Consider the following 57671-nt stretch of genomic DNA (forward strand, 5'->3'; position numbering starts at 1 on the left):
CGATGACCGAGCGCGCCGGCCAGGGGTGCGGTGAGGGCGGCGGCCGAGGCGGCGAGCAGGGCGCACCGCGAGAAGGCAAGGCGCGCAAGGAGAAAGCCCGCGATCTCGAGGCCGGCATCGCGCTGCTGTGGGACGAGCGGAACCCGCCCACCCGCGGACCGAAACCGACCCTGACCCCGCGCCGGATCGCCGAAGCCGCCGTCGTCATGGCCGACGCCGAGGGGCTGGACGCCATCTCCATGAACAAAGTGGCCGCCGGATTCGGCGTGTCCGGCATGGCGCTCTACCGCTACGTCCCGGGCAAGAACGAACTGGTCGAGCTGATGATCGAAGCCGTGCTCGCCGCTCGCCCCGACCTGTCCGGCACGCCCCCGGATTGGCGTTCCCGGCTGACGGCCTGGGCGCGCCATTGCCACGCCGTGTACGCCGCGCACCCCTGGCTGCTCGCGGCCACCGGCATGCGCAGGCGGAACCTGGGGCCGGCCGAACTGGCCTGGCTGGATGCCGCGCTCGCCGCGCTGGAGCCGACGAATCTGACCGCCGCGCAACGGCATCGGGTATTCCTCCTGGTGATCGGCCTGGTCCGCAATATCGCCCAGCAGACGGCCGATGCCGACAGCGCGCACGAGCAGGAATGGAACCGGCTCACCGGCGAACTGCTCGCGCGCAACGCGGACCGCTTTCCCGCGCTCACCCGGGCCGTCGCGGACGGGGTGTTCGCGCCGGATCCGGAGGACCCGCTCGAGTTCGGGCTGGAGCGGATTCTCGACGGCGTGCAGGTGCTCATCGACCTGCGAGGGTGATCGGCGAGTGTGATCGATGCCATCCGGCGGGACATGTGCGATCGGCCACAGCGGCGCGGATGAGACACTGGTCGGCGTGACGACGCTCGAGACTTCGCGAACCGCCTTGCGAATCGGCCCCTACCCGGTCGATCCGCCGGTCGTGCTGGCTCCGATGGCGGGCATCACCAATGTGGCCTTCCGGACGCTGTGCCGGGAGTTCGGCAGCTCCACCTCGATCTACGTGTGCGAGATGATCACCGCGCGCGCCATTGTCGAGCGCAATGAGAAGACGCTGCACATGATGGCGTTCGGGCCGGACGAGAGCCCGCGCTCGATGCAGCTGTACGGGGTGGATCCCAAGACGCTCGGCGAGGCCGTGCGCATCATCGTCGGCGAAGGCATGGCCGACCACATCGACTTGAATCTGGGCTGCCCGGTGCCCAAGGTGACGCGGCTGGGCGGCGGGGCGGCGCTGCCGTACAAGCGGCAGTTGTTCCGGGACATCATGCGCGCCATGGTCTCCGCGGCCGAACCGGCCGGGGTGCCGGTGACGGTGAAGTTCCGGATCGGCATCGACGACGATCACCTGACCTACCTCGACACCGGGCGGATCGCCGAGGCCGAGGGCGCGAAAGCCGTTGCGCTGCACGCCCGTACGGCCGCGCAGCGGTACTCGGGCGAGGCCGACTGGACCGCCATCGCGCGGCTCAAGGAGGCCGTCACCTCGATTCCGGTGCTGGGCAACGGGGATATCTTCAGCGCCGGCGACGCGGTGCGCATGATGGCCGAGACCGGCTGCGACGGCGTCGTGGTCGGCCGCGGATGCCTCGGCCGCCCTTGGCTTTTCGGTGAGCTCGAGGCCGCGCTGCGCGGTCAGCCGATTCCGGCCGGGCCCAATCTCGGGCGGGTCGGTGAAATCCTTTTCCGGCACACCCAATTGCTCGTCGAACACGACGGCGAGGACAAGGCCATGCGCGATATTCGCAAACACATGGCCTGGTATCTGATGGGCTTCCCGGTCGGCTCCGAACTGCGCCGCCGCTTCGCCACCGTCGGCAGCCTCACCGAACTAGCCGACCTGATCGGGCAACTCGATCCCGAGGCGCCGTTCCCCAAGGACGCCGAGGGCCCGCGCGGCCGGCAGGGTTCGCCCGGCAAGGTCACGCTCCCCGAGGGCTGGCTCGACGACCCGGACGATCCGACCGTGCCGTGCGCGGCCGATGTGATGCACAGCGGAGGCTGAAAAGTCACCGGTTGTTCCCGGCCGTATCGCCGTCGCACTGGCAGACTTTGCGCCAGGCGTCGATCCACCGCACCGAAACGCACGCGGCGGACCAGCGGTATTGGTGAGCAAGCCGAGACTAATTTTGGTTCAAGTGGTTCACCGTGGCGAAATCGTTATCATGGCGGTCGGCATCGAATAGCAAAGTGAGGTTCGTTGGTGGGTGACGATCGATACGGGCGCACGCCTAGGCCCGGAGGTCGCGCCCCCTGGGAGCGCTCCGTGGCGGAGGATGCAGCCCAGAATCGCGCCGGCCGACGCTCCCGGCACACCGACAACGCCGCACCCGGTTCCGCGCCCATCTCCGTCCAGGATCTCGTCGAACGCGTGGACAGCGAACGCGTGTCCCGGCGCCGCCGCCGCGCCGAACCCGACGAGGAGCCCGCCGACGACGGGCATTACGAGGAGCCCGGCAATTCGGCGGGCTGGCCCGAGGTAGGCAGCGGCCCCACCCGGCGGCCCGCGCCCGCGGATCCGGGCGCCACCGGCGCGCGCCGCACGGCACCGCCGGAACCGGTCGCCCCCAACGGCTCTCGCCGGGGACCGGAGGCCACCGGCGCCCGCCGCGCCATACCTGCCGACCCAGGCAGCACCGCATCCCGCCGCGCCGATCCCGGCAGCACGGGAGCCCGCCGCGCCGTACCCGTGGATCCGAATATCAGCGGCGCCCGGCACCAAGTCGCCGACGCGGTGAACGGCACCGGCGCGCGTCCGGTGCACGCCACCGGAGCGCGCCGGGCCGTCGCCCCGATTCCGGCCGCCGCCAATGGGTCCCACCCGGCGCCGCGCGGCCTGGACGGCGATATGCGCCGCGCCGCGGTCGCCGATCCGCCCACCGAGGAACTACCCGCGCTCGTCCCCGAACCGCGCGCCCCGAAGCCGAAGGGCAAGGCGCAGACCGGAACCCAGGTCGAGTCGCCCGCCGACTACCCCACCACCGCGCTGCCGGCCGCCGTCGGGGCCAAGCCGCTGTCCCGGTTGTCCGCGAGCCGGCGGCGGCGCAATCGGAAAATGAAACTGGCCGGGCGGGTTTCGGGTGCGCTCTTCGCGGTGATCTGCCTGATCATCACCGGCGCCGGCTGGAGCTATCAGAAGGCCAAGGACAACGGCTTCAACCACGTCACCGCCATCGACACCAACTCCGAGGACATCGTCGACGCCGGTGCGCAGTACGGCGACGAGAACTTCCTGATCATCGGCACCGACACCCGCGCGGGCGTGAACTCGCAGCTGGGCGCGGGCACCCTGGACGATGCCGAGGGCGCGCGCGCCGACACCGTCATGCTGGTCAATATCCCGGCCGATCGATCGCGCGTGGTCGCGGTGTCCTTCCCGCGCGACCTGGACGTCACCCGCCCGGTCTGCGAGGGCTGGGACAACGACAAGGGCTCCTACACCGGCGAGAAGTTCCCCGCGGCCATCGGCGACAAGTTGAACGCGGTCTACGCGCTCGGCGGGCCCAAATGCCTGACCTCGGTGATCCAGAAGATGTCCGGCCTGAAGATCAACCACTTCGTCGGCATCGACTTCGCGGGCTTCGAGACCATGGTCGACACCATCGGCGGCGTCGAGGTCTGCACCAACAAGCCGCTGGTCGACGAGATCCTCGGCACCGTGCTCACCACCCCGGGCAAGCAGACCGTCAACGGCGCCACCGCCCTGGACTATGTCCGCGCCCGGCACGTGATCGGCGAGGAGCGCAGCGACTACGACCGCATCAACCGGCAGCAGCGCTTCCTGTCCTCGCTGCTGCGCGGCGCGACCTCGAGCAAGGTGCTCTTCGACATGGGCAAGCTCAACGGCTTCATCAATGCCTTCGCCCAGCACTCCTTCATGGACAACGTCACCACCAAAGACCTGCTCACCCTGGGCCGTTCGCTCAAGAACATGCAGGCGGGGGCGATCACCTTCCTGACCGTGCCGACCGCGGGCACCACCTCCTACGGCAACGAGATCCCGCGCGAATCGGATATCAAGGCCATCTTCCGCGCCGTCATCGACGATCAGCCGCTGCCCGGCGAGAAGAAGGTGGAGGCCCCGGCCACCACCACCAGCGAGGCGCCCGCCGCCAAACCCAAACTGACGGCGGTGGATCCGAGCACGGTCTCGCTCCAGATGTCGAATGCATCCGGCGTCGGCGGCGTCGCCGCCACGGCCGCGACCAAATTGGCCAGTCAGGGTTTCCAGATCTACAGCACCGGCAACTACGCCGACGGCGTCTCGGCCAAGACCAAGGTCCGCTACTCCAGCGGGCACGAGGCCGCCGCCGCGACCGTGGCCAGCGCCATTCCGGGCGCGACGCTGGAGTCCACCACCGGGCTGGGCAGCATCGTGGAGGTGGTGCTGGGCACCGACTTCGCGGGCACCGTGCGCACCGCGACCGCCTTCGGGCAGACCCTGCCCGACGCACCGGCCGACACCACCGCTGGGGCGGCGGTCACACTCCCGTCCGATCTCGAGCACGTCAACGCCGCCGACGACACCTGTAAATAGCGGTTAACAAGCACCCGGTCCGAGCTGCACGGACCGGGATGCGACCGACCGGCACCGATGATTAACCCACCGTTGGTGACTTGGTCAGCGACGACCACTAATGTCTTGAGTCATGCGTGTCATCTACAACGAACAAATGGCCGAGCTCGCCGATCTGCTCGGTGGCATGGCCGGGCTCGCCGGATCGGCGATGGAGCGGGCGACCAACTCGCTGCTCAACGCCGATCTCGAGCTCGCGGAGCAGGTGATCACCGAATACGACCGCATCGCCGAGATGATCCAGCTGGCCGAGGAGAAAGCCTTCGCGCTGCTGGCGTTGCAGGCCCCCGTCGCCGGTGACCTGCGGCAGGTGGTCAGCGCCATCCAGATCGTCGCCGACGTGAACCGGATGGGTGTGCTGTCGCTGCACGTCGCCAAGATGACCCGGCGTCGCTTCCCCGCGCACGCGGTCCCCGAGGCGGTCAACAGCTACTTCGCCGAAATGGGCCGGATCGCGGTCAAGATGGGCGCGGCGGCCAAGGAGGTGCTCGAGACCCGTGATCCCGAGCGCGCCGCCAAGCTCAATGACGACGACGAGGCGATGGACGATCTGCGCAAGCATCTGTTCACGCTGATCATGGACCGCGACTGGCAGTTCGGTGTGGCGTCGGCGGTGGACGTGGCGCTGCTGGGTCGCTACTACGAGCGCTTCGCCGACCACGCCGTGGAGATCGGGCGCCGCGTGGTGTTCCTGGTGACCGGCGTGCTGCCGCCGGACCCGGACTCCGAGAAAGAGTCGATCTGACTCTCAGAGCTCTCAGGGGTAAACCCCTGAAACCCCGCCACAGGAAGGGCTCTCCGGGTAAACCCCTGAAACCCCGCCAGAGGAAGGGCTCTCCGGGTAAGCCCTGAGACCCCTTCGACAGGAAGGGCTTCAAGGGCAGGCCCGTACTCGACGCCCGCACGGACACGGTGCGGGCGTCGAGTCGTTCCTAGGCTTCTGCGGAATCGGTTGGGGCGGGGTCTTTCTCACGCCAGCCCATGAGGTACGACTCGCCGCGTTCCGGCTTCCAGGGCAGCGTCACGGCGACGATCAAAGCCGCTACCACCAGGGTGCCTACGGCGACGTACGAAGCCGCCTGCGCGCCTTCCATGGCCGCCACCTTCATGGTGTGGACGAGGTCCGCTTTGGCCGGGGCCAGGATCGGATTCACCGGCGCCTTCACGATTTCCAGCACGCTGATCGGCGTATTGCTCGCCAGCTCCTTCTGCTGCGGATTCATGATCTGGCTGGGAATTCCGGCGATCTTCTCGGCCACCCGCGAGGTGTAGACCGAGGTCATGATCGAGCCGAGCAGCGCCACACCGAGCGCGCCGCCCACCTCACGAGTGGTGTCGTTCACGGCCGAACCCGCGCCGGCCTCCTCCAAAGGCACTGCGCCCATGATGGATTCGGTGGCCGGCCCCTGCACCACCGCGAATCCCAATCCCATCAGGATCATGGACAGCACAACCGGTCCGAGATAAGGGGTTTCGACCGTCGTCTGCCCGGCGATGTACATGGCCACACCGAGGACCAGCAGGCCCGACACCACCATGGCCGTGGTGCCGACCCGCTGTGCGAGCAAGGTCGCGACCGGTGCGCCCAGGCCCACCGCCACCGCGAAAGGCAGTGAGTGGATGCCGAATTGGAGCGGGGACAGCTCCTTCACACCCTGGAAGTACTGGGTGATCAGGAACAGGAACCCGAAGGCGGAGAAGTAGGAGACGGTGATCGCCAGCGACGGCAGCGCGAAACGGCGGTTCTTGAACAGCCGCATATTCAGCACCGGCGTCGCGACTCGCAGCTCCCACAGCACGAACACCGAGAGCGCGAGCGCGGAGAACAGGTAGCCCAGCAGGCTCTGTGTGGAGAGCCAGCCGTGCTTCGGGGCCTCGATAATGCTCCACACCAGCGCGGTGATACCGATCAGCGACAGCAGAATGCCGATGCGGTCCAGGCGATCCACATGAGCCGCCTTGGATTCCGGGACCGTCAGATACACGGCCACGATGGCGACCAAGGCGACCGGCACATTGATCCAGAACACCGAATGCCAGGAGAAGTACTCCAGCAGCCAGCCGCCGATGGTCGGGCCGATCGCGATGGCCACACCCGCCATGGCGGTCCAAAGCGCAATGGCCGCAGCGCGTTCCCGCTTCCGGGTGAAGATGTTGGTGAGCAGGGCGAGCGTGGCCGGGAAGACCACCGCCGCGAACACGCCCATGCCGGCGCGGGCCGCGATCACTTGGCCGAGCCCGGAGGAGAGCGCACCGGCCGCCGACATGGCCGCCACACCGGTCAGGCCGATCACCATGAACAGGCGGCGGCCGTAGCGGTCACCGAGATGGCCCATCGCCAGCAGCAGGCCCGAGAAGGCCAGCGTGAACGCGTCCACGATCCATTGCAGCCCGCTCATATCGGCCTGCAATTCCACGGCCATCGATGGCAGTGCCACGTTGACCAGCGTGTTATCCAGCACGACAAGCAGTTCCGCGAGACAGATCGCGATCAAAGCCGCGATCTTCGCTCTGGACGAGAGTCCCGCGGTCCCGGATACCCGGGTCGCCGTTGACACCGTCATCCGACACACCTCCTGACTAAACCGATTGGTTTACTTACAGGAAGACTAACTGTGACTGACGGTTGCACACAACAGCCGGTGGCCCCTATGACGCAGGACACAAAAAGGCCCCGGTCTACCGACCGGGGCCTTCGAGTACAGGCGGTTTATCCGAAGCGGCCCGAGATGTAATCCTCGGTCGCCTTCTGCGACGGGTTGGAGAAGATGCGCTCGGTCTCGTCGATCTCGATCAGACGGCCGGGCTTGCCCTGGGCTTCCAGGTTGAAGAACGCGGTCTGGTCACTCACACGCGCGGCCTGCTGCATGTTGTGGGTGACGATGACGATCGTGAACTCCTTCTTCAGCTCGGAGATCAGATCCTCGATCGCGAGGGTCGAGATCGGGTCCAGCGCCGAACACGGCTCGTCCATCAGCAGCACATCCGGCGACACCGCGATGGCACGCGCGATGCACAGCCGCTGCTGCTGACCACCGGAGAGCCCGCCGCCCGGCTTGTCGAGCCGGTCCTTGACCTCGTTCCAGAGGTTCGCCCCGCGCAGCGAGCGCTCGGCGACCTCCTCGAGCTCCTTCTTGTTGCGCACGCCCTGCAACTTCAGCCCCGCCACCACATTGTCGCGAATGGACATGGTGGGGAACGGGTTCGGCCGCTGGAACACCATGCTGATGGTGCGCCGCACGCCCACCGGATCGATGTTCGCGCCGTAGATGTCCTCGCCGTCGAGCAGCACCGCGCCCTCGACGCGGGCGCTCGGGGTCACCTCGTGCATGCGGTTCAGCGCCCGCAGCACGGTGGACTTACCGCAGCCGGACGGGCCGATGAAGGCGGTCACGCTGCGCGGCAATACGGTCAGCGACACGTCCGAGACGGCGTGGAACTTGCCGTAGAAAATATTCAGGTCTTTGACGTCGATCCGCTTGGCCATCAGTCTTTCCTTCTATCGGTTCCGCGTCAGCAGCTTGTTGACCGCAGCGGCGGCGAGGTACAGCACCGCGATGATCAGGATCAGGGTGAGCGCGGCGCCCCACACGCGAGCGCGGCCCGCGGGCTCGGGGTTGGCCAGCTCCTGGTAGATCATCAGCGGCAGCGACGCCATATTGCCGTTGGCGACATCGAAGTTGATCGACTTGGAGTAGCCGACCAGCACCAGCACCGGCGCGGTCTCACCCATGACGCGGGCCAGCGACAGCAGGATGCCGGAGATCATGCCGGGGGCCGCGGTCGGAACCACGATCCGCACAATGGTTTTCCACTTCGGGATGCCCAATGCGTAAGAGGCTTCGCGCAATTCGTCCGGGACGAGCTTGAGCATCTCCTCGGTGGAGCGCACCACCACCGGCAGCATCAGCAGCACCAGCGCCAGCGACACCGCGAACGCGCTCTGCGGGAAACCGAAGGTGGCGATCCACAGCGCGAAGATGAACAGCGCCGCCACGATGGACGGCACACCGGCCAGGATGTCGACCATGAAGGTGGTGGTCTTGGCCAGCCAGCCGCGCCCGTACTCCACCAGGTAGACCGCGGCCATGATGCCCAGGGGCACCGCGATGATCGCGGCCATGGCCGACTGCACGATGGTGCCGTAGATGGCGTGGTACACACCGCCGGCACTCTGGTCGGGCAGCACGCCCTTCTGCGACTTGGTCCACCAGTCGATATCGGCGACCGTGGCCGCGCCCTTCTCCAGGACGGTCCACAGCACCCACAGCAGCGGCACCAGCGCGATGGCGAAGCAGGCCCACACGATGCCGGTGGCGAGGTTGTTCTTGATCCGCCGGGCGGTGGAGACGTGCCGGAAGGTCGGGGCCTTGACCGGCTTGTCGAGTGTGGTGGTCATCCGTTCACCTTCCCTCCGGCCACCAAGCGGGCCAGGGCGTTGACGATGAAGGTCAGGGCGAACAGGACGAAGCCGGCCGCGATGTAGGCGCCGGTGGGCAGCTTCGAGCTGAATTCCGAAGCCGCCGAAGCGATCTTGGAAGCGAAGGTGTAGCCACCGTCGAAGAGCGACCAGCCGCCGGCCTGCGCCGAGGTGCGCAGCACCACGAGGACGGCGATGGTCTCACCGAGCGCGCGGCCCAGGCCCAGCATGGAACCGGCGATCACACCGGAGCGGCCGTAGGGCAGCACCGTCATCCGCACGACTTCCCACTTGGTGGCGCCGAGCGCCTGCGCCGCCTCGATGTGCGCGCGGGGGGTCAGACCGAAGACCTCACGGCTGACCGAGGTGATGATCGGCAGGATCATCACCGCGAGCACCACGCCCGCGGTGAAGATGGTGCCGCCACCGGAGATGGAGACATTGCCGTCGGAGAAGAGGAAGAACCAGCCCAGCTTCTCGTTCAGGAAGCGCTGGACCGGCTCCAGTTTCGGAGCCAGCACCAGCACGCCCCAGAGACCGAACACGATCGAAGGCACCGCGGCCAGCAGATCCACGATCATGGAGAACGGCCGGGCCAGCTGCTTGGGCGAGTACTGCGTCAGGAACAACGCGATACCCACGCCGATCGGCACCGCGATGGCCAGCGCGAACAGCGAGCTCAGCACCGTGACCATGAACAGGTCCTTGATGCCGAAGCGCAGATCATCAGCGTTCGAGGTGTTGAACTCGGTGCTGGTGAAGAAGTTCGCGTGGTTCGCCGCGATCGACGGCACCGCCCGCACCAGCAGGAAGAGCGCGATCAGGGCGATGGAGGCGACGATGATGCCGCCTGCCGCGGTGGCAGCCGAGCGGAAAACGAATTCCGCACCGTACTTGGTGGGGGCTTTACGCCCGGCGGCCGGCTTGGTGCTGGGTTCGGTCGGCATGAGCGCAGTATCCCCCGGCTGCTGGCGACGGTCCGCCCGCGGGCCGGTCGCTACCGACTGGCCCGCGGATGATATTTCGTCGTGCACGGTCATGGTGTTTTTCGATCAGTCGATCAGGAGATGGCGTTGATCGCGGTGGTCAGCTTGGTCTTGAACTTCTCCGGGATCGGCACGTAGCCGGCGTCCGCGAGACCGTTCTGACCATTGCCCACGGCCGAGGTCAGGAACGCCTTGACCGCCTTGGCGGTATCGGCGTCGCTGTACTTCGAGCAGACGATCTCGTAGGTCGGCAGCATGATCGGGTACGCGCCGGCGGCGGTCGGCTTGTAGAACGACGAGGTGTCGAGCACCAGGTCGTTGCCCTCACCGGAGATCTTGACGCCGTCGATGGCCTTGCCCGCGGTCTCCGAGGTCAGCTCGACCGGCTTCGGGTCGTTGGAGGTCTCGACGGTCAGGATCTTGGCGACCGAGAGGTTCTGCGCCTTGGCGAAGGCCCACTCGTTGTAGGTGATGGCGAACTTGGTGTTCTTCACCGCGGCCGAGGTGCCCTCGTTGCCCTTGGCGCCTTCGCCGACACCGCCGGTGAAGGCCTTGCCGTCACCCTTGGCGTAACCGCCGGCGGCGGTCAGGTACTTCTGGAAGTTGTCGGTGGTGCCCGACTCGTCCGAGCGGAAGATCACGGCGATCTTGTCGGACGGCAGCTTGTCCGCCTTGTTGGCGTTGAGCGCCTTGATGGCTTGGTCGTCCCAGGTGGCGATCTCACCGGAGAAGATCTTGGCGAGGGTCTTGCCGTCCAGCACCAGATCGGTCACGCCGGGGATGTTGTAGGTGACGGCGATCGGGCCGAACACGGCCGGCAGGTTCCAGGCCGGGCTGCCACAGCGGGCGGCGGCCTTGGCGATCTCGTCCTTCTTGGCGTTCAGCGGGGAGTCCGAACCGGCGAAATCGGTCTGGCCGCCGAGGAACTCGTTCACACCCGCGCCGGAGCCCGAGGAGGTGTAGTCCAGCTTGGCGCCGGAGCAGTTGTTCTCGTAGGCGGCGATGAACCGGTCCATGGCGTTCTTCTGCGCCGAGGAGCCGGAGGCCTTCAGAGCGGACTTGCCGCCACAGGCGACGTCGATCTTGGTGCCGCCGCCGGTCTGTGCCGAGTTGTCGTCACTGCCACAAGCCGAAAGGGTCAGGGCACCGGCCGCGGCCAGCACGCCGAGCAGGGCGCTGCTGCGCTTGAGATTCACTATTCCTCCGCGAATCACGGTCTGCACGCCCGACCCCTCAACGGTCGGACGGGCGTATGTGGATGGCCGTTCGCTGCGAACTAGCACACCGGGCAGCGGTGTACCGCCCACAAGCAACGTAAGGGCGGACAGTGGCCAGTTGGACCTGGGCAGGTGAACGGGAGATGAACAGACCACCCCGATTGCCCTGCACCATATGTGACATTAGCCGCACAATTGCGGAGGAGTGATCAGGACGCGGCGGAGTAGGCGGCGTCGATATGGAAGGGCGCGAAGCCCAGCCGGGTGTAGGTGTGCACGGCGGCCGTGTTGTCGGCCTCGGTGTAGAGCAGCACCGAACCCAGATCGCGGTCGCGCAGGTAGTGCAGGCCCGCGAGCGTCAGCAGCCGGCCGAGGCCGCGACCCTGCGCCGCGGGATCGATCCCGACCACGTAAACCTCGCCCACCGGCGGGTTTTCATCGTGATGGACCTTGGTCCAATGGAAGCCGAGGATCTTGTCCGGCGCGGCCGGATCGACCGCGATGAAGAGACCCTTCGGGTCGAACCAGGATTCGCCGCGGCGCGCGTCGATATCGCGCTCGGTCCAGCCACCCTGTTCGGGATGCCACGCGAAGGCCGCGTTATTGACCCGCAGGATTTCCGCGTCGTCGGAAGGCCCCGCGTACGTACGCAATTCGAGCCCGTCCGGCACCGTCAATTCCGGTAGCTCGGTATTAGCGAGATCACGTCGCATCTGCCACAACTCGCGTGCGACGGAGAGCCCGAGCCGCCCCGCCAAACCCTGTGCGGCAGCGAGATTTCCATGCGCCCAGACCCGCGCGCCCGGCCCGCCCGCGGTCAGCGCGGCCGACACCAGTTCGGTTCCGATCCCCTGCCGCCGGAACTCCGGATCCACCGCCACCTCGGCCATGGCCGGGTGTTCCCCGTGCGCCGGAACCAGATTCGCGTACCCCGCCACGGCATCCTCGCGCACGACCACGAAATGCCGCGCCTCGGATTCGGCGGTCAGCGACAGCACCGCCTGCTCGGACACCGGCGCGACGCCGTCGGCCGCGGTGGCCCGCTCCAGCACGCCGCGCACCCGCGGGGCCAGCTCATCGGAGACGGTCGCGGTCCACTCCCCCGCCAGGCTCACTACACAGGTCCGTTCGCCGAGGTCAATTCATCGTCCGCGCCCTCGGACTCCGGGAAGGTGACGGCGTCGCCCTTGCTGGAACGCGCCGGCCGCACCGCCTTGTAGCCGACATTGCGGACGGTGCCGATGAGCGATTCGTATTCGCTGCCGAGCTTGGCGCGCAACCGCCGCACATGCACGTCCACGGTGCGGGTGCCGCCGAAGAAGTCGTAGCCCCACACCTCCTGCAACAGCTGTGCGCGGGTGAAGACCCGGCCGGCGTGCTGGGCGAGATATTTGAGGAGCTCGAACTCCTTGTAGGTGAGGTCGAGCGGGCGGCCGCGCAGTCGCGCGGTGTAGGTGCCCTCGTCGATGACCAGCTCACCGAGGGTGATCTTGCCGGTGTTCTCCGGGCTCGCCACCCCGCCGTTGCGGGCGACCAGCAGCCGCAGCCGCGCGTCGAGTTCGGCGGGACCGGTACCCGGCAGCAGGATGTCGTCCAGCCCCCAGTCCGCGTTCACCGCGACCAGTCCGCCCTCGGTCAGCACCGCCACCACCGGCACCGACGATCCGGTGCTGCCCAGCAAACGGCAAAGGCCGCGCGCGGCGGCCAGATCGGTGCGGGCGTCGACCAGTGCCACATCGGCCGAACCGGCTTCGAGCAGCGACGCCACCTCGGTCGGAGCCGGTCGCACGTGGTGCGGCAGCAGCGACAGTGACGGCAGCACCGCCTCTGGATTGGGGTCGGAGGTCAGCAGGAGCAGCTCCATGGGGGCCCTCCATCCCATCTGGCATGTGCGTGGCTACTGCGTTGTCAGCCACACCCGCATGCTGGTTATCACAGGTAAGTCGGTTGCTACATTAGCGCGTCCGAACCCACAGCCTCGCATTCCGGGTAGCCGTCGCAAACCCGGTTACCGCGAAGATCACAGGGAGGCATGATCCGGGTCACCCGGGCGGCGGCATCGGACAGGCCGATCACGCCCTACTAGGGTGCTCCTATGTCTTTTCGGCGGGTGATCATCGCACTGCTCTGTGTGGCAGGGCTCGCGGTCGTGCTCGACTTCGGTGTCGCCGCCTACTCCGAATACCGGGTGTCGCGGCTGCTGCGCGAAGGGTCGCATCTGAGCGCCGACCCCGAGGTCACCTTCCACGGATTCCCGTTCGTGGCGCAGGCATTCGACGGCGCCTATAAGAACATCGACATTCGCGCACGCTCCGAGCGCCCGGATATTCCGGGCGAGATCATGGTCGAGGCGAATCTGCGCGGCGTGCATCTGGGCTTCGGGAATCTGGTCGACGGCAATGTGCGCAAGGTGCCGGTGGACAAGGCCGAGGCCCGCATGCGCATCGAACCGACCGAACTGGGGCGGCTGTTCAAGATCCCGGATCTCCAGGTGTTCGGCCCGCCCGCCGACAAGTCCGATGGTTCCGGCGGTTCCGGCGGCACCGGTGCGACCACCCAGGGCGCGATCATCCTGACCGGCACCCTGCCGCTCAGCCCGGTCGCCGATGCCGTCACCCTCACCACCGGCGTGAAGGACAAGGGCCGGGTGGTGAGCGTGCTGGCCGATCTGCGGCTGGACGGCGACCAGGTCCGCATCACCGCCACCGATATCTATTACGGCAACGAGGCCAGTCCCGCCGCCGTCGGCCCGGACGCCGAGAAGCCGGTGCGGATCTCCGATGAGGACAAGGCCGGGGTGCTGGCGCGGTTCACCCGCACCATCGATACCAAGGACCTGCCGTTCGGTATCCGGCCCATGAAGGTGGAGGCCAGCGGCGGGCAGATCGTGGTCGAGGGCACCGGGAAGGACATAACCATCGACTTGGATCGGTTGAACCAACCGTGATCACCCTCGTCGTCCTCGCCGTCGCCCTCGCCGCCGCGATCGTGGCCGGAATTCTGGTCCGCCGCAACGAGGGCCGGGTGCGTAGTTCGGCGCCCGTGGCGAGTCCGGCGGCGGAATCGAATCGAGCCGCGCTGCTGAGCGCGGCCGGCGTCGTCGAGGGCAGGCCGACCGTGCTGCATTTCTCCGCCGATTGGTGTGGCCCGTGCGCGGCCGTCCGGCGCGTGGTCGCGAATGTGGTCGCCGAACTGTCGGACGCGCCGGCCCCGCCGCTGGATCTCGAGGTCGATATCGATGCCGAACCCGAGCTGGCGCGCGAGCTGAACGTGCTCTCGCTGCCCACCACCTTCGTGCTCGATGTCCACGGAGTGGAACGGTTCCGAATCTCCGGCGTTCCGAAGGCCGCCGATTTGCGCACGTCATTGGGGTCTTTAACGGTCCCCGGCCCCACTGAGTGACCAGCATTACGGACCCCGGGTCCAATTTCCCCCGAAAATTGGGTAAACTCCCCTACGTGCAATCCAACCGCGAGCTGATGCTCACCCGACGCCGCACGGTAGACCTGTGCCGCCTCGGTGGTTGTTGCTGCCTGTGCCGCTAGCCGGTCGGCCTTTCGAATCCTTCTGTCGCCGACCGGGTTTGACCCCGCCGTACGAGTGATCATCTGAATCCTCCGGCGAATTTGGCCAATACACCTCCAGCGCAGGAGCACTCTCATGCCGAACCCGAACAGTCCGGAAAGTCCCACCGGCCGCATCCCTTCCGGCCAGGTCGATGTCCGCGGCCCGCGATTCGCCGCCTGGATCACCACCGCCGTGCTGGCGCTGGTCCTGATCGTCTCCGTCTTCTCCGTTCCCGCCGCCGCCGTGCTGCTGGCCGTACAGGCCGTGGTTTTCGGGCTGGGCGCGCTGAACGGTCCCCGCCGCAGCCCCTACGGCACGGTCTACGCGAAGTTCGTCGCGCCCCGCATCGGTCCCGCTCCCGAGCTGGAACCCGTTGCGCCGCTGCGGTTCGCACAGCTGGTCGGCTTGATCTTCGCCGGGCTCGGCGTCCTCGGCTTCGCCTCCGGGGCCACCGTGGCGGGCGCGATCTTCACCGGATTCGCGCTCTTCGCGGCCTTCCTCAACGCCGCCTTCGGAATCTGCCTGGGCTGCAAGATCTATCCGCTCGTCGCGCGCCTGCGCTCCACCGCCGCCGCGACCAACTGACCCCTTTCCCATCTCAACCACCAACCTGCTTCCGGCAAATCACTGAAAGGAACAACATGGCTCGCTCCGATGCCCTGGTCTCCGCTGACTGGGTCGAAGAGAACCTGAACACCCCGGGCGTCGTGCTCGTCGAGGTCGACGAGGACACCAGCGCCTACGACCTGGGGCACATCGAGGGCGCCGTGCGTCTCGACTGGAAGAAGGACCTCCAGGACCAGGTTCGTCGCGACTTCGTGAACCGGGAGCAGTTCTCGGACCTGCTGTCGGCCCGCGGCATCGGCAACGATGACACCGTGGTGCTGTACGGCGGCAACAACAACTGGTTCGCGGCCTACGCGTACTGGTACTTCAAGCTCTACGGCCACCAGGACGTGAAGCTGCTCGACGGCGGCCGCAAGAAGTGGGAGCTCGACGCCCGCCCGCTGGTCAAGGACGTCGTGACCCGCCCGGCCACCTCCTACAAGGCCGCCGAGCAGGATCTGTCGATCCGCGCCTTCCGTGACGAGGCCATCGCGGCCATCGGCACCAAGAACCTGGTCGACGTGCGCTCGCCCGACGAGTTCTCCGGCAAGATCCTGGCCCCGGCCCACCTGCCGCAGGAGCAGTCGCAGCGTCCGGGCCACATCCCGACCGCCATCAACGTGCCGTGGTCCAAGGCCGCGAACGAGGACGGCACCTTCAAGAGCGATGCCGAGCTGGCCGAGCTCTACAAGGAGGCCGGGCTGGACGGCGAGAAGGAGACCATCGCCTACTGCCGCATCGGCGAGCGTTCCTCGCACACCTGGTTCGTGCTGCAGGAGCTGCTGGGCCACCAGAACGTCAAGAACTACGACGGGAGCTGGACCGAGTACGGCTCCCTCGTCGGTGCACCGATCGAGTTGGGAGCGTAATCAATATGTGTGCAGCACCTACCCAGGGCCAGGCCCTGCCCGCCAACGTCGACGTGGAGAAGGAGACGGTCATCACCGGCCGTGTTCTCGCCGCTGACGGCCAGCCGGTCGGTGGCGCGTTCGTCCGCCTGCTCGACGGCAACGGCGACTTCACCGCCGAGGTCGTAGCCTCCGGTACCGGTGACTTCCGCTTCTTCGCCGCCCCCGGCTCCTGGACCATCCGCGCGCTGTCGGCGTCCGGCAATGGTTCGGCCGAGGCCGCGCCGGAGGGCGCCGGCATCCACAATGTGGATGTCACCGTCGCCAAGTAAGACACGGTGAGCCGCGCGCAATCGGCGCGAAACACTCGAAACGGCCCCGGGATTCATTTTCCCGGGGTCGTTTTCGTGTCCCCGGGGACGAGTGACTAGACTCCGATCCGTGGTGCAATTCTTCGAGATCCTGCTGATCGTCATGTCGTTGGTGATCGCCTGGTTCGGCCTCTACGTCCTCTACCGGCTCTTCACCGAGTCGTGAGCGAGTCGGCGAGCGAGAACGTCGACAACACACCGGCGAACGGTACGTCCGTGAGTCGCGGGGACGCCGCGCGCCTGAGCGGTGACAAGGCCGTCGCCGACGCTGTCGAGCGCGCCAAGTCGACCGGGGTGCTGAACATTCCCTCGCTCCCCGACCTGCCGCTGCCCGAGGACACCGCGAACCTGCGGCTCGGCCCCGACCTGAGCTCTTCCATGCTCGCCCTGCTCCCCCTGGTGGGCGTGTGGCGCGGCGAGGGTGAAGGCAACGAGCCCGAGACCGGTGATTACCGCTTCGGCCAGCAGATCATCGTCTCCCATGACGGCGGCGACTATCTGGCCTGGGAATCGCGTTCCTGGAAGCTCGATTCCGACGGCGGGTACGACGGACCGGATCTGCGCGAGAGCGGGTTCTGGCGGGTCGGCATCGACGGTGACGACGAGGTGCTGGAGCTGCTGCTCACGCATTCGTCCGGCATCGTGGAGCTGTTCTACGGCCAGGCCCTGACCCAGTCCTCCTGGGAGCTCGCCACCGACGTGGTGATTCGCAGCCAGTCCGGCGTGGTGGTCGGCGGCGCCAAGCGGCTCTACGGCATCGTCGAGGGTGGTGACCTGGGGTACGTGGAGGAGCGCATCGGCGCCGACGGGGCCCTGGAACCACGGCTCTCGGCGCGCTTGCAGCGCTACATCGGCTGAGCTACCCACCGCAACAACTGATTTCGCGAGTTTCGGGGTAACTCCCCGGGTACGCCCAGAACTGCCAACGGCTCTTCCGCAGGCCCGCAATGCCGATTGTTTCGGCACTCGGCCGCGCGCTGAAGGCTCGGGGAGGCGGAAAAGGAACGACCCCCGAGTCGTGATCGCGGATGCAACTCACGCGATTCCGGTCGGACAAGACCGGAGACTCGGGGGCCGGGTGACTGCCTGGGATTCGCGAGGCGTTCGCGCGAACGGGTCGTTACCGAACCCAGTGCAGCGGTGGGCACCTAGCGGACAGCCACCTCACGCGTCCTAGAAATAACCATTTCTTTGACCACCTCCTCTCTTGTGTACTGACGAAAGTAGTCAAAGCGGACGGCGGCGGCAACGTATTTTCTCGGACCGCGAAATCGCAGCTCAGAGCTGGTTTGCGGGAATAAGGCGGTCTACCCGGATGTCGCCGTTTCCGGCGACGTGAACCACGGTGTCCGCCCGATGGTCCGGCGGCAGTTGATGCGTGACCACCACGACCGTGCGGTCGCGCTCCACCAAACCGCTGGTCTCGTCCAGCAGCCGGCGCAACAGATCCGCTCCGGCCTCCGCCTCCAGATGTTCGGTCGGCTCGTCCAGCAACAGGACGCGGGCCGGGGAGAGCAAGGCGCGAGCCAGCAGGAGGCGGCGGCGCTGACCACCCGATACCGCCGCCGCGCCGCCCACCAGATCGGTCTCCACGCCCTCCGGCAGCGAGTCCAGCCACTCCCCCGCACCGACCGTGCGCAAGGCGTGCTCCGCCTCCGCCGCGGTGATATCGCCACGGGCCACCCGCAGGTTCTCGAGCACCGTGGTGCCGAACAGGTGCGCGTCCTCGGCGAAGAAGGTGATGCCCGGTCGCGGGGTGTCGAACAATCCCGCCCAGGCCATGAGCAGCGTGGTCTTCCCCGCCCCGCTGGGCCCGACCACCGCGATCCGCCGACCCTCCGGCAGACCCGGGAATTCCCTTGTCACCGTCTCGGATTCGGGGTGTTCGAGCCGTTCCAGCCGCCGCAGTGCGGCCCGGCCGTTGGTGAGCGCTTGCGCCGCGGCGGGCAGCACGGCCACCGCTTCGAAGGCCGACAGCGGCACCAGCACCAGCACGGTGAGCGCCATCGGGCTGATCCCGCCCGGCAGGACGGTCTGATATCCGGCGGTCGGAACCGCGGACCCGCTGCCGTACAACATGATTCCGATGAGCAACGCCCCCAGCACGCTGGCTCCGATCGACAGCGGCGTGGCGGCCGCCGCCCAAGCACTGTGTGAAGCCGCCCGGTCCTCCGCCGCCACCGCCCGCTGCCCGGCCGAATCAGCCTCGGCGAGTGCGGCATCCAGCCGCCCCGCCACCCGCAACTCGGGCGCATGATCCAGCACGGTCAACGCCGCCGCCTGGAACTCGGTCCGATCGGTCCGCACCGCCTCCTCGGCTTCCCGCGCCGCCCGCGCCGAAAGCCACGGTGCCGCAATGCCGGCCACCGCGAGCGCCGCCGCGAGAATCAGGGCCGCCGGCACCGAGATTGGCAGCAACAACCCGATCGCGAACAAGGCCAGGATCATCGCGACCGCGATCGGCACGAATGCCCGCACCACCACCGCCCCCAGATCATCGATGTCACCCATGACCCGGCCCAGCAGCTCGCCCCGCCGCAGCTCCGTCGAATCCCCTTCCAGCGCAGCGCCTGCCGCACCCGATCCCGCCCGGCCCGCACTCTCGGGACCGGTCCGGCGCGGCCGCCAGATATCAGCCGCGGCCAAGGTCCGATAGGTGGTGACCCGCGCCGTGCTCATGGCCCGCAGCGCCACATCGTGAGTAGCCAGCCGCTCCAGATACCGGCACAGCCCGCGCGAAATCCCCAGCGCCCGAACCGTCACCACCGCAATGGTCAGATCCAGCACCGGCGGCATCTGCCAAGCCCGCGCGATCAACCACGCCGCCAGCGCCGCCAGCCCCAGCCCACTACCCAAGGCCAGCACTCCCCAGGCGATCGAGACGGCCATCCGCGCCCGCGACAGTTCCAGCAGCGTCCTGATGCGACCGAAATCGCTGACCAGACTTCTCATCACACACCCACCTCCGCGGGCAGCAGCTTCGGCGATACCTCGGCGGGTTCGGGATCCTCGTCGATATCTTCGCTTGTGCTGCCGCGGACTTCGACGATGTGATCGGCGGCAGCGAGCACCGACGGGCGGTGGCCGACCAGGACCACGGTGGCTCCGGCGCGGGCACGGGCGACCAGGGCCGCGAGGACCGTTGCCTCGCAGGCGTCGTCGAGGTGCGCGGTGGGCTCGTCGAGCAGGAGGACCTGGCGGGGGGCCGCGAGGGTACGGGTCAGGGCGAGGCGCTGACGCTGGCCCAGGGACAGCCCTGCGCCTCCCGCGCCGACGGTGGTGTTCCAGCCGTCGGGGAGCTCCGCGAGTACCTCGTCGAATCCGGTTGCCGTGCAGGCGGCGTCGACCTCGGCCGTGCCCGCCGGTGCGCCGAGGAGTTCGAGGTTGGCGCGCAGCGTGCCCGGCACCAGGACCGGGCGTTGCGGGAGCCAGGCGATATGCGACCACCACTCGTCCGGGTCGAGGCCCGGCAGCGGGATGCCGTCCACCGCGACGGTGCCTCGATCGGGGGTGATCAATCCCAGGATCGCCTGGAGCGCCGTGGATTTCCCGCAACCGTTGGGCCCGGTCAGCACGGTCACCGCGCCGGGGCGCAGCACGGCCGACAGGAGCGCGGGAGCCGCTCCGTCACGCGTGGCCACCGTCAGATCATGAATCTCGATGCGGCCGTGGAGCTTCCGCGGCACGGCCGCGACGGCTACCGGTTCGTCGCTATCGGCGGCCGATCGATCGTCGGCGGCGGGCTCCAGGATCGCGAAAGCCTTTTCGGCGGCGGCCATTCCGTCCTGGGCGGCATGGAAGCGTTCGCCGACCGCGCGGAGGGGGAGGTACACCTCGGGGGCGAGGATGAGGGCGAGCAGCCCGGCGTAGAGGCCCATGTGGCCGAAGACCAGGCGCATGCCGATGGAGACGGCTACCAGGGCCACGCAGAGGGTGGCGAGCATTTCCAGCACCATGGAGGAGAGGAAGGCCAGGCGCAGGGCCGACATGGTGCGGCGGTGCAGGTCGTCGCCGAGGGTGCGGACGCGGTCGGCCATGCTGCGCGGGGAATCACCCTGCCCGGCCCGGGTTTCGGGGCGGGCGGATTCGCGGCCGAGGGCGCGCAGGGTGGGCATGCCGGCGAAGAGGTCGAGGAGTTGATCGGAGAGGCGGGTGGTGGCGGTGAGGGTTTCGGCGGCGCGGCCCTGGGTGAGCAGGCCGATGAGGATCATGAAGATGGGGATCAGGGGCAAGGTCACGAGGATGATCGCGCCGGAGATCCAGTCATGCAGGGCGATCACGGTGAGAACTATCGGCGGAACCAGCGCCGAAAGCAGCAGGGCGGGAAGGTATCCGGCGAGGTAGCCACGCAGGCCGTTGAGGCCCGATCCGGCGACCACCGTCAATTCCGTTCGGCGGCGCTCCAATTCGCGCGGCGGCAGTTGTGCGCCCGCGGCCACGACGGCGCTCTCGAGTTCGGCGACGACCTGTGCGCCCGCGCGATGCGCGAGGCGGGACTGCCACCAGGTGGCCACGACCCGGATCAGCACCGCGGTGGCCAGCACGACGAGTTCGGTTGCCCAGGAACCGATGTCACGCCGGGACGGGTCGGTGATCACCCCGGCCAGCACACTCGCGAGCGCCAGCCCCGCGATCACAATGCACACCGTGGTCAGCAGCGACAACGCGACGCTGAGTCCGAGATACCGCCTTGCCGAGTGCGCGTACCGCCACAGCCGCGGATCGATCGGCCGTCCCATGTTCGACCTCCCTCAGGGCACGCGGCCCCCGGCGGATTCGCCGGGGGCCGCGCGTAAACCAGTTCAGTTCTTCGCGGTTTCCAGCGGCAGCCCGATGGACGGCGGGATCTGCTCCATGGTGAGCCGCTTGCGGAACACCCAGTAGGTCCACGCCTGGTAGACCAGCACCACCGGAACCATGGCCACCGCCACCCAGCTCATCACCACCAGGGTGTAGTGCGTGGAGGACGCGTTGTCCACGGTCAGGCTGTACGCGTCGTCGATGGTGGAGGGCAGCACGTTCGGGTACAGGCACCCGAACAGCAGCGCGGTAGCCGAGGCGATGGTGACCGCGGTGCCGGTGAAGGCCCAGCCGTCGCGCCCCTGCGTAGCCGCGAATCCGGCCACCACGAGCCCGATCACGGCCAGGATCAACGGAATCCAAGTCCAGCCCTTGCCGTAGGCGAGCTGGGTCCAGATCCCGAAGACGGCGACCACGACCGCGGTCGGCACGAAGATCTTCCGAATGATGGCCTGCGCGTCGTCACGGACCTCGTTGCCGGTCTTGAGCGCCACGAACACCGCCCCGTGCAGCAGGAACAGCAGCAGCGTGGTGAGCCCGCCGAGCAGCGCGTACGGGTTGAGCAGATCGAGCAGGTTGCCTTCGACCTGCTTGCGCTCGTTGAGCTTCACACCGTGCACGATGTTCGCGAAGGCCAGACCCCAGGCCAGTGCCGGCACCCAGGATCCGAACGCGATGGCCGCGTCGCACCCGAGCCGCCAGCGATCGTCGTTGATCTTGCCGCGCCATTCGATCGCACAGGCGCGCACGATCAAGGCGACCAGGATCAGCAGCAGCGCCAGATAGAACCCGGAGAACAGGCTGGCGTACCACTCCGGGAACGCCGCGAACATGGCGCCGCCGCCGGTGAGCAGCCACACCTCGTTGCCGTCCCACACCGGCCCGATGGTGTTGAGCACGACGCGGCGCTTCACCTCGGAGCGGCGGCCGATGAGGCTCATCAGCATGCCGACGCCGAAGTCGAAGCCCTCCAGCACGAAGTAGCCGGTGAACAGGACGCCGATGAGCAGGAACCAGAACGTTTGCAGTGTCATCGCCGTCTCCTAGTAGGCGAACGAAAGCTTGTCGACGGACTCCCCGGTCATGCGTGGGGTGTCCGAATCATCGTGTGCCGGTTCGGGTCCCACGAGCACGTAGCGTCGCATCAGATAGAACCAGGCGACCGCGAGCATGCCGTAGAGCAGCGTGAACACGATGAGCGAGGTGAGCACGGTGCCCGCGGAGACCCCGGATACGCCCTGCTGCACCGTCATTCGAATGTGCTGATCACCGGTCGGGTTGGGCGCGACCACCCAGGGCTGACGGCCCATCTCGGTGAACACCCACCCGGCGCTGTTGCCCAGGAACGGCGTGAAGATGGCCAGGATGCAGAGCCACTGGTACCACTTCTGGTCCGGCATCCGCCCGCGCCGGGTGACCCACAATCCGGCCAGCAGCAACAGGATCGAGCCCGCCATGAACCCGATCATGGCGCGGAAGGACCAGTAGGTGACGAACAGGTTGGGCCGGTAGTCGCCGACGCCGTACTTCTCGTTGTACTCGACCTGAAGGTTCTTGACGCCCTTGAGTTCGACGTCGCTGAACTTGCCTTCGGCCAGGAACGGCAGCACGTACGGCACCTCGATGAGGTGGTCCACGCTGTCGCAGTTGTTGTGCGTGCCGATGGTGAGCACCGAGAAGTCCGGATCCACCTGTGTGGTGCACAGGGATTCGGCCGAGGCCATCTTCATGGGCTGCTGTTTGAACATCAGCTTGCCCTGGATGTCACCGGTGATGAAGAGCCCGAGCGCGGCGATCACGATCACCCACATGCCGAGTTTCCCGGCGGGCCGCCACAGGTCGCGAGCCTCCTCGACGAGCAGCGGATCGTTCAGGGCGGTGCCCTGCCGGACCTTCTTCACCATCCACCAGCCGGCGATACCGGCGACGAAGGTGCCGGAGGTCAGGAACGCGCCGGAGACCACGTGCGGGAAGGCCGCGAGGGTGGTGTTGTTGGTGATGACTTCCCAAATGCTTTGCAGCTCAGCGCGTCCGGTGTCCGGGTTGTACTTGGCGCCGACCGGATGCTGCATGAACGAGTTGGCGGCGATGATGAAGTACGCCGAGGCGTTCACGCCGATGGCGACCAGCCAGATGCAGGCCAAATGCACCTTTTTCGGCAGTCGCGTCCAGCCGAAGATCCACAGCCCGAGGAAGGTCGATTCCAGGAAGAACGCGACCAGCGCCTCCATGGCCAGGGGTGCGCCGAACACGTCGCCGACGAAGCGGGAGTATTCGCTCCAGTTCATGCCGAACTGGAATTCCTGCACGATGCCGGTGGCGACACCGAGCGCGAAGTTGATCAGGAACAGCTTCCCGAAGAATTTGGTGAGCCGGTACCAGCGTTCGTTCCCGGTGACCACCCAGGCCGTCTGCATCACCGCGACGAGCGGGGCGAGACCGATGGTGAGCGGCACGAAAATGAAGTGGTAAACGGTGGTGATACCGAACTGCCAGCGCGCGACATCTACGGCGCTCATCCGACCTCCCTGCCGATCTACGACATGACGTAGTAACTGGAACACTACGCCGACTGGTCTTCAGATCAACATGCGACGCGCCACAGTGTGCGGCAAATTTGCCAGCCTGTGACGAATCGGCTACCGAAGACCCCGGAACCCGGGCCGGAGGTCCACGGCGAGAGGGTAAACCGACTCTGCGGTCCGGGTTACCAATCCGCGATACTGCCCGGCTGCGCGATCCCCTTGTCCACCATCGCGATGATCTCGGCGGCCTTGTCATTGGCCGACATGCGCAGTCCGTCCAGGGAATTCACCCGCGCCGCCAGGGTGACGCTGGAAAGCATCCACACGCTGTCGGCGGTGATCAGATCGGCGGTGAAGAGCTGCTCGTACTTGCACTCCCAGCCCGCCTTCTCGGCCACGGCGTACAGCGCCCGCTGAGTCGTCCCCGGCAGCACGCCATTTCGCGCGGGGGGCGTGATCAGCTGGTTGTCGCGCTGCACCACCACGGTCGAGCGCGGCCCCTCCAGCACCCGATGCTCGGTGCTGGTGAAGATCACGTCATCGGCCCCCATCCGCTGCGCGAACCGCAGCGCCGACATATTCGTCGCGTACGACAGGGTTTTCGCCCCCAGCAGCTGCCACGGTGCGGCCTGCGCCAGATCGACGGAGATGCCCCGGGACAGCGTGATGACCGAAACCCCCTCGGCCCGTACCGTTTTCACCCGCTCGGCGACCGGCTGCACCAAAACGTATCCGGTAGTGGGCGCTTCGGCCCCGGACAGCCCGCCACCCTTATTGGCTGATGGTTTGCTGACGGCTTGCTCGCTCTCCCGGCCGCGCGTGAGCGTCATCCGCAGCATGCCCTCGCGCTCGCTCCCCCACTCCTTCGCCGCGATCTGCGCCGCCTTGCGCCAGGCATCCAGATCCGGCGCGGGCAGATCGAGAGCCTCCGCCGAGCGCCGCAATCGAGCCAGATGCAGTTCCAGCGAACACGCCGTCCCCTCCCGCACCAGCGCCGTCTCGAAAACCCCGTCGCCCCGCAGCGCGCCGATATCGTCCGCATACAGCAACGGCGCGTCCGGATCCCGGATCGCGCCGTCGAGTGTCACCAGAACCCGTTCCACCATGCAACCGAGCCTAGGTGAACCGGCTCGCCGCCGAGCGGTAACACCGCGCGCAAATGCGTCAATCCACCTACTCCCACCAACTGTGGAAGCTGTGATGGTCGTCGCAATCGCGACAACCGGTTTGCCGGCGATGCGGGTAACTCACCGGGTACGTCCGGAATCGGCGCCGCTCCGGACCGCCGGCACGCCCGCGATAGCCGTGACGGCTCCCAGGCTGTGCGCCGAAGTCCCGGAGCGGCGGGATAGTGTGGTGGGGTGTCCTCCTCGGTTGCACCCAGTCCGATTCTGCAAGTTCCAGGGGCTGTCGCGGGGCTGCCGGAGTCACCGGATGCCGCGGTGGCGTGGCATTACGGCGATCCCTTCGGTGAGCAGCGCGCGGCGGTACAGCGGGTGGCGGTGGTGGATCGCTCGCATCGGTTCGTGCTGACCATTACCGGTAAGGAACGGCTGAGCTGGTTGCACACCATCTCCAGTCAGCATGTCGCGAATCTCGGCGACGGCGAGTCGGCGGAGAACCTGGATCTCGATCTGAACGGTCGCGTGCTGCACCACTTCGTGCTGACCGATCTCGGCGGGACCCTGTTCATCGATACCGAGGCCCAGCGCGGGGCGGAACTGCTGGGTTTCCTCCAGAAGATGGTGTTCTGGGCCGATGCCAAACCCGAGGCCGCGCCCGACTACGCAGTGCTGAGCCTGCTCGGCCCGGAGGCGAGCGCGCTCGTCGAAACCCTCGGCATCCCGGCGCTTCCCGATACCTTGCGCGCGGTGGCGCTGCCCGGCGGCGGATTCATTCGCCGGATGCCTTGGCCCACCGCTGATTCCTTCGATCTGATCGTGCCGCGCGCCGAGCTCGCCGCGTGGTGGAGCAAGCTGCGCGACGCGGGCGCGACGGCCGCGGGCATGTGGGCGTTCGAGGCGCTGCGGGTGCCGGCGCTGCGCCCGCGCATCGGCATCGATACCGACGACCGCACCATTCCGCACGAGGTGAACTGGATCGGCGGACCCGCCGAATACGGTGCGGTGCACTTGAACAAGGGCTGCTATCGCGGCCAGGAGACGGTGGCCCGGGTGCACAATCTGGGCAAGCCGCCCCGGCATCTGGTGCTGCTGCATCTCGACGGTTCCGCCGACGGCCGCCCGGTCCCCGGCGATGCCGTCACCGCGGGCGGCCGCGCGGTCGGGGTGCTGGGCACCGTCGTCGATCACTTCGAATTCGGTCCCGTCGCACTGGCTTTGATCAAACGCAATATCCCCGTCGACACCGTCCTCGAGGCCGGTCCGTGCGCCGCCTCCATCGACGCCGATTCCATTCCTTCCCATGACGAGCCGCAGGCCGGCCGGCTCGCCGTCGAGAAGCTGCGCGGCCGGTGAGCCGGACCGGACGGATCTCGGCGGTCTGCGTAGTGCACGCCGAGATCGAAGTGAATACCCGGGTGGGCCGCACCGCCATCGACAAACGCCCGGTGCCGCATCGGGTTCCGGTGCGCGCGCTCGGCCTGGACGGCGATCACGTCTGCGACACCAAGCATCACGGCGGCGTGCACCAGGCCGTCTACGCCTATGCCGAGGAGGACGCGCAGACCTGGTCGGCCGAACTCGGCCGCGAACTGCCCGCCGGCTGGTTCGGCGAGAACCTGCGGGTGCACGGCCTGCCGGTCAGCGATGCCGTGATCGGCGCGCACTGGGCGATCGGCGAGACCCTCCTGGAGGTGTCCGCGCCGCGCGTCCCGTGCGCCACCTTCCAGCAGTGGTCCGGTGAGCAGCAGTGGGTGAAACGGTTCACGCTGCAAGCGAATACGGGCGCGTATCTGCGGGTGCTCACCGAGGGCACGATCGGCGCGGGTGACGAGGTGCGGGTGGTGCACGTCCCGGAGCACGGCATCACCGTGCGGGACATCTTCACCGGTGCGGATCTGACCAAGCTGGACACCTTGCTCACCGCAGAGCCCACCATCTCCGATGACATCCGCATGCAGGTCGAGCGGCATCGCCGCCGCCACACCAATGCAGCCGAGGCAGGAGTGCGCGCATGAGCGGTCAGGCGCGGAGGCGCCGCTCCTCCACCCAGCGCTTGCGGAGCGTAACCATGGAGCGCCCCGCCCATGCACGAAAGGAAACAGCATGAGCGTGGATCTGGTCGAGGTGGTCCGGTCCGGTTTCCGCGAGTGCGTGCACCGCGGTTCGCTGGTGATCCTGCGCCCCGACGGCGACCCGCTGGTCGAGGTCGGCGCGGTGCACGGCCCGATCTTCCCGCGTTCCACCAACAAGCCGTTGCAGGCGCTGACCCTGCTGCGCAATGGTTTCGAGCCCCTGGACCAGGCCGAACTGGCCGTCGCCACGGCCTCGCACTTCGGCGAAGCGGATCACGTGGAGCTGGTACAGCGCCTGCTGGATCGCTTCGGCTTCACCGAGGACGATCTGGAGTGCCCGCCCGACCTGCCCTTCGAGGAGCAGGCCCGGGCGCAGGCGCTGGCCGGGCGCACCCGGTCCAAGGCCACCCGCCGGATCTTCATGAACTGCTCCGGCAAACACGCCGCCATGCTCGCGACCTGCAAGATCAATGACTGGCCGACCCGCGGCTACCTCGATATCGGGCATCCGTTGCAGCAGGCCGTGCTGGCGACCATCGCCGATGTGACCGGCGAACCGGAGACCGATCTCGGCATCGACGGCTGCGGGCTGCCCATCGTCCCGGTCTCGCTGGTGAACCTGGCCCGCGCCTACGCCACCCTGGCGACATCGCCGGAAGGTAGCCCGGAACGCCGGATCGCCGATGCGATTCGCGCTCATCCCCGAGTGATTTCCGGCACGGACGGCCCCGATTTCCGGGTCATGTCCGCGACCCCCGGATTGGTCTGCAAGATCGGCGCGGACGGCGTGCACGCCGGCGCGCTCCCGGACGGCACGGCCTTCGCATACAAGATCGACGACGGCGCGGATCGGGCGCGACTACCCCTGACCTCGGCCATCCTGCAACACATGGGCATCGAATGGACTCCCGAGCACGCCGAAATGGCGGCTCCCGCGGTGCTCGGGGGCGATGCCCGGGTGGGGATCATCCGGGCCGTTCCGGGGCTGCTGTAACCCCCGCTCGACGCTGTGATCTTCCGGTCGCGACGGCCCGCGCGCGGCACTTCCACGGTTTCTCCCCCACTCCTGGAAGCGCGACCGCCTGACACACGCTAAAGTGTCTGTCAGGAAGATTATTAATTCGAACGGGGCCGCCAACAATCCCCAGGCCGCCCCGCAGTGACGCGAGGGGGTCAGCCATGGGCCGCGGCCGGGCTAAGGCAAAGCAGACCAAGGTCGCACGCGAGCTCAAGTACAGCTCGCCGTCGACCGACTTCACGAGCCTTCAGCGTGAGCTGTCGGGAAGTCCAGACTCGCACCGGAGTGGCAGTGTCATCTCCGACGAGCACGACACGAAAGAATCGTCGTCGAGCTGGGACGATGACAGCTACGACGACTGGCGTCGCTGACTCGGATTAATCGGCGTGCTAGGGGGGAGGCCGAAACCGGCCTCCCCCCTAGCACGCTGACACACGCCGAGGCTCCGGCAATGTCGTGGGCTTTTCGAGGTACGCCGATGTCCCGCCCGGATGGACGGGACGTTGGTGGATTTTTGCTGTCCGTACCGATTCCCGCTGTGCGTAGGCGGTAATGCCGAGGCGGTCACCGAATACGAAACGGCCCCGATCACTTTCGTGGTGATCGGGGCCGGTTTCGTTGCGGCTGAGCGCGACTCAGAAGCGCGGGTGGTCGCCCACCAGGATGGCGCGTTCGGCGTCGGCGTCCTTGGCCTTCTTGACGGTGCCGAGGGTCCAGCAGTTGATGTGGCGGGCGGTGAGGACCGCGAGGGCGCGGTCGGCGTCCTCGGGGGCCACCACGGCGACCATGCCGACACCCATATTGAAGGTCTTCTCCATTTCGACGCGCTCGACGCGGCCGCGCTGCGCGATCAGCTTGAAGACCGGGGCCGGGCTCCAGGTGCCGCGGTCCAGTTCGGCGACCAGGCCGGCCGGGAGCACGCGCGCCAGGTTGGCCGCCAGGCCGCCGCCGGTGACGTGCGAGAAGGTACGCACATCGGTTTCGGCGATCAGCGCCAGGCAGTCCTTGGCGTAGATCTTGGTGGGCTCGAGCAGTTCCTCGCCCAGGGTGCGGCCGAATTCTTCGACGTGCCCGGCGAGGGACATGCGGTCGATGTCCAGCAGCACCTTGCGGGCCAGCGAGTAGCCGTTGGAGTGCAGGCCCGAGGAGCCCATGCCGATGACGACGTCGCCGGGGCGGACGCGGTCCGGGCCGAGCACGGCATCGGCTTCCACGACGCCCACGCCGGTGGCGGAGAGGTCGTAGTCGTCGGCGCCCATCAGGCCGGGGTGTTCGGCGGTCTCGCCACCGAGCAGCGCACAACCGGCCTGGACGCAGCCTTCGGCGATGCCGGCCACGATTTCGGCGACGCGTTCCGGGACCACCTTGCCGACGGCGATGTAGTCCTGGAGGAACAGCGGTTCGGCGCCGCACACCACCAGGTCGTCGACGACCATGGCGACCAGGTCGAGGCCGACGGTGTCGTGCTTGTCCATGGCCTGCGCGACGGCGATCTTGGTGCCGACGCCGTCGGTGGAGGCGGCCAGCAACGGCTCCTTGTAGCCGCCCTTCAGTGCGAACAGTCCGGCGAATCCGCCGAGTCCACCCTGCACCTCGGGCCGGCTGGCCTTCTTGGCCAGTGGCGCGAACAGTTCTACTGCCCGGTCGCCGGCTTCGATATCCACTCCGGCCGCCGCGTAGGAGGCACCGGCGCTGCTGGGTGTCTGTTCAGTCATTGTCGGGGAGAGCTCCAAGCCGAATCGGTGGACAGATGCCTGCTCACGGTACCGGAGTCCGATAACAGGCTCGCACCCGGAATGGTGTAGATGGCCGAATCACTCGGTGTGGTCGGTGGCGAAGAGGGCGGCTGTCTCGGCTCGGCGGCGGCGTTGTTCGATGGGGTCGGGGACGGGGACTGCGGCGACGAGGCGCCGGGTGTACTCCTGTCCGGGGTGGCGGAGGATTTCGTCGCGGGTGCCTTGTTCGACTATTTCGCCGTGGCGCAGGACGGCTATGCGATCGGCCAGTTGGTCTACGACGGCGAGGTCGTGGCTGATGAAGAGGCAGGCCCAGCCGCATTCGGCTTGGAGTTGGGCGAAGAGTTCGAGGACTTTCGCTTGGACGGAGACGTCCAGGGCGCTGGTCGGTTCGTCGGCGATGAGCAGGTCGGGGTTCAGGACCAGGGCGCGGGCGAGGCTGACGCGCTGGCGCTGGCCGCCGGAGAGTTCGTGGGGGTAGCGGCCTTCGGTGCCGGCGGGGAGTTGGACGTCGTCGAGCAGGTGGCGGACGCGGTCGCGGCGGCCGGCCCGATCGGTGGTGCGATGGACCACCAGGGGTTCGGCTATGCAATCGCCAACGGTGAGGCGGGGATTCAGGGAGGTGGCGGGGTCTTGGAAGACGAAGCCGAGACGCTGGCGGACGGGGCGGAGGCGGCGTTCCGAGAGGCCGGTGAGTTCGGTGCCGAGGACCGACACCGAACCCGAAGTGGCTCTTTGCAACACCGCCACGCAGCGGCCGATGGTGGATTTGCCGGAGCCGGATTCGCCGACCAGGCCCAGGGTTTCACCGCGGGCGATGGTGAAGCTCACGTTCGATACGGCGCGGAAGGGCGGGCGGCCCAGGCCCCCGGAGAACTCGACCACGAGATCGCGTACTTCCAGAACGGTTTCGGCCGATGCCGCCGAGTCGCCCTGCGGCACCGGCACTTCCGCCGCGCGATCCTCGGAGCCGAGGTGCGGGACGGCCGCCAGCAGCGCCCGGGTGTAGTCGGCGGCCGGTTCGGCGAAGAGCCGGTCGACCGGCGCCTCCTCGACCACCCGGCCCGAACGCATCACCACCACACGATCGGCGAGGTCGGCCACCACGCCCATATTGTGGGTGATGAGCACGATGGCGCTGCCGATGCGATCGCGGAGATCCCGTAGCAGCTCCAGGATCTCGGCTTGGACGGTGACGTCCAAAGCCGTGGTCGGCTCGTCGGCGATGATCACCTTGGGCTCGCAGGCGATGGCGATGGCGATCACCACGCGCTGCTTCTGCCCGCCGGAGAGCTGATGCGGGTAGTAGTCCACCCGGCGTTCGGGTTCGGGCAGCCCGACCGTGCGCAGTAGTTCCACCGCGCGCGCCCGGGCCGCCTTCCGGCTCAGATCCCGGTGCGCGCGCAGCGCTTCGGCGATCTGATACCCGACGGTGAACAGCGGGTCGAGCGCACTGCCAGGTTCCTGGAACACCATCGACACCGCACCCCCTCGTAGGGCGGTGAGTTGGCGTTCGCTCATGGCGGTGATCTCGTCGGTGCCCAGCCGCACCGTGCCACGTACCCGTGCGGTGCCCGGCAGCAACCCCATCGCGGTACGTGAGCTCACTGATTTTCCGGACCCGGATTCGCCGACCACGGCCAGCACCTCGCCCGGAAACACTTGGTAGGACACCTCGCTCACCGCGTGCACCGGCCCGGCGTCGGTGGCGAAGGTGACCGAGAGCGACTCCACCGAGAGCGCGGCCCGGCGCTCGGTCTCGGCGCCCGGCTGTGCGAGGTCAGTCATCGCCGCTCTCCTTCGCGGTATCGGTGTTCACCGCGCGCCGGGTGCGCAACAGCGGATTGAACACCTCGTTGAGGCTCTCGCCGACCAGCGTCATCCCGAGCACCACGATGACGATCGCGGTGCCGGGGAAGATGCCCGGCCACCAGGTGCCGTTGGCCACCCCGGGCATGGACTTGTTGAGGTCGTAACCCCATTCGGCCGCCTGGGTGGGTTCGATGCCGAAGCCGAGGAACCCGAGCCCCGCCAGCGTCAGGATCGCTTCCGCGCCGTTGAGCGTGATGATCACCGGCAGCGACTGGGTGACGTTGGCGAGGATGTGCCGGAACAGGATTCGCGGTGTGGACGCCCCGCTGACCCGCGCGGCGTCCACATACGGTTCGTGTTTGACCACGGCCGTCGCATTGCGCACCACCCGGAAGTACTGCGGCACGAAGATGACGGTGATGGCGATGGCCGTGGCCAGCACCCCGCCGATCCGGCTGGACTGCCCGCCCGCCACGCCGATGGAGACCGCGATGGCCAGCAGCAGCGACGGGAAGGCGTACATGGCGTCCATGAACAGCACCAGCACCCGGTCCACCCAGCCGCCGAGATAGCCGGAGACCAATCCGAGTGGGACACCGGCCAGTAGCGACAGCACCAGCGACACCGCGATCACCGACAGCGCGGTGCGGGCCCCGAACACGACCCGGGAGAACACGTCCTCCCCGCGGATCGAGGTCCCGAACCAGTGCTGTGCGTTCGGTGCCTGATCGGTCCCGAATTTCACTCCGTCCGCAGCGGTCTGGGCGAAGTCGTAGGGCGCGATGAGCGGCGCGAACACCGCCGCGATCAGGAACAGCGCGATCAGCCCGAGCCCGAATATCAAGGTGGCGCGCTGCAATCCGTGCGTCAGGCCGAACAGCCGCAGCCCGGGGATGCCGCGTTTGCCGCGCAGTGCGAGCGGGGCGACCGAGGGTTCGGTCACCACTTCCGGTGCTGTCATCAGAACCTCACCCTCGGGTCGACGAAGGCCACGATCACGTCCACCAGGAAGCTCATCACCGCCACCACCACGGCGAGGAACGCCACGATGCCTTGCACGGCGACGAAATCGCGCAGCGCCAGGTATTCGGTGAGCTGGTAGCCGAGGCCCTTCCATTCGAAGGTGCGCTCGGTGAGGACGGCGCCGCCGAGCATCATGGCGATGTACATGCCCATCACGGTCACGATGGGGATCAGGGCATTGCGGAAGGCGTGCCGCCCGGTCACCACGCGTTCGGAGAGGCCGCGGGCCCGGGCGGCGTCGACGTAGTCGGCGCGCAGGGTCTGGATCAGGTTGATCCGGACCAGGCGCAGGAACACCCCCGCGGTGAGCAGGCCGAGCGCGATGGCCGGCAGCACAGCGTGTTTCAGCACATCGACGAGGTGGTCGGTGTCCCCGTACAGGATGGCGTCGATGACCAGGATGTTCGTCCGCGGCGACACATTGTGCAGGTCCAGCTCCACCACCGTCGAGGCGCGCCCGGATACCGGCAGCCAGCCGAGCTTCACCGAGAACAGCAGTTTGAGCAGCAGACCCACGAAGAACACCGGGGCCGCGTAGGCGAGGATCGCGAACAGGCGCAATCCCACATCGGCGGCCCGGTCCCGGTGTGTGGCCGCGAACCGGCCCAGCGGGATCCCGACCAGGAACGCCACCAGCAGCGCCCAGAACACCAATTCCAGGGTGGCCGCGCCGTATTCGATGATGACATCGCTGACGGCCCGATTGTCCTGGGAGCGCCCGAGATCGCCGCGCGCGAGCCGCGAGATGTACTCCCAGTACTGGGTGAGCAGTGGCCGATCCAGGCCCGCCGCGTGTTTGCGCGCGGCGAGCTGATCGGGTGGCAGGCGGCCCCCGAGCGCCGCCGTGATCGGATCGCCCACCACCCGCATCAGGAAGAACACGACGGTCACCAGGATCCAGGTGGTGGGCACGATCAGCAGCAGCCGTACCCCGAGGTACCGCAGCAGGCGGCCGGAGATCACTTGCTGATCACACCGAACCGGAACTTGAACGACGGATCGAGGGTGTTCTCGACCCCGTGCACGTTCTTGGCCGCGACGGCGATGGACTTACCCGACAGCAGCGGGATGATCGGCAGGAAATCGCTTGCGAGCGAACGCTGTACGGTCGCCAGCGCTGTCAATCGCTTGGCATTGTCGGGTTCGGTGACCTCGGCCAGCAGCTCGGCGGTGATGCGCGGATCCTCGAAGTGCGATTGCAGCATATTGTTCGGCGCGAAGAACGGGGTCAGGTAGTCGTCGGCGTCCGGGTAGTCCGGGAACCAGCCGAATTGGAAGATCGGGTAGCTGTCGCGGGCGCGTTCCTTCTGGTACGAAACCCATTCGGTGGATTGCAGATTCACCTTGAACAGCCCGCTGGCCTCCAGCTGCGATTTGATCGCCGCGTACTCCTCCGAACTGGAGGGGCCGTAATGGTCGGAGTTGTACTGGATGTTCAGCGCCAGCGGCGTGGTGACCCCGGCGTCGGCCAGGAATTTGGCCGCCTGATCCTTGTTGGGTTTGGCCCCGTAGATCTCCTTGAACGGCTCGGTCGCGCCGACGACGCCTTCCGGCACGGACGAATACGCCGGCGCCCAGGTGCCCTTGTAGACGTCGGCGGCGAGCGCGTCCCGGTCCACGATGGAGGCGATGGCCTTGCGAATGCCCAGCTTCTGCGCGGGGGTATTGCCCGGCATGGTGTTGAAGTTGAACACGATGTACCGCAGCTGCCCGCCCGGCCCGGACAGCACGTTCACCTTGTCGCTGCCGCGCAGCGAGTCGATGTCGGTGGGGGTGAGGGTGTTGTAGGCGACGTCGATATCACCGCGCTGCACATCGAGTTTCAGGTTCTCCGAAGCCGCGTAGTACTTCATCGAGACCTTCTCGGTCTTCGGCTTGCCGAACAGCCCGTTGTAATCCGGATTCGCCTGGTAGGCAACGAGTTTGTTCTTGTCGTAGCTGGTGATGGTGTACGGCCCGGAGAACGGCTTGGCCTTCACCACGTCCGCGTCCTCGAGCAGTTTGTCCTTGGGGAACACCTGCTCGTCCACGATGGCCCCGGCCTGGGTGGGCAGGATGGCCGCGAAGGTCTGGTCGTTGGCGACCTTCAGCGTGAAATCGACGGTGAGATCGTCCTTGGCCTCGGTCTTCTGGAGGTTTCCGATCAGCGAGGCGGGGCCGTTGGGGTCGTTGATGCCGAGCATGCGATCGAAGGAGAAGACCACGCTCTTGCTGGTCAGCGCATGGCCGTTGGCGAATTTCAGGCCGGGTTTGAGCTTGCAGGTGTAGACGGTGGGGCTGCTGAACTCGCACTTCTCGGCGGCGTCGGGTTTCGGAACCGCCTCGCCCGGAGCGAAATTCATCAGGAACTGGTAGACCTGCGTCTCCACCATGAGCGACCCGTTGTCGTAGGCCGCGGCGGGATCGAGGGCGAAGATCTTGTCGGTCGTGCCGATCACCAGACCCGCGCCGCCCCCTCCGTCGTCATTGGTCCGTCCGGATCCGCATCCCGCGACCGCCGCTACTACGAGGCTCGCAAGACCCACTGCCGCAACACTTCTAGCGCGCATACTGCACCACTTTCGACACGCAGCGCACAGGCCCGGGTGACGGTCCCGCCGCGCCGCGGTGGACTTCGTTTGGCTGGGCACAGTATCGGCCGGTTATAACCGGCATGTTGCCTTTACGAACAAACAGATCAGATTTTCTACGGGTGCTCGAGCAGGCCGTTGTCGCTTCTGCGCCAACCACTTCGGCGCAAATATGCCGACAAATCGGGCCTGACGTGGGCGAATCCTGGACACCCGCACAACAGTTCGGCCCGCCCGCGGAGACCGCGGACGGGCCGGACGGCCGAAGAAGTTACGGCGGTGGTGATTACGCGACTACGGGCGGCTCAGCGCGCTCGCGTTCGCATTGTCGGCCAGCAGGGTGGCCTCGGACGTATTGGAGAGCATGCCCTCCAGCACGTTCTTGCCGATGGCCGCCTCGGTCGGCAACGCGATCGGGTAGTCGCCGTCGAAACAGGCGCAGCACAACCGCGAGCGCGGCTGCTCGGTGGCGGCCACCATGCCCTCGAGCGAGATGTACCCGAGGCTGTCCGCGCCGATGGACCGGCGGACATTGTCGACCATCTCGTCGAGATTGTCGGCGGCACTGCCGGGTCCGGTGCTGTTGGCGATCAACTCCGCGGGCGAGGCGAAGTCGATGCCGTAGAAGCACGGCCACTTGACCGGCGGCGAGGCGATCCGCACATGGATCTCCAAGGCGCCCGCCTCGCGCAGCATGCGGATCAAGGCGCGCTGGGTATTGCCGCGCACGATCGAGTCGTCGACCACGATGAGCCGCTTACCGCGAATCACCTCGCGCAGCGGGTTCAGCTTGAGCCGGATGCCGAGCTGGCGAATGGTCTGGCTGGGCTGGATGAAGGTGCGGCCCACATAGGCGTTCTTCATCAGGCCCTGGCCGTAGGGCACGCCCGAGCCCTGCGCGTAACCGACCGCGGCGGGGGTGCCGGACTCCGGTACCGGGATCACCAGATCGGCCTCGATGGGGTGTTCGGCGGCCAGGCGGCGGCCGATATCCACGCGGGTGGCGTGCACGGACCGACCGGAAATGGTGGAGTCCGGCCGGGCCAGGTAGACGAATTCGAAGACGCAGCCCTTGGGCTCCGGATTGGCGAAGCGCAGCGAGCGCACCCCCTCGGCGTCGATCGCCAGCAGTTCGCCCGGCTCGATCTCGCGAACGAAGGCCGCGCCGACGATATCGAGTGCGGCGGTTTCGCTGGCAACCACCCAGCCGCGATCCAGGCGGCCCAGGCAGAGCGGGCGCACCCCGTGCGGATCACGGGCGGCGTACAGCGTGTGCTCGTCCATGAAGGTCAGGCAGAAGGCGCCGCGCAGCGTCGGCAGCAGCTCCATGGCGGCCTGCTCGATGCTCTTGTCGGCGGCGGCGTGCGCCAGCAGCGCGGTCACCACATCCGAGTCCGAGGTGGCGGCCATGCTCCCGGCGAGACGGCCGGAGATCAGTCCGGCTTCCCGTGCGCGCGCGCTCAATTCGGCGGTGTTCACGAGATTACCGTTGTGGCCCAAGGCGATTCCGGTGCCCACCGCGGTGGTGCGAAAGATCGGCTGCGCGTTCTCCCAGGTGGTGGAACCGGTGGTGGAGTAACGACAGTGACCGACCGCGACATGTCCGGGCATGGCCGCGAGGGTCTGTTCGTCGAAAACCTGGGAGACCAGGCCGAGATCCTTGAAGACCAGCACCTGCGAGCCGTCGGCGACGGCGATACCGGCCGCCTCCTGACCGCGATGCTGTAGTGCGTAGAGTCCGTAGTACGTGAGCTTGGCCACATCCTCGCCCGGGGCCCAGACACCGAAAACACCGCATTCTTCACGCGGTTCGTTCTCGTCCTGGTCGGAGGTGATGGCAGCGGGGGGCAGAGTCACCAGTTGCTCCCTGTTCGGCGGGCGGGGGGCACGAGCCAGTCTACGGCTCGCCATAAAACCAACGCGCGCCGGTTACCCCTGATTCCTCCGCGTTTGCTGCTAGCGTCCGGAACGTGACGACGACCGACAGCTCGGCAACCACACCCCGACGGCATTTGACCCCGTTTAAATGGGCGTTTCCGATCGTGGTCGTGACGCTGCTGGCCTCGCTGCTGGGCGTCATGTACCTCGACTACGTGGTCGACCCGGAGCAGAACCTGCACGACTTCCCGATCGCGCTGGTGAATCAGGATGTGGGCGACGATCTCTCGGGGGCCGGCGGGCAGAGCAAGCACGTCAACTTCGGCGATCAGGTGGCGCAGGGGCTGGAGCAGGCGGTGCCGGCCGACAAGATCGACCTGCGGGTGCTCGGCATCAACGAGGCGCAGTTGCAGATGCAGCAGGCGCAGGTGTACGCGACCATCATCATTCCGAGCGACTTCTCCAAGCGATTGGGGATTCTGGGGGTCGGGTCGATCGTGCCCGGCGATATCGAGAAGCCGGTGATCACGCTCCAGACCAATCCGCGCACCGGGGCTTTCACGACCGCGATCGTGCAGAAGTTCGGGGCCGAAGCGCTGACCCAGGTGGACAAGCAGGTCGGGCAGCAGCTCACCGAAACGGTCAAGGCGCAGCTGACCCCACCGGACGGCGGTGCGGCGCCGCAGGTCTCGGGCGCCACCCAGATCGTGCTGGCCTCCCCGCTGAAGATCGCGGTCGAACAGTTCCGCCCGCTGCCCGGCGGTTCCGGTGAGGGCCTGACCGCCTTCTTCTATTCGCTGCTGCTGCTCTTGGTCGGCATGGTCGGCGCGATGATCATCCACCAGCTCATCGACTCCGCGCTCGGCTTCCTGCCCACCGAATGGGGTCCCTGGTACGTGCACTTCCCGCGCGCGCCCATCTCCCGCCTCCACACCCTGCTGCTCAAGTGGGCGGCGATCACGGTGCTGGCGGTCGTGGTCTCGGGCGTGCTGTTGCTGATCGGCAAGGGCCTCGGCATGCCCATCGACAAACCGCTGACCCTGTTCATCTTCGGCGCGTTCGTCATCATGGCCGTCGGCTTCACCTGTTCCTCGGTGCTGGCGGCGGTCGGCACGGCCGGCCTGATCATCAACCTGATCATCTTCATCATCCTGGGCCTGCCCTCCTCGGGCGGCACCGTCCCCATCGAGGCGACCCCCAAGTACTTCGGCTGGCTGGCCAGGTTCGAGCCCATGCACCAGGTCTTCCTGGGCACCCGCTCGATCCTCTACTTCAACGGCAGCGGCGTGGCCGGCCTCACCCGCGGCGCCTGGATGACCGCCCTCGGCCTGGCCGTCGGCATCGTCTTCGGCCTCGCGATCACCATCTTCTACGACCGGAAGGGCTTGGAGCGCAAGCCCGCCCAAGCCACCGCCTGATCAGAGCTGCACGACCGGCAGCCACCGCGCCACTTCGGACGCCCGGCTGCCGGACGCGGTGAGCGCCCCCGCCTCGAGGGCACTCTCGAACTCGAGCAACCCGGTCGCCAGCAGCAACCAGGTCCGAGCATCGGTCTCCACCACATTCGGCGGCGTCCCCCGGGTATGCCGCGGTCCTTCGATGCATTGCACCGCCACGAACGGCGGCACCCGCACCTCCACCGAATGCCCCGGCGCATCCGCCGCCAGCGTCCGCGCGGTCCCCCGCACGGCCGCCGCGATGTCGGTCCGCCCCGGCTGCTCCACGCTCTCGTCGTGCAGCCACTCCCCCACCGCCGCGAGCGCCGCCCGCAGTTCCGCCGGATCCACCTTCGCCTGTCGTGCCACGTCAGCGAGGTTACCGCCGCCCACCGACGCGATTACGCGACAGTCCGCCGAGTCATCCGGCGCGCGGAGACCGGGGTGAGCGCGCCACCGGCGTTGAGAGCCAGGTGAGCGAGGGCGGGCGCGGTGGCGCTGCCGGTGTGGCGGTAGAGGGCATCGAAGATCAGACCCGCGCCGCCGGTGATGGCGACGGTGGCGGGGATGGGGTCACCGGCGTTGTGGGCGGGGCGGATGTGGGCGAGGCCGAAAAGTAGGGCGCCGAGCCAGCTTCCGGGGCGGCCGAGGGAGCGCTCCAGGAGTGGGGTGAGGGTGGCTCGGTAGACGAGTTCTTCGCTGTAGACGGTGCCGCCGGGGATGTGTGCGCCTGCCCATTCGGCGATGTGGACCTCGGGGCTGCGGTCTTCGAGCTCGGCGAGGTGGCGGCGCAGGGACGGGATGGTCAGGGCCGCAACGTAACCGGTGGTCAGTACGGCTGCCACTGCGGTGCCCGCGCGCAGGCCGCGGGGGGACACCCAGTTCGGATCGCCTTTGAAGACCAGGGCGTAGGTGGTGGCGAAGGCGGCGCTGGAGAGCGAGCGGGCTCGGATGTTCATGCCGAGGGCGGGGAGGGCCCAATTGCTCCAGAGCATCGGAAGTGCCGCTGCGGCCAGGACTTTCGGCAGCGTCATTTGATGGCTCGTTCGTAATCTTCGGCCAGTTCGATCTGGGTGCGGATCTTCTCGCGGAGTTCGGGGGTCCAATCCGGGGGCGCGGCAATGGCTTCCCAGCCGTCCAGGACCAGGGAGCCGTAGCGGTGGCCGTGGCCGTCGCTGACGCCCTGGGCGTTGGCGAGGTCGGCGACCAGCTGCCAGAAGGTGACGAAGGGCCACCAGCGCATCTGGGTGGAGACGTCGGAGCCCCGGGGTTCGGAGAGCCAATCCGGTTGGGAGAAGATGAGATCCGAGGACCACCAGACGATGGGGTCGGACGGGTGCTGGAGGTAGGCGATGCGGGGGTTGCGCCAGTCCGGGGCGGGCCTGCCCAGATCGGCTGCGGTGGCGGCGAATCGGACCACCAGGCCGTCGGCGTAGATCGGATCCACTTCGCGGGTGCCCGGATCGCGGCGGGAGACGAACTGTTGCCAGAGGCGGTTGGAGTTGGGCGGCCCGACCCAAAGCGCGCCGTCCACTTCGGATCTCAGATCGGCCAGCCCGTCGAAGGCGGCCTCGGAACCCTGTGAGCCGAGGCTCTCGCCGTAGACCAGCAGTTTGGGCCGATGCTCGGCCGGCTGCCGCGACCAGCGCCGGTAGACCGCGTCGAACATCTTGCGCCCGTTGATCGCCACCTTCTGGCGGTCCGCCAGGAAGGACAGCACACTGGGCAGATACGAGTACTGCGAGGCCACGATCGCGGTGTCGCCGCCGTACATGTATTCGATCGCGGAGGCGCTCATCCCGTTCACCCAGCCGGTGCCGGTCGTGGTGACCAGGACGAGGGCCTTGCGGTCGAATGCCCCGGTGCGCTCCAACTCGGCGACGGCGAGGGCTTCCTGCGTGGTGTCCTCGGACGCGGATTCCAGCCCCACGTAGACCCGGATCGGTTCGCGCGCGGGCTTTCCGGTGGCGGCGCTGATCAGCAGCGGGTCCGGACCGTGCGAGACGAACCAGCGCCCCTCCGAACCGAGGGTCTCCCATTTCGCCAGGGACGCCGGGCTTCCGGAGCGTTCCGGCTTGTCCGGCCGCACCGCGAAATCGGTCATCCTGTCATTGCGCACGCTGAACGCCGAGTTGGCGACCGCGAAGAAGGCGCGGGTGGCGACACCGTTGAACAGCATCAGGATGAGCAGGCTCAGCAGCAGCGCACCGGTGGCGGGGGCGAGCGCGGGCGGCACCCGCACCCAGCGGCTGAGCTGGCGGCCGGTGAAGCGAACCGCTTCGCGCAGTGTGCGATACACCGCCACCACGAGCGCGCCGACCGCGAAACTCAGTCCGCCGGTGCGCAGGTAGGCGGCGCGGGTGGTGCCCTCCATGCCCATCAGGCCGTAGATCTCGCGCTGCCAGTCGGCCGATTGCACCAGCATGTAGGCGGCGACCAGCACGCAGGTCAGCACGATCGCGACCTTGACCGCGTAGCGCACCCATTCGGGCGGAGTGCTGATCTTGATCTTGGGTCGAATCCACTTGCGGAACAACCATTGCAGGAGGCAGCCGACGCCGTAGCCGATGGCGGCATTGATGCCGGAGATCAGGCCCTGGAACAGCCAGTCGCGCGGCACCAGCGACGGGGTGACCGACCAGGCGAAGAACAGGGTGGCGAAGACCAGCCCGGTGTGATTGAGATCGATGACGTCCTCGACGCCCTTGGCGACGGTCGCGACCCGCCTGCCCCAGCCGTGCCGAAAGGCCGCGCGGGCGCGAATACGCGACCGCGTCACGGCATCGGCGAGGTCGAACACCCGTCAAGTATGGCCGCAGGCGGTCGGAATCCGGGGAGGCAGGAGTGTGAGAGATCCAACCGCTTCGGCGTGTCGAGCACGGGTTATACCCATGGCACTCGAGTATTTGTACGCGGTCGGACGCGCCGGCGGGACGGCAGAGTCACAGGGCATGAGCACTCCCGGCGCACAGTCCAAGAGCACCAACGCGTTTCTGGTTCAGGCTGCCATCGCTTTCGCAATCAGCTTCTCCGCCATGGGGATCGGGATCGTCAGACTGCCACTGGATTTCTGGCAGCGCGGATTCCTCGTCATGAGCATGCTTTTCCTGGTCAGCTCCTGCTTCACCCTCGCGAAAGTCGTTCGCGACCAGCACGAACAGCACAAAGTCCACAGCCGCATCGACGAAGCCCGGCTCGAGAAGCTCATGGCCGAACACGACCCCTTCAAGGTCGTCTCATAACCAACTCTCGGGACTCTCAGGGGCTTCGCCCCCGAACCCCCCAAAGATGAAGCACCCCGCTGGATCCGGTCGAGGGGTCCGGATCCAGCGGGGTGTTTCGTTGTGTGGCTTAGTGGTCGCCGTTGCCGAAGAGGGCGGGCAGGGTGCCTTCGAAGGCGGTGCGCAGTTCGTCCAGCGGGATGCTGAACTGGCCCTGCACCTCGAAGGAGTCGGAGCCCTGATCCACCACGCCGATGCGGGTCCACGGCATCTGGCGCGCGGTCAGCATCTGGGTGAAGCGGATCTCCTCGTTGCGCGGCACCGCCACCAGGACGCGGCCGGCCGATTCGGAGAAGAGGGCGACGAACGGGTCGGCGTTCTCGGGAAGCAGGATGCGGCAACCGGTTTCACCTGCGAGCGCGGCTTCGACGACGGTCTGCGCCAGGCCGCCTTCGGAGAGGTCGTGGGCGGCGGAGATCATGCCGTCCCGCGATCCGATGGCCAGGATCTCGGCGATGGCCTGCTCGCGGGCGAAGTCGACCTTGGGCGGCAGCCCGCCGAGGTGATCGTGCTCGACCTGGGCCCAGATGGAGCCGTCCAGCTCGTCATGGGTTTCGCCGAGCAGGATGAGCGATTCGCCCGGCTCGTCGCCGAGGCCGGTCGGAATGCGGCGGTGCACATCGTCGATGACGCCGAGCACGCCCACCACCGGGGTCGGCAGGATGGCATCGCGACCGGTCTGGTTGTAGAACGACACATTGCCGCCGGTGACCGGAATGCCCAGCGCCACACAGCCGTCCGCGAGACCGCGCACGGCCTGCTGGAACTGCCACATGACGCCCGGATCCTCCGGCGAACCGAAGTTCAGGCAGTTGGTGACGGCCTTCGGGGTGGCGCCGGTGACGGCGACATTGCGGAAGGCTTCGGCCAGCGCCAGCTGCGCACCGGTGTACGGGTCCAGCTTGGTGTAGCGGCCGGAGGCGTCGGTGGCCAGGGCGATACCGCGGCCCGACTCCTCGTCGATGCGGATGACGCCGGCGTCGGCGTGCTCGGCGAGCACGGTATTGCCGCGCACGTAGCGGTCGTACTGCTCGGTGATCCACTTGCGCGAGCACAGCTGCGGGCTGGCGACCATCTTCAGCAGGGTGGCGCGCAGTTCCTCACCGGTCTTGGGCCGGTTCAGCGCGGCGGTCGAATCCTGGTTCAGCGCATCCTGATTCGCGGGCCGCTCCACCGGGCGCTCGTAGACCGGGCCCTGGTGGGCGACGGTGCGCGGCGGCACATCCACCACGGTCTCGCCGTGCCAGGTGATGACCAGGTGCTCGCCGTCGGTGACCTCACCGATGACGGTGGCGGTGACATCCCACTTCTTGCAGACCGCCATGAAGGCGTCCACGTTCTCGGGGGTGACGACCGCGCACATGCGTTCTTGGGACTCGCTCGAAAGGATCTCGGCGGGAGTCATATTGGCGGCGCGCAGCGGCACCTGGTCGAGCTCGATGCGCATGCCGCCGTCACCGGCCGCCGCGAGTTCGGAAGTGGCGCAGGAGAGTCCGGCGCCGCCGAGGTCCTGGATGCCCACCACCAGGTCGGCGTGGTACAGGTCGAGACAGCACTCGATGAGCACCTTCTCGGCGAACGGGTCGCCGACCTGCACGGCAGGCAGCTTCTTGCGGCCGCCGGTCTCGTCGCCCGCGAAGGAGTCCGAGGCCAGCACCGAGACGCCGCCGATGCCGTCGAGGCCGGTGCGCGCACCGAACAGAATGATCTTGTTGCCCTGACCGGAAGCGAAGGCCAGGTGCAGGTCCTCGACCCGCATGACACCGGCGCACAGCGCGTTGACCAGCGGATTGCCCTGGTAGGAGGCATCGAACACGGTCTCGCCGCCGACATTCGGCAGGCCCAGCGAATTGCCGTAACCGCCGACGCCGCGCACCACGCCGTCGACCACGCGCCGGGTGTCCGGGTGGTCGGCCGCACCGAAGCGCAGCTGGTCCATGACGGCGATCGGGCGCGCGCCCATGGCCATGATGTCGCGGACGATGCCGCCGACGCCGGTGGCCGCACCCTGGTAGGGCTCCACGTACGAGGGGTGGTTGTGCGATTCGACCTTGAAGGTGACCGCCCAGCCGTCGCCGATGTCCACCACGCCCGCGTTCTCGCCGATGCCCGCGAGCATCGAGGAGCGCATCTCGTCGGTGGTGGTCTCACCGAAGTAGCGCAGGTGCACCTTCGAGGACTTGTACGAGCAGTGCTCGGACCACATCACCGAGTACATGGCCAGTTCGGCGTCGGTGGGCCGGCGGCCGAGGATTTCCTTGATCCGGGCGTACTCGTCGTCCTTGAGGCCGAGTTCCCGGTAGGGCTGCGCAGTGTCCGGAGATGCCGCGGCGTTGCTGACGGTATCGACGTGGCTGGTCACGGGAATACCAGAGTCCTTTCGGCCGGGCAGGTGAGAACCGAGAGCCGGCATGCTGGATATCGGCGAGATACGCAGGTGAGTCTAGTTGCCCGGCATTTCCCGCCTGTCACCACCTGCTGATGTGTCCGGGAGCACATCGGGGCCGGTTCCGGTCGTGGTTCGAGCCGCGGACCGGAGCCGGCGGGGCCACCCATTACTCTTGGCCCGTGAGCGATCGATCCGGGCTCGCGGATCCGGCGAAGCCCGTGACCGCGCCAGAAGGTAGGACGCGGCTGACGCGGCAGCAGGTGGCGCTGCTGGTGATCGCGGCGGCCATGTTCGCGGTGTCCGCGAAGATGTGCAGCGATAAGGCGTGGCACGGATATATCGACCTTCAGGTGTATCGCAACGGCGGGCGCGCGCTGCTGGACGGCAAGGATCTGTACGGGCAGATGCCCGAGGTGTTCGGGATCGGGCTGCCGTTCACCTATCCGCCCCCGGCCGCGTTCTTCTTCGCACCGCTGGCGCTGATGTCGCTGCATGTCGCCGAATGGGTCGTGCTGATCTCCTCGATCGTCGCGCTGGCGCTGACCCTGTGGGTGGTGCTGCAACGGCTGCGGCCGAGCATGGCGGTGGCGACCCGGCTGGCCGTGGTGGTGGGCGCGACGGCGCTGGCGCAGGGCCTGGAGCCGGTCTGGCAGACCTACGGGTTCGGTCAGATCAATCTGATCCTGATGGCGGCCATCGCGCTGGATTGCCTGGTGCCCAAGCCTTTCTGGCCGCGCGGGCTGCTGATCGGCATCGCGGTGTCGGTGAAGCTGACCCCGGCCGCCTACATCCTTTTCTTCCTGCTGCAACAGGATTGGGGTCCGGCCATCGCCCGGGCGCGCGCGTCGGGTCCGGTGTTGTCGGCGCGGGGCGCGCTGGCGCGGCTGCGGACCGTCCCGGTTCCGGCGTACACCTTGGTGGCGTCCTGCCTGGGCGCGATCCTGGTGGGTTTCGCGGTGGTGCCGCACGATTCGACGACCTACTGGTTCCACACGCTGTTCGACACCTCGCGCATCGGGCAGCCGGAGTTCTCGGGCAATCAGTCGCTCAAGGGTTTCGCGTTCCGGCTGGGCGTTTCGGAATCGCTCGCCAATGCCATCTGGCTGGGGCTGTCGCTGCTGACGGTGGTGCTCGCGATCATCTGGATGCGCCGCCTGTTCAGCGTCGGTGCGAAGGCCGCGGCCCTCATGGTGAATGCCGGTATGGTGCTGCTGATTTCGCCGGTGTCCTGGTCGCACCACTGGGTCTGGACCGCGCCCGCGCTGCTCATCGCCGCCGACGCCATCCTGCGCGGGCGGCGGGATCCGCTGTTCCTCGCCGCCTTCGCGCTCGCGATCGCCGCCTTCACGGCCCAGCCGCAGTGGCTGCTGCCCTACGACCACGGCGTCGAGCTCACCTGGTCCTGGTGGGAGCAGATCATCGGCAGCAGCTACCCGCTGCTCACCCTGGCCATCTTCATCGGCGCGGTGCTCACCTACCGCCCGAATCCGGACAAGGTGAAGTGAACGTGGGGCTGCGCCCCACACCCCACAAATGACCAGGCCCGCCTGCGCTGTAGCGCAGGCGGGCCTTTCACGTGCGGGCGACCGACTTCCCCTCGCGCGACACAGCTCGTTTCGGGGTGGCGCCCGCCTAGCGCGGGGATTCGGGGGTGAGGAAGGCGGCGAGGGCCGCGGCGTAGGCGGGAACGTCTGCGGCGCCCATCATTTCGCGGGCGGAGTGCATGGCGAGCTGGGCCGCGCCGACATCCACGGTGGGCATACCGGTGCGGGCCGCGGTCATCGGGCCGATGGTGGATCCGCAGGGCAGGTCGGCGCGGTGCACGTAGCGCTGCAACGGCACGTCCGCCTGCGCGCAGGCCAGTGCGAAGGCACCCGCACCCGCCGCGTCGGTGGCGTAGCGGAGGTTCTGGTTGACCTTCAGCACCGGACCGCCGTTGACCTCGATGCGATGCGAGGGTTCGTGCCGGTCCGGGTAGTTGGGGTGGGTGGCGTGCGCCATATCACCGGAGGCACAGACCGAACCCGCGAGCGCCGCAAGGTATTCGGCGCGCCCGCCGCCCCGGGTCAGCACGATGCGCTCCAAAACCGTGGGCAGCAGCCCGGACTGCGCGCCGCGATCGGATTGGCTACCGACCTCTTCGTGATCGAACATGGCCAGCACCGGCACGGCCGCGCCGGGTTCGGCGACGGCGGCCAAGAAGGCCCGAAGGCCCGCGTAACAGGTGCCCTGATTGTCCAGGCGCGGTGCGGACACCAGGTCCAGATCCCGCCCGATCAGCTTGGACGGCACCAGATCATGGGTCATCAGTTCCCAGCCGAGCACGGCCGACGCTTCGACGCCGGAGCGTTCGGCGATGAACGCCATGAACGAGCGCGGCTCTCCGCCGATCCCCCACACCGCGTTCACGTGCCGCTGCGGATCGAGGGTGACCCCGCGCCGGTCCTCGGAGAGGTGGATGGCCAGCTGCGGGACCCGCATGATGGGTTCGTCGATGCGAATCAGCCGCTCCCGCACCACGTTTCCGTCGCGCACCGAGAGCCGTCCGCTGATGCCGAGGTCGCGGTCCAGCCACGAGTTCAGCCAGGCCCCGCCGTAGGGTTCCAGCCCGACCATCTGCCAGCCGGCCACCGCCATATCGGGGTGCTGCTTCACGCGCAGGTTGGGGCTGTCGGTGTGCGCGCCGACCACGCGGAAGGGCGTGGCCTGCCCGGTGCGGAATCCGGTGGGCGCCCCCGGGCCACCGTCGGCCCACGCCACCACCGATCCGCCGCGCACCACGTAGTATCGCCCGGCGCTGTTGGACGGCCACGGCGCGGATTCCGAGAGCCGGGTGAAGCCGTGGTCGTCGAGCTCCGCGGCGACCGTCCGGCACACATGGAACGGGGACGGCGAGGCGTCGATGAATTCACACAATCCGGCGGCGGTAGCGGTGGTTTCGGCGACTGGCATGCCCGCAATCCTAAGCGTGCCCGGTTCAGTTTTCCCTGATCGGTCCGTCGTGCGCGCGGCTCAGCGATCCGCGGGCAGCTCCGCCACCAGCTCGAGCAACCGCAGCAATTCGAGGTAGTCGTCACTGCCGAGCTTGCGCCGCAGTTCGGCCTCCGCGCGCATCTCCTCCGCGCGCACCTCGGCGACCAGCTCCGCCCCGCGCCGGCTCAAGCCGATCAGGATGCGGCGGCGGTCGTCGGCCGCGGCGACCCGGAAAATCAGTCCGCGTTCGGCCAGATGGTCGGCGTGCCGGGTGGCCGAGGAGGGGGCGAGCTGCGCGCGGGCGGCCAGCTCGCTCATGGTGATCCCGGTGTCGGCGGAGAGGTTCGCCAGCATGCACCATTGGTCGGCGGTGAGTCGCCGGGCGCACAGTGCGGCGTCGAGGTGACGTAGCCAACTGCGTTCGGCCGCACGGAGCCCTCCGTGCAGCGTCGAAACGCCACCTAGAATTGTCGCCATAATTCATTCCCGCCCGTTAATTTCAGTCGAACAAGGGGGAGGGTAGCCGATGAGCACGTTCGGCGGGAGCCCCGAGAACACCATCGAGATCATCAACATAGTGCCGCAGCAAGGCCCCGGCGGTATCTTCGCGCCCTCGTGCGAAGCGGCGATTTCTCTGGCCATGGAAGAAATCAACAGCGACACAGGAATTCTGGGCCGCGAAATACGAGCAACCCACATTGATGGCGGCCGGAACCCGGAAGAAGTGGCCCGAGAAGTAGGGGCTTTACTCGCGACCGGAATGGTGTCGGCGGTAACGGGCTGGCACACCTCGGCGGTGCGGCGGGCGGTGACGCGGGTGACGGCCGGGCGGGTGCCGTATCTGTTCGCCACCGATCACGAGGGTTTGCAGACGCGGCCACCTGGGCTTTTCATGATCGGCGCGGATCCGGCGCATCAGATCCTGCCCGCCCTGGATTGGCTGCGGCGCGGCTTCGGGGCGGAGCGCTGGGCGATCATCGGCAATGACTACGTGTGGCCGCGGCGCACGGCGCAGGCGGTGCGGGCCGCATTGCTGGATCCGGAGCTGATTCCGCTGGAAATGTTCGTGCCCATGGGAACTCGCGATTTCCGGCGCTTCCTGGGCGATCCGCTGCTGGAGCGGGTGGACGGGATCATCGTGCTGCTGGTGGGGGCCGATGTGGCGCGCTTCAATTTGCAGTTCTCGCGGACCGGGCGCTCGGATTCGCTGCTCCGGCTGAGCCCTGCGGTGGATGAGAACGTGCTGATGGCGGCGGGTGGCGGGGCGAACCACAATCTGTTCGTGCCGTCGAGTTTCTTCGTGAACGGGCCCGGTGGGGCCGAACGGCTGGAGCGGTATCACCGGTTGCACGGTTGGTTCGCGCCGACGCTGACCAACTTCAGCAATACCAGCTACGAGGCGCTGCACACCCTGCGCGGCATGGCGGAGCTGGCGGGATCACTCGAGGTGGAGCGGCTGCATGCGGCCGTCGCGGATCGGCCTGTCATCGAAACACCTTGGGGTGAAGTCGGTTTCGATGGAGCTCAAGCCGTCCGCCAGGCCTGGATAGCAAAGGCCGGCGGCGTGGACTTCCAGATCCTGGACCGGATCTGAGACCCCCACCCGTCATTCCGGCGTGCTTTCGGCCGGGATCCACACGGTGCTGTGTGGATCCCGGCCAAAAGCGTGCCGGGATGACGAGGGCTAAGCCGAGACCAGCGAATCCAGCACCGAGAAGAACAGCCCCAGGCCGTCATCGCTCGGGCCGGTGAGCGGCTCGGTGGCGTGCTCGGGGTGCGGCATCAGGCCGACGACCCGGCGGTTGGCCGAGGTGATGCCGGCGATATCGCGCTGCGAACCGTTCGGGTTGCCGCCGGCGTAGCGGAAGACCACGCGGCCTTCGCCTTCCAGCTCGTCGAGCACCGCGTCGGACGCCTGGAAGCGGCCCTCGGCGTTCTTGACCGGGACCAGGATCTGCGCGCCCGGCTCGTACCGCGAGGTCCAGGCGGTATCGGTCTGCTCGACGGCCAGCCACTGATCACGGCAGACGAAGTGCAGGCCCTCGTTGCGGGTCAGCGCGCCCGGCAGCAGGCCCGCCTCGCACAGGATCTGGAAGCCGTTGCAGATGCCCAGCACCGGCATACCGCCCTGAGCGGCCTTGATGACCTCGCCCATGACGGGGGCCATGCTGGCGATCGCACCGGCGCGCAGGTAGTCGCCGTAGGAGAAGCCGCCGGGCACCACGATCGCGTCGACCTTCTTGAGGTCGGCGTCCGCGTGCCACAGCGAGACCGCTTCACCACCGGCCAGCTTCACCGCGCGGGCGGCATCGACATCGTCGAGGGTGCCCGGGAAGGTGATGACACCGATGCGGGCGCTCACAGCCGGACGACCTTCCAGTCCTCGATCACCGTGTTGGCCAGCAGCGATTCGGCGATCTGCTCCAGGTCGGCGTCGCTGACATCGTCGGCGACATCGAGTTCGAATCGCTTGCCCTGCCGCACATCCGAGATGCCGGGATGACCCAGACGCCCCAGCGCGCCGACGATGGCCTGTCCCTGCGGATCCAGGATTTCGGCCTTCGGCATCACCTCGACCACGACACGTGCCACGCGTTGCTCCTCAGCTGGTGGGGCGGCGCTCGGACATACGACAGGCCGAGCGGGGGTTTCGCAGATCAGGGTAGTTGGACCGGGTCGGCGCGATGCCGCCGGGGCGGGTCGGACGTGGCCCGCGCCACACTCCGGGCTCGATGGACGGCGCGACCGGGACTACCGTGGCGCTCATGCGCATAGCCCATTTCGGACATTCCTGCATTCTCGTGGAGCTCGACGGCGCGAAGATCCTGTTCGATCCCGGTAATTTCTCGCACGGGTTCGAGGGGATCACCGGATTGGATGCCATTTGCGTCACCCATCAGCATCCGGATCACATCGATCCGAATCGCATCAATGCGCTCATCGACAGCAATCCGCAGGCACGCTTGCTTTCCGACCCGCAAACCGCGCAACTCCGCGCGGAGTCCTGGGAGGCCGTACATGCCGGAAATGTTCTGAAAGTCGGCAATGTCCAGATAACCGGCGGCGGTGGACGGCATGCCGTCATTCACCCGGAAATCCCGGTCATCGACAACACCGTATTTCAACTCGGCACCCCGGAAGATCCGGCCCAGCTGGTGCATCCCGGCGACTCGCTGTGGGTGCCGCCGGTGCCGGTGGGCGTGCTCGCCCTGCCGGCCGCCGCACCCTGGATGCGCGTCAGCGAGGCGGTGGATTACCTGCGTGCGGTGAATCCGCGCACCGCGCTGCCGATCCATTTCGGGATTATCGAACCGGCGGCACAGGGCATTTATTTCGGGCGGCTGAACGAAATGGCTCCGGCCGGAACGGAATTCCGGGTCATCGAACCGGAGGACCAGGCCGAGCTCTGAGGCCGGGTATCAAACCCGGCCCAGGACCAGACCCAGGCCCTCGATCCGGAACTCGGCGGTGGTCACCGAAACACCGGTGTCGGTGAAGCGGCGGCCACCGAGAGTCTGCTGTACGAAGTCCCGCACCGATACCGGTTGCGCGGCAAGGCCGTTCAGGATCTCCGCCGGGACTTCCAGGGTGCCGTCGTAGCGCCGGGCCTGGCCGGTGATCCCGGATGCCTGCGGCGCCTGGCGCAAACCGTCGACGGTGTGCAGCACGACATCCAGCCGCGCCCCGTCGGCGAATTCCAGCCGCAACGGTACGGATTCCGTTGCCGCGTCGAAGGATTCGACGGTCGCCGTCCACTCCCCCGCACCGCGCCCGGTGTAGCGGCCACCGGCGAGCGCCACCGACTCGTCCACGGACCGATCCTCGGCGGTATTGTCCAGGCGGCTCCCGGCGAGTGGCTGATCGGTGGCGACGAAGCGCCATTCGGCCGCCGTGAGCGTCTTCACCCAATAGCCGGTCCGGCCGTCGTGCGCGCCCTCGACGCGCAGTTCCCGTGCGTCCGAACCGATTCCGGTCTTGTGCACCGAGATCCGGTCGGTGATCTCGCCCGGCACCTTGGGCTGCCGCACCCACGACGGGGCCGGGAGCGCAATGGCGGCATAGCGCGAATCGATCCGCTCGGACAGCATGTCCGGGGCCTCCGGCAGCCCACGCTGATCCTCGTAGGAATAGCGGAAGAACACCTTGTCCGCGCCGGAGATGTCGAAGTCGTACAGGCGGGTGTAGAGATCCCCGGAGCGGTCCACCACCATGGTGGTCGAACCGCTGGTGGAGAGCGCGGCGGCCCGGAAGCGCCCGCCGGCCGGCATCGGTAGCTCGTAGCTGTGATCCACGGGCAGCCACGGATCGACGTAGCGGATCCGGGTGCCGTCGTCGGTCAGCGCGAAGACGTGCGAGACCTTGGCCCCGCCGACCGGATGATCATTGCCCGCGGCATCGCGCCAGACGTGATCCTCGCCGGGCGACAGCACCGACCAGGTCCAGTCCACGGTTCCGGCCGGCAGCGTATTGCCCGGCCCGGTCCACAGCGGGGTGCCGTAGCGACTGCTCCAGTTCCAGTCCCGCGGCGCACTCAGCGCACGATCCATAGTGAAGAACCGGCCGTCGCGATCGATCGCCATGACCTCGTCGTCATCGGCGGAGACCCCCGTGATCCGGCCCGCCAGGCAGTCCGGCAGCGCCATCCGCCGCCAGCCGCCCTGTGCGGCAGCCTCTTTCACGTAAAGCTGACCGTCCCGGGCCGCGAAGCTCCAGCGCCGGTTGAACGATTCGGCGGAGGTACGGTAGTACACCTGCCTGGGCAGCGTGATATCGGCGAGCGGCAGGGTTTCGAGCCCGGCGGTGGTGTTGTCCACGCCCAGCTCGGGTGTGCCGACCGTACCGATCAGCGTGCAGGCCGGAGCCTCGGCCACCGCATCGGATTGCGCGGCGGCACAACCGAATACGAGACCGGTCACCACGGCCGGAATTCCCAGCAGACGAGCGCGCATCACAACCACCTTAAAGCTCCGAAGACCGCGATCGCGACCGCGTCGACACCCAGAATCGCCCCCACCGCAATCGCTTTGGCGCGCACCGTCGGCAGGTCGTACACATAGAAGCAGGCCGTGAAGAACGGCACGTACCCGATGAGGAAGATCAGGAACGGAAAGCTCGGCTGCCACCAGGACCAATCCCAGGTGAGCACTCCGGCCTGGTTGAGCACCACTTCGACCCCGACGGCCGCCGCCGAGTTCACGGCGATCAGTACGGGCCGGTTGGGCAGCCCGAGGATCCGGGTCTCCTTGGGCGGCAACATCTTCGCCGCCGCCACGCCCATGATCGCGAACATGAAGCAGATCTCGATGTTCAACCCGATCAGCAGCTGATAGGCCGTCGGCCCGCTCGCACCCCACACCGGCGCGCGCCCGGTGGCATGGAAGACCAGCGAGTTCCAGATCTCGTTGAACAGATCCACGCCCCACAACGCCAGCCCGGCGAACAGGACATTCCAGTTCCGCCGCTCGACCTCGGTCGCATAGACGTAGATGACGACGAGCAACAGCGGTATGACGTACCACTTGAACTGGCTACTGTCGCGCAGCAATTCGAGCGCCGCGCGGGCGTGATCGGTCATCGGGTCCCTCTCTCCTCATGACCGGGGGACGCCGCGAGTATTTTACAAATTGATATGAAATGTCAACCTGTCACTGTGTGCGACCAGGCGCGCTCACAGACTCGGACGCGCGGGTCGCCGCACGCCGTTGCAGCTCCCGCAGCCGCGCCCCCTCCACATCGATATCCGGCACGATCCGGCTCAGCCACTTCGGCATCCACCACGCGGCATTGCCCATGAGCACCAGCAGCGACGGGATCAGCACCATGCGCACCAGGAAGGCGTCCAGCAGTACGCCCGCCGCCAGCGCGAAGCCCATGGACTTGGCGCTCACGTCGGGCTCCATCAGGAACGAGCCGAAGACGAAGATCATGATGACGGCTGCCGAGGTGACCACCCGCGCGCCGTGGTGGTAGCCCTTGACCATGGCCTGGGTGGGCGGTTCGCCCTTGACGTACTCCTCGCGCATCCGGGTCACCAGGAAAACCTGGTAGTCCATGGCGAGGCCGAACACCAAGCCGATCAACATGATCGGCATGAAGCTGATGATCGGGCGTGGCTCCTCGATCAGGCCGAACCTGCCCTCCTGGAAGATCAGCACGGTCGCGCCGAAAGTGGCGGCCATGGACAGCAGGAAGCCGAGCGCGGCCGTCAAAGGGACCAGGATGGATCGGAAGACGGCGATCAGCAGCAGGAACGCGGCACCGGCGACGATGGCCAGGTAGGGCACGATCTTGCCCAGCAGCACATGGTCGATATCGGCGTAGATGGCGGTGGTGCCGGTGATTCCGTAGCGCATGCCGTAGTCGGCACGGAAGGAGCTCTCGGCATCGCGGGTCTCGCGCACCAGGTCCTTGGTCTGCTGATCGTTGGGCCCGGTCTTGGGCACGCCCTCGAACCGCGCGCCCGCCTTGTCCGCGCTCCAGATCGGATCGGTCACATAGTTCATGTCGGAGTAGCGGGTGAGCTTGTCCCGCAGCGCATTCACCGCCTGCTCGCGCACCCCCGGCGGAGTTTCCGACAGGTCCACCGCGATCTGGAGCACGCCGTTGCTGCCCTCGCCGAAGCCCTGGGTGCGCAGGTCGTACGCCTTGCGGATGGTGGAGGTCTTGGGCATCGAATCCTCACCCGGCAGGCCGAGGTTCATCTTCGCGGCGGGCGCGGCCAGCAGACCGAGCACGATCACGCTCAGCGCCAGGGTGACCCACGGGGCCTTGGCGATCACGCGGGCGACGCGCATGCCATTGGTGACCTGCGAATCGTCCTCCGGATCGTGCTGGGCGACCAGCGGCAGCCGCGGTTTGAACAGGAACCGCCCGAACGCGCCGAGCAGCGCGGGCATCAGCGTGATGGCGGTGAGCACCGCGAATCCCGCCGCGACCGCGCCGCCCAGGCCCATGAAGGTCAGGAAGCGCACCCCGACGATGCTCAGCCCGACCAGCGCGATGATCACGGTGAGGCCGGCGAACACCACCGCCGAGCCGGCCGTGCCGAGCGCCACGCCCGCCGCCTCCTCCGGCGAATCCTGCACCGCCAGTTCGTGTTTGTAGCGCGAGACGATGAACAGCGCGTAGTCGATGGAGAGCGCGATGCCGATCATGGAGGCCAGGAAGGTGGTGAAGCTCGGCACCTCGATGACCGAAGTGCCCAGGAAGATCAGCGAGGTCGCCGCGCCCAGCCCCACGATGGCGGTGATGATCGGGACGAACGCCGCGACGATCGCCCCGAACGAGATGATCATGACCAGCAGCGCGAAGCCCATGCCGATCATCTCGGACTTACCGCTGGGCTGTTGCTGCTCCATGGCGATGGTGCCGGAGAGCTCCACCGTGAGCCCGTCGGCCCGCGCGCTGTCGGCCGCGTCGTAGGCCGCCTCGCGATCGTCGGCCGTGATATCGGCGAAGTTCGCGATCCCGAACGGAACACTCAGGATGGCAACGGAATCGGGATCGTTCGGGTTCAGCACGTTCAACGGCGCGTTGCTGCATTTGGAGACGAAGGCGCTGGAGTTCCGGTCCCCCGTCAGGCAGCCCATCTGCTCGGCCGCCGCGATCGGATCGGTCAGCGGTTTGCCGTGATCGACGATCCCCAGCCCGTCGAGCTGCTTGATCAAGCCCTTGATCGCCTCGTGATTGCGCTCGTCGGTCAGCCTGGTCCCGGCCGGCGCCCCGATCACATACACCCCGGTGACGGCGTCGAATTTGTAGGCCGCCGACATGCCCGGGAAATGCTCGTCCAGGATCTCGGTGGCCCGCTCCGACGGCAGATTCGGGATGTCGAAGGCATTGCTCATCGGCTCTTTCAGGGTGGTCCCGAGCCCGCCGAGCACTATCCACAGCGCCAGCCAGACCGGCAGCACGATCCATTTGCGTCGATAAGCGAACCTGCCCCACCGATACAGATAGACGGACACGAGCATCTCCCTAACGGTCGAGTGAATCGTGCTTGCGGCCCAGCTGACTACTGCGGACTACTCGGCGTAGGACGCCAGGAACAGCGCCACCGAGAGCGCCATGTGCTCGATCTCGGAGGGATCCACGCTCTCATTGGGCGCGTGGATGAGGCATTTCGGTTCCTCCACACCCATCAACATGATCTCCGATTCGGGATAGGTGTCGGCGAAGACATTGCAGAGCGGGATGGAGCCGCCCTGACCCTCGGTGGTGGCGGGGCGGCCGTAGGCGGCCGCCATCGCCTCCGACATGGCCTGCCGGGCCGGGCCGCTGGTGCTGCCGACGAACGGCGAGCCGGTGGCCTCGGTCTCGACGGTGACCTTCGCATGCCACGGCGTATTCGATTCCAGGTGCGCGGTAAGGGCTTTCAGCGCCTGCTCGGGTTTGATGCCGGGCGGGATGCGCAGGTTCAGCCGGGCCCGGGTCTTGGGCTGGATCGCCGCCGAGGAGCCCACCACCGGCGGCACGTCCATGCCGAGCACCGTGATGGCGGGCCGCGCCCACAGCATGTCGGCAACCTTGCCGCTGCCGAGCAGGTCCACACCGTCGAGAATGCCGGCGTCCGAACGGAATTGGGCATCCGGATAGTCGTGTCCCTCCCAGACCTGGCTGTTGGGCAGCCCGGAGACGGTGGTGTTGCCGTGTGCGTCGCGCAGGGTGGAGAGCAGCTGGATCATGGCCGCCAGCGCGTCCGGGGCCGGGCCGCCGAACATGCCGGAATGCATCGGCCCAGCCAGGGTTTCGACGGTGACGACCACGTTCACATTGCCGCGCAGGGTCTGGGTGAAGGTGGGCACGCCGACCTCGAAGTTGCCGCAGTCGCAGATCAGCAGCGTATCGGCCCGCAGCAACTCGACATTGCCGGGCACGAACTCCTCCAGCCCGCCGGTGCCCTGCTCCTCGGAGCCCTCCGAGACCAGCGTCAAACCGACCGGGTAGGCGTCGCCGAGCACCTGGCGCAGCGCCCGCAGCGCGGTCAGGTGCATGACGATATTGCCCTTGCAGTCGGCCGCGCCGCGCCCGTACCAGCGCCCGTTCTGCTCGGTCAGCGTCCAGACCGGGGTCTGCCAGGCGGCGTCGTCGAGCGGCGGCTGCACGTCGTAGTGGCAGTAGAGCATGACGGTCGGCGCACCGGCCGGAGCCTGGCTGCGCGCCACCACCGCCTTACTGCCGTCCGGGGTTTCGTGCAGTCCGGCATCGGTGAGCCCCTCGGCGGCGAAGGCGTCGGCCACCCATTGCGCGGCCTTCTCACACTCCTGGGCCGGGAACTGCCGCGGGTCGGCGACGGACTTGAACGACACCAGCTGGGCCAGATCGCTTTTCGCGCGCGGCATCAGCTCCCGCACCGCGGCGCGCAAGGCCGCGGTACGCGAATCCTCTTCGATCTCGGTACTGGTCATTGCGTCCTCCTGGTCACTTCGGCTCATCCGGCTTGACCGTATCGCCCTTCTTCAGGGTGCCGGTCGCCTCCAGATAGCCGGCGAGCTGGTCGGGGCAATAGGTTTCGATGGCCAGCGCGGTGGCGGTGAACACCTCGCTGTCGGCGATCACCGGCCGATTCCCGGGCCCCGACGCGCCGTTGCTGATGGCCGCCCGATAGCGCGCCCTGATCAGCGGCGAGGTCGGGTCCTGGCAGACGAAACCGCCGTCCTCACCCATCGTGTCGGCGATGACCTGCGGATCGGGTGCGCTGAAACCGGCATCGGCCAAACGGGTTTGCAGCACTTCGGCCCGCCGTAGCGCCACATCGGTCTCGCGATCCTTGCGGAAGACGATGGCCCCGGCGACCGCCAGCGCGACCAGCAGCAGCGCCACCGAGATGTAGATGAGCTTGCGATACCGGTCCCCCGCGTTCAGCGCTTCGGGGAGTTCGACCTCCGTCATGACAGCGCCTCCTGCGGGGTGGCGGACTTCCAGCCGGGCTTGCGGAATCGGAGGAACAGGTAGGGAATCAGCAACCCGACAATGCCCATGCCGAGCCCGATGATCAGCACATAGCTGAGCGCGTTACCGCTGCCGTACTGCGAGGGCGGCACGAAACCGATGAGGAAGGCCGCCACCGAGGAGGCGGTGCCGAGCCCGCACAGGGCGATCAGCGCGGGTGCGCGATAACCGCGTGGATGACCGGGATCGTTGCGGCGCAAGCGAATCGCCGCGATGAACATGAGCACATACATGATCAGATACACCTGCGTGGTTATCACCGACAGGATCCAGTAGGCGCTCGACACATCGGGGATGAACGCGTATAGCAGCGCCAGCAGCGTGGTCACCACGCCCTGCGCCACCATCATGTTCTGCTGCACGCCGTGCTTGTTCACCCGGGTCAGGATCGGCGGCAGATAGCCCTCGTTGCGGCCGATGATGAGCAGCCCCTTGGACGGCCCGGTCAGCCAGGTCAGCATGCCGCCCA

At 67.6% G+C, this 57671-nt stretch carries 51 protein-coding genes (1 of these 51 only partly in view); 19 read left to right on the forward strand and 32 right to left on the reverse strand.

All coding sequences use genetic code 11. The features are described from left to right. Window positions 1-2 precede the first annotated feature (2 nt). The 4 genes from NI1_RS14365 to phoU all read left to right on the forward strand — a co-directional run bounded on the left by NI1_RS14365 (window position 3) and on the right by phoU (window position 5344). Window positions 3-803, forward strand: coding sequence for a TetR/AcrR family transcriptional regulator (locus NI1_RS14365; protein ID WP_084523253.1), 801 nt, complete (start codon window positions 3-5; stop codon window positions 801-803). Between the two features lie 76 nt (window positions 804-879). Continuing rightward, window positions 880-2028: a tRNA dihydrouridine synthase DusB gene (gene dusB / locus NI1_RS14370; RefSeq protein WP_067820515.1), complete on the forward strand. Its 1149-nt coding sequence runs from the start codon at window positions 880-882 to the stop codon at window positions 2026-2028. A 261-nt stretch (window positions 2029-2289) separates the two neighbouring features. Next, complete coding sequence (locus NI1_RS14375) at window positions 2290-4560, forward strand: LCP family protein (RefSeq protein WP_245663220.1); 2271 nt, start codon at window positions 2290-2292, stop codon at window positions 4558-4560. Window positions 4561-4672: 112 nt separating this feature from the next. Then, complete coding sequence (phoU, locus tag NI1_RS14380; RefSeq protein ID WP_067819890.1) at window positions 4673-5344, forward strand: phosphate signaling complex protein PhoU; 672 nt, start codon at window positions 4673-4675, stop codon at window positions 5342-5344. A gap of 187 nt (window positions 5345-5531) precedes the next feature. Here the strand turns inward: phoU and NI1_RS14385 are convergent, their stop codons facing one another. From NI1_RS14385 to NI1_RS14415, 7 genes are all read right to left on the reverse strand, one after another. Next, entirely contained in the window at window positions 5532-7163 is a 1632-nt protein-coding gene (locus tag NI1_RS14385) for an MFS transporter (RefSeq protein WP_067819893.1), read from the reverse strand. A gap of 146 nt (window positions 7164-7309) precedes the next feature. After that, the gene (pstB, locus tag NI1_RS14390) at window positions 7310-8086 is read right to left on the reverse strand and encodes a phosphate ABC transporter ATP-binding protein PstB (RefSeq protein ID WP_067819896.1); all 777 of its coding nucleotides are present in this window, start codon (window positions 8084-8086) and stop codon (window positions 7310-7312) included. Between the two features lie 12 nt (window positions 8087-8098). Then, window positions 8099-8998 (reverse strand): phosphate ABC transporter permease PstA, encoded by a 900-nt coding sequence (gene pstA, locus NI1_RS14395; protein WP_067819899.1) that lies wholly within the window; start codon window positions 8996-8998, stop codon window positions 8099-8101. Next, window positions 8995-9966, reverse strand: a complete 972-nt coding sequence (gene pstC / locus NI1_RS14400) for a phosphate ABC transporter permease subunit PstC (RefSeq protein WP_067820517.1) — start codon at window positions 9964-9966, stop codon at window positions 8995-8997. Before pstC ends, pstA begins: the two co-directional genes overlap by 4 nt. A 113-nt stretch (window positions 9967-10079) precedes the next feature. Further along, a complete protein-coding gene (pstS, locus tag NI1_RS14405) occupies window positions 10080-11201 on the reverse strand; it encodes a phosphate ABC transporter substrate-binding protein PstS (protein ID WP_067819902.1) in 1122 nt (373 codons plus the stop codon). 230 nt (window positions 11202-11431) lie between these two features. Then, a complete protein-coding gene (gene mshD, locus NI1_RS14410; protein WP_084523203.1) occupies window positions 11432-12337 on the reverse strand; it encodes a mycothiol synthase in 906 nt (301 codons plus the stop codon). Further along, on the reverse strand, window positions 12337-13086 hold the full coding sequence (locus NI1_RS14415; RefSeq protein WP_067819904.1) for a winged helix-turn-helix transcriptional regulator: 750 nt from the start codon (window positions 13084-13086) through the stop codon (window positions 12337-12339). The genes mshD and NI1_RS14415 overlap by 1 nt, the downstream gene beginning before the upstream one ends. A 231-nt stretch (window positions 13087-13317) precedes the next feature. Here NI1_RS14415 and NI1_RS14420 point away from each other — a divergent pair, with 231 nt between their 5' ends. From NI1_RS14420 to NI1_RS14445, 6 genes are all read left to right on the forward strand, one after another. Then, window positions 13318-14169, forward strand: a complete 852-nt coding sequence (locus NI1_RS14420; protein WP_067819907.1) for an LmeA family phospholipid-binding protein — start codon at window positions 13318-13320, stop codon at window positions 14167-14169. Further along, complete coding sequence (locus NI1_RS14425) at window positions 14166-14624, forward strand: thioredoxin family protein (RefSeq protein ID WP_067819910.1); 459 nt, start codon at window positions 14166-14168, stop codon at window positions 14622-14624. Before NI1_RS14420 ends, NI1_RS14425 begins: the two co-directional genes overlap by 4 nt. Window positions 14625-14882: 258 nt before the next feature. Beyond that, window positions 14883-15374 (forward strand): DUF4395 domain-containing protein, encoded by a 492-nt coding sequence (locus NI1_RS14430; RefSeq protein ID WP_067819913.1) that lies wholly within the window; start codon window positions 14883-14885, stop codon window positions 15372-15374. A gap of 56 nt (window positions 15375-15430) precedes the next feature. Further along, window positions 15431-16264: a sulfurtransferase gene (locus NI1_RS14435; protein ID WP_067819916.1), complete on the forward strand. Its 834-nt coding sequence runs from the start codon at window positions 15431-15433 to the stop codon at window positions 16262-16264. Window positions 16265-16269: 5 nt separating this feature from the next. Next, the gene (locus NI1_RS14440) at window positions 16270-16575 is read left to right on the forward strand and encodes a DUF1416 domain-containing protein (protein WP_067819918.1); all 306 of its coding nucleotides are present in this window, start codon (window positions 16270-16272) and stop codon (window positions 16573-16575) included. Window positions 16576-16776: 201 nt separating this feature from the next. Beyond that, on the forward strand, window positions 16777-17472 hold the full coding sequence (locus tag NI1_RS14445; RefSeq protein ID WP_067819922.1) for a heme-binding beta-barrel domain-containing protein: 696 nt from the start codon (window positions 16777-16779) through the stop codon (window positions 17470-17472). A 420-nt stretch (window positions 17473-17892) separates the two neighbouring features. Here the strand turns inward: NI1_RS14445 and NI1_RS14450 are convergent, their stop codons facing one another. From NI1_RS14450 to NI1_RS14470, 5 genes are all read right to left on the reverse strand, one after another. Beyond that, complete coding sequence (locus tag NI1_RS14450; RefSeq protein ID WP_067819925.1) at window positions 17893-19566, reverse strand: ATP-binding cassette domain-containing protein; 1674 nt, start codon at window positions 19564-19566, stop codon at window positions 17893-17895. After that, complete coding sequence (gene cydD / locus NI1_RS14455; protein WP_067819928.1) at window positions 19566-21353, reverse strand: thiol reductant ABC exporter subunit CydD; 1788 nt, start codon at window positions 21351-21353, stop codon at window positions 19566-19568. The genes NI1_RS14450 and cydD overlap by 1 nt, the downstream gene beginning before the upstream one ends. 63 nt (window positions 21354-21416) lie before the next feature. Beyond that, window positions 21417-22448, reverse strand: a complete 1032-nt coding sequence (gene cydB / locus NI1_RS14460; RefSeq protein ID WP_067819931.1) for a cytochrome d ubiquinol oxidase subunit II — start codon at window positions 22446-22448, stop codon at window positions 21417-21419. Window positions 22449-22457: 9 nt separating this feature from the next. Further along, on the reverse strand, window positions 22458-23933 hold the full coding sequence (locus NI1_RS14465) for a cytochrome ubiquinol oxidase subunit I (RefSeq protein WP_067819934.1): 1476 nt from the start codon (window positions 23931-23933) through the stop codon (window positions 22458-22460). 188 nt (window positions 23934-24121) lie between these two features. Then, entirely contained in the window at window positions 24122-25045 is a 924-nt protein-coding gene (locus NI1_RS14470) for an aminodeoxychorismate lyase (protein ID WP_067819937.1), read from the reverse strand. Between the two features lie 255 nt (window positions 25046-25300). On the opposite strand from NI1_RS14470, the gene ygfZ reads away from it, so the two are divergent. The 4 genes from ygfZ to NI1_RS14490 all read left to right on the forward strand — a co-directional run bounded on the left by ygfZ (window position 25301) and on the right by NI1_RS14490 (window position 28524). Further along, window positions 25301-26416, forward strand: coding sequence for a CAF17-like 4Fe-4S cluster assembly/insertion protein YgfZ (gene ygfZ / locus NI1_RS14475; RefSeq protein ID WP_067819940.1), 1116 nt, complete (start codon window positions 25301-25303; stop codon window positions 26414-26416). Further along, entirely contained in the window at window positions 26413-27078 is a 666-nt protein-coding gene (locus tag NI1_RS14480) for an MOSC domain-containing protein (protein WP_067819942.1), read from the forward strand. Before ygfZ ends, NI1_RS14480 begins: the two co-directional genes overlap by 4 nt. 88 nt (window positions 27079-27166) lie before the next feature. Next, on the forward strand, window positions 27167-28129 hold the full coding sequence (locus NI1_RS14485; RefSeq protein ID WP_067819945.1) for an asparaginase: 963 nt from the start codon (window positions 27167-27169) through the stop codon (window positions 28127-28129). 185 nt (window positions 28130-28314) lie between these two features. Continuing rightward, complete coding sequence (locus NI1_RS14490; protein WP_067819947.1) at window positions 28315-28524, forward strand: DUF3073 domain-containing protein; 210 nt, start codon at window positions 28315-28317, stop codon at window positions 28522-28524. A 264-nt stretch (window positions 28525-28788) separates the two neighbouring features. Here the strand turns inward: NI1_RS14490 and purM are convergent, their stop codons facing one another. The 6 genes from purM to purF form a co-directional block, all read right to left on the reverse strand. Continuing rightward, window positions 28789-29868: a phosphoribosylformylglycinamidine cyclo-ligase gene (gene purM / locus NI1_RS14495; protein ID WP_067819950.1), complete on the reverse strand. Its 1080-nt coding sequence runs from the start codon at window positions 29866-29868 to the stop codon at window positions 28789-28791. Window positions 29869-29967: 99 nt separating this feature from the next. Then, a complete protein-coding gene (locus NI1_RS14500) occupies window positions 29968-31677 on the reverse strand; it encodes an ABC transporter ATP-binding protein (protein WP_067819953.1) in 1710 nt (569 codons plus the stop codon). Further along, entirely contained in the window at window positions 31670-32662 is a 993-nt protein-coding gene (locus NI1_RS14505) for an ABC transporter permease (RefSeq protein WP_067819955.1), read from the reverse strand. The genes NI1_RS14500 and NI1_RS14505 overlap by 8 nt, the downstream gene beginning before the upstream one ends. Next, window positions 32662-33684, reverse strand: a complete 1023-nt coding sequence (locus NI1_RS14510; RefSeq protein ID WP_067820524.1) for an ABC transporter permease — start codon at window positions 33682-33684, stop codon at window positions 32662-32664. The genes NI1_RS14505 and NI1_RS14510 overlap by 1 nt, the downstream gene beginning before the upstream one ends. Further along, window positions 33684-35273 carry an ABC transporter substrate-binding protein gene (locus tag NI1_RS14515; protein WP_084523205.1) on the reverse strand — a complete coding sequence of 530 codons (1590 nt, stop codon included), beginning with the start codon at window positions 35271-35273 and terminating at the stop codon, window positions 33684-33686. Before NI1_RS14515 ends, NI1_RS14510 begins: the two co-directional genes overlap by 1 nt. A gap of 315 nt (window positions 35274-35588) precedes the next feature. Further along, window positions 35589-37151 carry an amidophosphoribosyltransferase gene (purF, locus tag NI1_RS14520; protein WP_245663223.1) on the reverse strand — a complete coding sequence of 521 codons (1563 nt, stop codon included), beginning with the start codon at window positions 37149-37151 and terminating at the stop codon, window positions 35589-35591. Between the two features lie 191 nt (window positions 37152-37342). On the opposite strand from purF, the gene NI1_RS14525 reads away from it, so the two are divergent. Next, window positions 37343-38590, forward strand: a complete 1248-nt coding sequence (locus tag NI1_RS14525; RefSeq protein ID WP_281179495.1) for a YhgE/Pip domain-containing protein — start codon at window positions 37343-37345, stop codon at window positions 38588-38590. On the opposite strand, the gene NI1_RS14530 is transcribed toward NI1_RS14525, so the two are convergent. Genes NI1_RS14530 through NI1_RS14540 form a run of 3 tightly spaced genes read right to left on the reverse strand, consistent with a single transcriptional unit; the run spans window position 38591 to window position 41297 of the window. Next, window positions 38591-38977: a sterol carrier family protein gene (locus tag NI1_RS14530; RefSeq protein WP_067819962.1), complete on the reverse strand. Its 387-nt coding sequence runs from the start codon at window positions 38975-38977 to the stop codon at window positions 38591-38593. It abuts the gene before it with no gap. Window positions 38978-39009: 32 nt separating this feature from the next. Beyond that, window positions 39010-39642: a CPBP family intramembrane glutamic endopeptidase gene (locus tag NI1_RS14535; protein ID WP_067819965.1), complete on the reverse strand. Its 633-nt coding sequence runs from the start codon at window positions 39640-39642 to the stop codon at window positions 39010-39012. After that, complete coding sequence (locus NI1_RS14540; protein WP_439957264.1) at window positions 39639-41297, reverse strand: alpha/beta hydrolase; 1659 nt, start codon at window positions 41295-41297, stop codon at window positions 39639-39641. The genes NI1_RS14535 and NI1_RS14540 overlap by 4 nt, the downstream gene beginning before the upstream one ends. A gap of 262 nt (window positions 41298-41559) precedes the next feature. On the opposite strand from NI1_RS14540, the gene NI1_RS14545 reads away from it, so the two are divergent. Next, complete coding sequence (locus NI1_RS14545; RefSeq protein ID WP_067820535.1) at window positions 41560-41850, forward strand: YiaA/YiaB family inner membrane protein; 291 nt, start codon at window positions 41560-41562, stop codon at window positions 41848-41850. A gap of 109 nt (window positions 41851-41959) precedes the next feature. On the opposite strand, the gene purL is transcribed toward NI1_RS14545, so the two are convergent. Beyond that, window positions 41960-44251, reverse strand: a complete 2292-nt coding sequence (gene purL / locus NI1_RS14550) for a phosphoribosylformylglycinamidine synthase subunit PurL (RefSeq protein WP_067819967.1) — start codon at window positions 44249-44251, stop codon at window positions 41960-41962. Between the two features lie 206 nt (window positions 44252-44457). On the opposite strand from purL, the gene NI1_RS14555 reads away from it, so the two are divergent. Further along, on the forward strand, window positions 44458-45783 hold the full coding sequence (locus NI1_RS14555; RefSeq protein WP_245663224.1) for a glycosyltransferase 87 family protein: 1326 nt from the start codon (window positions 44458-44460) through the stop codon (window positions 45781-45783). Between the two features lie 127 nt (window positions 45784-45910). Here NI1_RS14555 and NI1_RS14560 read toward each other — a convergent pair whose 3' ends face one another. Both NI1_RS14560 and NI1_RS14565 read right to left on the reverse strand, forming a co-directional pair. Beyond that, window positions 45911-47230, reverse strand: coding sequence for a M18 family aminopeptidase (locus tag NI1_RS14560; protein ID WP_067819970.1), 1320 nt, complete (start codon window positions 47228-47230; stop codon window positions 45911-45913). Between the two features lie 60 nt (window positions 47231-47290). After that, entirely contained in the window at window positions 47291-47728 is a 438-nt protein-coding gene (locus NI1_RS14565) for a MarR family winged helix-turn-helix transcriptional regulator (protein WP_067819972.1), read from the reverse strand. A 49-nt stretch (window positions 47729-47777) separates the two neighbouring features. Between NI1_RS14565 and NI1_RS14570 the strand changes: the two genes are divergently transcribed. Then, window positions 47778-48845, forward strand: a complete 1068-nt coding sequence (locus tag NI1_RS14570; RefSeq protein ID WP_067819975.1) for a substrate-binding domain-containing protein — start codon at window positions 47778-47780, stop codon at window positions 48843-48845. Window positions 48846-48935: 90 nt separating this feature from the next. On the opposite strand, the gene purQ is transcribed toward NI1_RS14570, so the two are convergent. Further along, the gene (gene purQ, locus NI1_RS14575; protein WP_067819978.1) at window positions 48936-49613 is read right to left on the reverse strand and encodes a phosphoribosylformylglycinamidine synthase subunit PurQ; all 678 of its coding nucleotides are present in this window, start codon (window positions 49611-49613) and stop codon (window positions 48936-48938) included. Continuing rightward, complete coding sequence (gene purS, locus NI1_RS14580; protein ID WP_067720974.1) at window positions 49610-49843, reverse strand: phosphoribosylformylglycinamidine synthase subunit PurS; 234 nt, start codon at window positions 49841-49843, stop codon at window positions 49610-49612. Before purS ends, purQ begins: the two co-directional genes overlap by 4 nt. Before the next feature lie 173 nt (window positions 49844-50016). Here purS and NI1_RS14585 point away from each other — a divergent pair, with 173 nt between their 5' ends. After that, a complete protein-coding gene (locus tag NI1_RS14585) occupies window positions 50017-50661 on the forward strand; it encodes an MBL fold metallo-hydrolase (RefSeq protein WP_067820541.1) in 645 nt (214 codons plus the stop codon). 9 nt (window positions 50662-50670) lie between these two features. On the opposite strand, the gene NI1_RS14590 is transcribed toward NI1_RS14585, so the two are convergent. From NI1_RS14590 to gadC, 6 genes are all read right to left on the reverse strand, one after another. Further along, window positions 50671-52200: a hypothetical protein gene (locus tag NI1_RS14590; protein ID WP_067819981.1), complete on the reverse strand. Its 1530-nt coding sequence runs from the start codon at window positions 52198-52200 to the stop codon at window positions 50671-50673. Then, a complete protein-coding gene (locus NI1_RS14595; RefSeq protein ID WP_067819984.1) occupies window positions 52200-52826 on the reverse strand; it encodes an AF_1327 family membrane protein in 627 nt (208 codons plus the stop codon). The genes NI1_RS14590 and NI1_RS14595 overlap by 1 nt, the downstream gene beginning before the upstream one ends. A 70-nt stretch (window positions 52827-52896) precedes the next feature. Next, window positions 52897-55218: an MMPL family transporter gene (locus NI1_RS14600; RefSeq protein ID WP_067820544.1), complete on the reverse strand. Its 2322-nt coding sequence runs from the start codon at window positions 55216-55218 to the stop codon at window positions 52897-52899. Between the two features lie 57 nt (window positions 55219-55275). Then, window positions 55276-56658 (reverse strand): dipeptidase, encoded by a 1383-nt coding sequence (locus NI1_RS14605; protein ID WP_067819987.1) that lies wholly within the window; start codon window positions 56656-56658, stop codon window positions 55276-55278. Between the two features lie 13 nt (window positions 56659-56671). Beyond that, window positions 56672-57142, reverse strand: coding sequence for a hypothetical protein (locus NI1_RS14610; protein ID WP_067819990.1), 471 nt, complete (start codon window positions 57140-57142; stop codon window positions 56672-56674). Beyond that, a protein-coding gene (gadC, locus tag NI1_RS14615) for a glutamate/gamma-aminobutyrate antiporter GadC (RefSeq protein WP_067819992.1) crosses the window boundary here: on the reverse strand, window positions 57139-57671 show its 3' portion. The gene runs 889 nt beyond the window's last position; only the last 533 of its 1422 coding nucleotides appear in the window; its start codon lies beyond the right edge, outside the window — the gene reads right to left on this strand; the stop codon is at window positions 57139-57141. Before gadC ends, NI1_RS14610 begins: the two co-directional genes overlap by 4 nt.

The organism is Nocardia inohanensis NBRC 100128 (assembly GCF_001612945.1).
GTDB lineage: Bacteria > Actinomycetota > Actinomycetes > Mycobacteriales > Mycobacteriaceae > Nocardia > Nocardia inohanensis.

Coding starts and splice junctions, on each gene's coding strand:
- phoU (WP_067819890.1), top strand. CDS start 4,673: ATGCGTGTCATCTACAACGAACAAATGGCCGAGCTCGCCGATCTGCTC.
- NI1_RS14490 (WP_067819947.1), top strand. CDS start 28,315: ATGGGCCGCGGCCGGGCTAAGGCAAAGCAGACCAAGGTCGCACGCGAG.
- cydB (WP_067819931.1), bottom strand. CDS start 22,448: ATGACACTGCAAACGTTCTGGTTCCTGCTCATCGGCGTCCTGTTCACC.
- NI1_RS14610 (WP_067819990.1), bottom strand. CDS start 57,142: ATGACGGAGGTCGAACTCCCCGAAGCGCTGAACGCGGGGGACCGGTAT.
- NI1_RS14450 (WP_067819925.1), bottom strand. CDS start 19,566: ATGAGAAGTCTGGTCAGCGATTTCGGTCGCATCAGGACGCTGCTGGAA.
- NI1_RS14485 (WP_067819945.1), top strand. CDS start 27,167: ATGAGCGTGGATCTGGTCGAGGTGGTCCGGTCCGGTTTCCGCGAGTGC.
- NI1_RS14560 (WP_067819970.1), bottom strand. CDS start 47,230: ATGCCAGTCGCCGAAACCACCGCTACCGCCGCCGGATTGTGTGAATTC.
- pstB (WP_067819896.1), bottom strand. CDS start 8,086: ATGGCCAAGCGGATCGACGTCAAAGACCTGAATATTTTCTACGGCAAG.
- NI1_RS14505 (WP_067819955.1), bottom strand. CDS start 32,662: ATGACAGCACCGGAAGTGGTGACCGAACCCTCGGTCGCCCCGCTCGCA.
- NI1_RS14500 (WP_067819953.1), bottom strand. CDS start 31,677: ATGACTGACCTCGCACAGCCGGGCGCCGAGACCGAGCGCCGGGCCGCG.
- NI1_RS14535 (WP_067819965.1), bottom strand. CDS start 39,642: ATGACGCTGCCGAAAGTCCTGGCCGCAGCGGCACTTCCGATGCTCTGG.
- pstC (WP_067820517.1), bottom strand. CDS start 9,966: ATGCCGACCGAACCCAGCACCAAGCCGGCCGCCGGGCGTAAAGCCCCC.
- NI1_RS14565 (WP_067819972.1), bottom strand. CDS start 47,728: ATGGCGACAATTCTAGGTGGCGTTTCGACGCTGCACGGAGGGCTCCGT.
- NI1_RS14420 (WP_067819907.1), top strand. CDS start 13,318: ATGTCTTTTCGGCGGGTGATCATCGCACTGCTCTGTGTGGCAGGGCTC.
- NI1_RS14605 (WP_067819987.1), bottom strand. CDS start 56,658: ATGACCAGTACCGAGATCGAAGAGGATTCGCGTACCGCGGCCTTGCGC.
- NI1_RS14440 (WP_067819918.1), top strand. CDS start 16,270: ATGTGTGCAGCACCTACCCAGGGCCAGGCCCTGCCCGCCAACGTCGAC.
- NI1_RS14545 (WP_067820535.1), top strand. CDS start 41,560: ATGAGCACTCCCGGCGCACAGTCCAAGAGCACCAACGCGTTTCTGGTT.
- NI1_RS14470 (WP_067819937.1), bottom strand. CDS start 25,045: ATGGTGGAACGGGTTCTGGTGACACTCGACGGCGCGATCCGGGATCCG.
- NI1_RS14515 (WP_084523205.1), bottom strand. CDS start 35,273: ATGCGCGCTAGAAGTGTTGCGGCAGTGGGTCTTGCGAGCCTCGTAGTA.
- NI1_RS14585 (WP_067820541.1), top strand. CDS start 50,017: ATGCGCATAGCCCATTTCGGACATTCCTGCATTCTCGTGGAGCTCGAC.
- NI1_RS14590 (WP_067819981.1), bottom strand. CDS start 52,200: ATGCGCGCTCGTCTGCTGGGAATTCCGGCCGTGGTGACCGGTCTCGTA.
- NI1_RS14595 (WP_067819984.1), bottom strand. CDS start 52,826: ATGACCGATCACGCCCGCGCGGCGCTCGAATTGCTGCGCGACAGTAGC.
- purM (WP_067819950.1), bottom strand. CDS start 29,868: ATGACTGAACAGACACCCAGCAGCGCCGGTGCCTCCTACGCGGCGGCC.
- cydD (WP_067819928.1), bottom strand. CDS start 21,353: ATGGGACGGCCGATCGATCCGCGGCTGTGGCGGTACGCGCACTCGGCA.
- NI1_RS14415 (WP_067819904.1), bottom strand. CDS start 13,086: ATGGAGCTGCTCCTGCTGACCTCCGACCCCAATCCAGAGGCGGTGCTG.
- NI1_RS14430 (WP_067819913.1), top strand. CDS start 14,883: ATGCCGAACCCGAACAGTCCGGAAAGTCCCACCGGCCGCATCCCTTCC.
- NI1_RS14435 (WP_067819916.1), top strand. CDS start 15,431: ATGGCTCGCTCCGATGCCCTGGTCTCCGCTGACTGGGTCGAAGAGAAC.
- NI1_RS14365 (WP_084523253.1), top strand. CDS start 3: ATGACCGAGCGCGCCGGCCAGGGGTGCGGTGAGGGCGGCGGCCGAGGC.
- NI1_RS14570 (WP_067819975.1), top strand. CDS start 47,778: ATGAGCACGTTCGGCGGGAGCCCCGAGAACACCATCGAGATCATCAAC.
- pstA (WP_067819899.1), bottom strand. CDS start 8,998: ATGACCACCACACTCGACAAGCCGGTCAAGGCCCCGACCTTCCGGCAC.
- NI1_RS14465 (WP_067819934.1), bottom strand. CDS start 23,933: ATGAGCGCCGTAGATGTCGCGCGCTGGCAGTTCGGTATCACCACCGTT.
- NI1_RS14385 (WP_067819893.1), bottom strand. CDS start 7,163: ATGACGGTGTCAACGGCGACCCGGGTATCCGGGACCGCGGGACTCTCG.